51 protein-coding genes (2 of these 51 running past the window's edge) are annotated in these 56,960 nt (G+C 75.1%); 27 read left to right on the top strand and 24 right to left on the bottom strand.

Translation table 11 applies throughout. The features are described from left to right. The 6 genes from G339_RS0123285 to G339_RS0123260 form a co-directional block, all read left to right on the top strand. Positions 1–768 carry the 3' portion of an acyl-CoA carboxylase subunit beta gene (locus G339_RS0123285; protein WP_240489877.1) on the top strand. It extends 765 nt beyond the left edge of the window, so 768 of the gene's 1,533 nt are visible here — the last part of the coding sequence; its start codon lies beyond the left edge, outside the window; the stop codon is at positions 766–768. Positions 769–772: 4 nt separating this feature from the next. Then, the gene (locus G339_RS0123280; protein ID WP_019633476.1) at positions 773–2,731 is read left to right on the top strand and encodes an acetyl/propionyl/methylcrotonyl-CoA carboxylase subunit alpha; all 1,959 of its coding nucleotides are present in this window, start codon (positions 773–775) and stop codon (positions 2,729–2,731) included. A 29-nt stretch (positions 2,732–2,760) separates the two neighbouring features. After that, positions 2,761–3,915 (top strand): acyl-CoA dehydrogenase family protein, encoded by a 1,155-nt coding sequence (locus G339_RS0123275; RefSeq protein ID WP_019633475.1) that lies wholly within the window; start codon positions 2,761–2,763, stop codon positions 3,913–3,915. A gap of 298 nt (positions 3,916–4,213) precedes the next feature. Beyond that, the gene (locus G339_RS0123270; protein ID WP_019633474.1) at positions 4,214–5,083 is read left to right on the top strand and encodes a HalD/BesD family halogenase; all 870 of its coding nucleotides are present in this window, start codon (positions 4,214–4,216) and stop codon (positions 5,081–5,083) included. Positions 5,084–5,163: 80 nt separating this feature from the next. Next, complete coding sequence (locus G339_RS39075) at positions 5,164–6,066, top strand: class I SAM-dependent methyltransferase (protein WP_019633473.1); 903 nt, start codon at positions 5,164–5,166, stop codon at positions 6,064–6,066. Then, positions 6,063–7,889 (top strand): choline/carnitine O-acyltransferase, encoded by a 1,827-nt coding sequence (locus tag G339_RS0123260; protein ID WP_019633472.1) that lies wholly within the window; start codon positions 6,063–6,065, stop codon positions 7,887–7,889. The genes G339_RS39075 and G339_RS0123260 overlap by 4 nt, the downstream gene beginning before the upstream one ends. 37 nt (positions 7,890–7,926) lie before the next feature. Here G339_RS0123260 and G339_RS0123255 read toward each other — a convergent pair whose 3' ends face one another. The 4 genes from G339_RS0123255 to G339_RS0123240 form a co-directional block, all read right to left on the bottom strand. After that, positions 7,927–8,490: a P-loop nucleotide/nucleoside kinase family protein gene (locus G339_RS0123255; RefSeq protein ID WP_019633471.1), complete on the bottom strand. Its 564-nt coding sequence runs from the start codon at positions 8,488–8,490 to the stop codon at positions 7,927–7,929. Beyond that, positions 8,487–9,563 carry an enolase C-terminal domain-like protein gene (locus G339_RS0123250; protein ID WP_019633470.1) on the bottom strand — a complete coding sequence of 359 codons (1,077 nt, stop codon included), beginning with the start codon at positions 9,561–9,563 and terminating at the stop codon, positions 8,487–8,489. Before G339_RS0123250 ends, G339_RS0123255 begins: the two co-directional genes overlap by 4 nt. Positions 9,564–9,646: 83 nt before the next feature. Then, positions 9,647–11,149: an LCP family protein gene (locus G339_RS0123245; protein WP_019633469.1), complete on the bottom strand. Its 1,503-nt coding sequence runs from the start codon at positions 11,147–11,149 to the stop codon at positions 9,647–9,649. Positions 11,150–11,281: 132 nt separating this feature from the next. Next, positions 11,282–12,718, bottom strand: coding sequence for a GuaB1 family IMP dehydrogenase-related protein (locus tag G339_RS0123240; RefSeq protein WP_019633468.1), 1,437 nt, complete (start codon positions 12,716–12,718; stop codon positions 11,282–11,284). Between the two features lie 662 nt (positions 12,719–13,380). Here G339_RS0123240 and G339_RS0123235 point away from each other — a divergent pair. After that, positions 13,381–14,292, top strand: coding sequence for an Lrp/AsnC family transcriptional regulator (locus tag G339_RS0123235; RefSeq protein ID WP_019633467.1), 912 nt, complete (start codon positions 13,381–13,383; stop codon positions 14,290–14,292). A gap of 36 nt (positions 14,293–14,328) precedes the next feature. Here G339_RS0123235 and G339_RS0123230 read toward each other — a convergent pair whose 3' ends face one another. From G339_RS0123230 to gmd, 3 genes are read right to left on the bottom strand one after another with little or no spacing between them, the layout of a single operon-like run. Then, a complete protein-coding gene (locus tag G339_RS0123230) occupies positions 14,329–15,930 on the bottom strand; it encodes a Na+/H+ antiporter (RefSeq protein ID WP_051107932.1) in 1,602 nt (533 codons plus the stop codon). Between the two features lie 57 nt (positions 15,931–15,987). Continuing rightward, complete coding sequence (locus tag G339_RS0123225; protein WP_019633465.1) at positions 15,988–16,251, bottom strand: ubiquitin carboxyl-terminal hydrolase 14; 264 nt, start codon at positions 16,249–16,251, stop codon at positions 15,988–15,990. A 50-nt stretch (positions 16,252–16,301) separates the two neighbouring features. After that, entirely contained in the window at positions 16,302–17,336 is a 1,035-nt protein-coding gene (gene gmd, locus G339_RS0123220) for a GDP-mannose 4,6-dehydratase (protein WP_026341709.1), read from the bottom strand. A 193-nt stretch (positions 17,337–17,529) separates the two neighbouring features. On the opposite strand from gmd, the gene folP reads away from it, so the two are divergent. Beyond that, positions 17,530–18,375 (top strand): dihydropteroate synthase, encoded by an 846-nt coding sequence (gene folP, locus G339_RS0123215; RefSeq protein WP_051107931.1) that lies wholly within the window; start codon positions 17,530–17,532, stop codon positions 18,373–18,375. A 6-nt stretch (positions 18,376–18,381) separates the two neighbouring features. Here the strand turns inward: folP and G339_RS0123210 are convergent, their stop codons facing one another. The 3 genes from G339_RS0123210 to G339_RS0123200 all read right to left on the bottom strand — a co-directional run bounded on the left by G339_RS0123210 (position 18,382) and on the right by G339_RS0123200 (position 21,316). Beyond that, complete coding sequence (locus tag G339_RS0123210; RefSeq protein WP_019633462.1) at positions 18,382–18,939, bottom strand: CGNR zinc finger domain-containing protein; 558 nt, start codon at positions 18,937–18,939, stop codon at positions 18,382–18,384. A gap of 88 nt (positions 18,940–19,027) precedes the next feature. Then, a complete protein-coding gene (locus G339_RS0123205; RefSeq protein ID WP_026341707.1) occupies positions 19,028–19,600 on the bottom strand; it encodes a hypothetical protein in 573 nt (190 codons plus the stop codon). Positions 19,601–19,924: 324 nt separating this feature from the next. After that, positions 19,925–21,316, bottom strand: coding sequence for a pyridoxal phosphate-dependent aminotransferase (locus G339_RS0123200; RefSeq protein ID WP_019633460.1), 1,392 nt, complete (start codon positions 21,314–21,316; stop codon positions 19,925–19,927). Positions 21,317–21,458: 142 nt separating this feature from the next. On the opposite strand from G339_RS0123200, the gene G339_RS0123195 reads away from it, so the two are divergent. Beyond that, positions 21,459–22,385 (top strand): LysR family transcriptional regulator, encoded by a 927-nt coding sequence (locus tag G339_RS0123195; protein ID WP_019633459.1) that lies wholly within the window; start codon positions 21,459–21,461, stop codon positions 22,383–22,385. On the opposite strand, the gene G339_RS0123190 is transcribed toward G339_RS0123195, so the two are convergent. Then, the gene (locus G339_RS0123190; RefSeq protein ID WP_019633458.1) at positions 22,382–22,849 is read right to left on the bottom strand and encodes an SCP2 sterol-binding domain-containing protein; all 468 of its coding nucleotides are present in this window, start codon (positions 22,847–22,849) and stop codon (positions 22,382–22,384) included. The genes G339_RS0123195 and G339_RS0123190 overlap by 4 nt on opposite strands. 209 nt (positions 22,850–23,058) lie before the next feature. Here G339_RS0123190 and G339_RS0123185 point away from each other — a divergent pair, with 209 nt between their 5' ends. From G339_RS0123185 to G339_RS0123175, 3 genes are all read left to right on the top strand, one after another. Beyond that, the gene (locus tag G339_RS0123185) at positions 23,059–23,796 is read left to right on the top strand and encodes a VC0807 family protein (protein WP_019633457.1); all 738 of its coding nucleotides are present in this window, start codon (positions 23,059–23,061) and stop codon (positions 23,794–23,796) included. A 278-nt stretch (positions 23,797–24,074) separates the two neighbouring features. Beyond that, positions 24,075–25,298 (top strand): L,D-transpeptidase, encoded by a 1,224-nt coding sequence (locus G339_RS0123180; protein WP_240489874.1) that lies wholly within the window; start codon positions 24,075–24,077, stop codon positions 25,296–25,298. A 109-nt stretch (positions 25,299–25,407) separates the two neighbouring features. After that, complete coding sequence (locus tag G339_RS0123175; RefSeq protein ID WP_019633455.1) at positions 25,408–26,757, top strand: glycosyltransferase family 4 protein; 1,350 nt, start codon at positions 25,408–25,410, stop codon at positions 26,755–26,757. On the opposite strand, the gene G339_RS0123170 is transcribed toward G339_RS0123175, so the two are convergent. The 3 genes from G339_RS0123170 to G339_RS0123160 form a co-directional block, all read right to left on the bottom strand. Next, positions 26,720–27,082, bottom strand: coding sequence for a fluoride efflux transporter FluC (locus G339_RS0123170; protein ID WP_019633454.1), 363 nt, complete (start codon positions 27,080–27,082; stop codon positions 26,720–26,722). The two genes, G339_RS0123175 and G339_RS0123170, sit on opposite strands and share 38 nt — an antisense overlap. After that, a complete protein-coding gene (locus G339_RS0123165; RefSeq protein WP_019633453.1) occupies positions 27,079–27,555 on the bottom strand; it encodes a fluoride efflux transporter FluC in 477 nt (158 codons plus the stop codon). Before G339_RS0123165 ends, G339_RS0123170 begins: the two co-directional genes overlap by 4 nt. Before the next feature lie 168 nt (positions 27,556–27,723). Further along, positions 27,724–28,815 (bottom strand): carboxylate-amine ligase, encoded by a 1,092-nt coding sequence (locus G339_RS0123160; RefSeq protein ID WP_019633452.1) that lies wholly within the window; start codon positions 28,813–28,815, stop codon positions 27,724–27,726. A gap of 129 nt (positions 28,816–28,944) precedes the next feature. On the opposite strand from G339_RS0123160, the gene G339_RS34980 reads away from it, so the two are divergent. Further along, positions 28,945–29,571, top strand: a complete 627-nt coding sequence (locus tag G339_RS34980) for a DUF4232 domain-containing protein (RefSeq protein WP_019633451.1) — start codon at positions 28,945–28,947, stop codon at positions 29,569–29,571. 37 nt (positions 29,572–29,608) lie between these two features. Here the strand turns inward: G339_RS34980 and G339_RS0123150 are convergent, their stop codons facing one another. After that, a complete protein-coding gene (locus G339_RS0123150) occupies positions 29,609–30,787 on the bottom strand; it encodes an acyl-CoA dehydrogenase family protein (RefSeq protein WP_019633450.1) in 1,179 nt (392 codons plus the stop codon). A gap of 136 nt (positions 30,788–30,923) precedes the next feature. Here G339_RS0123150 and G339_RS0123145 point away from each other — a divergent pair, with 136 nt between their 5' ends. The 7 genes from G339_RS0123145 (at position 30,924) to G339_RS0123115 (ending at position 39,926) form a co-directional block, all read left to right on the top strand. Then, positions 30,924–32,747 carry a methylmalonyl-CoA mutase subunit beta gene (locus G339_RS0123145; protein ID WP_019633449.1) on the top strand — a complete coding sequence of 608 codons (1,824 nt, stop codon included), beginning with the start codon at positions 30,924–30,926 and terminating at the stop codon, positions 32,745–32,747. After that, entirely contained in the window at positions 32,744–34,957 is a 2,214-nt protein-coding gene (scpA, locus tag G339_RS0123140; protein WP_019633448.1) for a methylmalonyl-CoA mutase, read from the top strand. Before G339_RS0123145 ends, scpA begins: the two co-directional genes overlap by 4 nt. Further along, a complete protein-coding gene (meaB, locus tag G339_RS0123135) occupies positions 34,954–35,937 on the top strand; it encodes a methylmalonyl Co-A mutase-associated GTPase MeaB (RefSeq protein WP_019633447.1) in 984 nt (327 codons plus the stop codon). Before scpA ends, meaB begins: the two co-directional genes overlap by 4 nt. A gap of 75 nt (positions 35,938–36,012) precedes the next feature. Beyond that, positions 36,013–36,987 carry a GNAT family N-acetyltransferase gene (locus G339_RS0123130; protein WP_019633446.1) on the top strand — a complete coding sequence of 325 codons (975 nt, stop codon included), beginning with the start codon at positions 36,013–36,015 and terminating at the stop codon, positions 36,985–36,987. 132 nt (positions 36,988–37,119) lie between these two features. Then, positions 37,120–38,343, top strand: coding sequence for a hypothetical protein (locus G339_RS0123125; RefSeq protein WP_157407958.1), 1,224 nt, complete (start codon positions 37,120–37,122; stop codon positions 38,341–38,343). 365 nt (positions 38,344–38,708) lie between these two features. Continuing rightward, positions 38,709–39,149, top strand: coding sequence for an HNH endonuclease (locus tag G339_RS0123120; protein WP_019633445.1), 441 nt, complete (start codon positions 38,709–38,711; stop codon positions 39,147–39,149). Between the two features lie 573 nt (positions 39,150–39,722). Next, entirely contained in the window at positions 39,723–39,926 is a 204-nt protein-coding gene (locus G339_RS0123115; RefSeq protein WP_019633444.1) for a hypothetical protein, read from the top strand. 366 nt (positions 39,927–40,292) lie between these two features. On the opposite strand, the gene G339_RS0123110 is transcribed toward G339_RS0123115, so the two are convergent. Continuing rightward, entirely contained in the window at positions 40,293–41,348 is a 1,056-nt protein-coding gene (locus G339_RS0123110; protein ID WP_019633443.1) for a Gfo/Idh/MocA family oxidoreductase, read from the bottom strand. A gap of 106 nt (positions 41,349–41,454) precedes the next feature. On the opposite strand from G339_RS0123110, the gene G339_RS0123105 reads away from it, so the two are divergent. After that, positions 41,455–43,089: an NAD(P)/FAD-dependent oxidoreductase gene (locus G339_RS0123105; protein WP_033324015.1), complete on the top strand. Its 1,635-nt coding sequence runs from the start codon at positions 41,455–41,457 to the stop codon at positions 43,087–43,089. Beyond that, entirely contained in the window at positions 43,086–44,507 is a 1,422-nt protein-coding gene (locus G339_RS0123100; RefSeq protein WP_019633441.1) for a sensor histidine kinase, read from the top strand. The genes G339_RS0123105 and G339_RS0123100 overlap by 4 nt, the downstream gene beginning before the upstream one ends. Positions 44,508–44,511: 4 nt before the next feature. Here G339_RS0123100 and G339_RS0123095 read toward each other — a convergent pair whose 3' ends face one another. Next, on the bottom strand, positions 44,512–45,531 hold the full coding sequence (locus G339_RS0123095; RefSeq protein WP_026341703.1) for an RlpA-like double-psi beta-barrel domain-containing protein: 1,020 nt from the start codon (positions 45,529–45,531) through the stop codon (positions 44,512–44,514). A 152-nt stretch (positions 45,532–45,683) separates the two neighbouring features. Continuing rightward, positions 45,684–46,475: a class II aldolase/adducin family protein gene (locus tag G339_RS0123090; RefSeq protein ID WP_019633440.1), complete on the bottom strand. Its 792-nt coding sequence runs from the start codon at positions 46,473–46,475 to the stop codon at positions 45,684–45,686. 118 nt (positions 46,476–46,593) lie between these two features. Here G339_RS0123090 and G339_RS0123085 point away from each other — a divergent pair, with 118 nt between their 5' ends. After that, positions 46,594–47,751, top strand: a complete 1,158-nt coding sequence (locus G339_RS0123085; RefSeq protein WP_019633439.1) for a helix-turn-helix domain-containing protein — start codon at positions 46,594–46,596, stop codon at positions 47,749–47,751. Positions 47,752–47,762: 11 nt separating this feature from the next. Beyond that, positions 47,763–48,623, top strand: a complete 861-nt coding sequence (locus G339_RS0123080; protein WP_019633438.1) for an LLM class flavin-dependent oxidoreductase — start codon at positions 47,763–47,765, stop codon at positions 48,621–48,623. A 7-nt stretch (positions 48,624–48,630) separates the two neighbouring features. Here G339_RS0123080 and G339_RS0123075 read toward each other — a convergent pair whose 3' ends face one another. The 5 genes from G339_RS0123075 to G339_RS34970 all read right to left on the bottom strand — a co-directional run bounded on the left by G339_RS0123075 (position 48,631) and on the right by G339_RS34970 (position 52,691). Beyond that, positions 48,631–49,008: a YkvA family protein gene (locus G339_RS0123075; RefSeq protein ID WP_019633437.1), complete on the bottom strand. Its 378-nt coding sequence runs from the start codon at positions 49,006–49,008 to the stop codon at positions 48,631–48,633. A 59-nt stretch (positions 49,009–49,067) separates the two neighbouring features. Further along, positions 49,068–49,805 (bottom strand): hypothetical protein, encoded by a 738-nt coding sequence (locus tag G339_RS0123070; RefSeq protein WP_019633436.1) that lies wholly within the window; start codon positions 49,803–49,805, stop codon positions 49,068–49,070. A gap of 82 nt (positions 49,806–49,887) precedes the next feature. Next, positions 49,888–51,294: an aldehyde dehydrogenase family protein gene (locus G339_RS0123065; RefSeq protein ID WP_026341702.1), complete on the bottom strand. Its 1,407-nt coding sequence runs from the start codon at positions 51,292–51,294 to the stop codon at positions 49,888–49,890. 86 nt (positions 51,295–51,380) lie between these two features. Next, a complete protein-coding gene (locus G339_RS37055) occupies positions 51,381–52,016 on the bottom strand; it encodes a hypothetical protein (RefSeq protein ID WP_019633434.1) in 636 nt (211 codons plus the stop codon). A gap of 3 nt (positions 52,017–52,019) precedes the next feature. Beyond that, positions 52,020–52,691: a hypothetical protein gene (locus G339_RS34970; protein ID WP_019633433.1), complete on the bottom strand. Its 672-nt coding sequence runs from the start codon at positions 52,689–52,691 to the stop codon at positions 52,020–52,022. Between the two features lie 216 nt (positions 52,692–52,907). Between G339_RS34970 and G339_RS0123050 the strand changes: the two genes are divergently transcribed. Next, positions 52,908–53,333, top strand: coding sequence for a hypothetical protein (locus tag G339_RS0123050; RefSeq protein ID WP_019633432.1), 426 nt, complete (start codon positions 52,908–52,910; stop codon positions 53,331–53,333). A gap of 97 nt (positions 53,334–53,430) precedes the next feature. Here the strand turns inward: G339_RS0123050 and aceA are convergent, their stop codons facing one another. Next, the gene (gene aceA / locus G339_RS0123045) at positions 53,431–54,714 is read right to left on the bottom strand and encodes an isocitrate lyase (protein WP_019633431.1); all 1,284 of its coding nucleotides are present in this window, start codon (positions 54,712–54,714) and stop codon (positions 53,431–53,433) included. A 150-nt stretch (positions 54,715–54,864) separates the two neighbouring features. Between aceA and G339_RS0123040 the strand changes: the two genes are divergently transcribed. Both G339_RS0123040 and G339_RS0123035 read left to right on the top strand, forming a co-directional pair. Beyond that, entirely contained in the window at positions 54,865–56,301 is a 1,437-nt protein-coding gene (locus G339_RS0123040; RefSeq protein WP_026341701.1) for a helix-turn-helix domain-containing protein, read from the top strand. A 155-nt stretch (positions 56,302–56,456) separates the two neighbouring features. Beyond that, a protein-coding gene (locus G339_RS0123035; protein WP_019633429.1) for a glucosyl-3-phosphoglycerate synthase crosses the window boundary here: on the top strand, positions 56,457–56,960 show its 5' portion. 471 nt of this gene lie beyond the right edge of the window; the window shows 504 of its 975 coding nt (coding positions 1–504); it begins with the start codon at positions 56,457–56,459; its stop codon lies beyond the right edge, outside the window.

Genomic DNA, 56,960 nt, shown 5'->3' with positions numbered 1-56,960 from the left:
CGCTACGACCCCGACGAACTCGCCGGGATCGTCCCGGAGGACCTGAAGATCCCGTTCGACCCGCGCGAGGTCATCGCCCGCGTCGTGGACGGCTCGGAGTTCGACGAGTTCAAACCGCTCTACGGCACGAGCCTCGTCACCGGCTGGGCGCGCGTCCACGGCTACCCGGTCGGCGTCCTCGCCAACGCGCAGGGCGTCCTGTTCGGCGACGAGGCGCAGAAGGCCGCGCAGTTCATCCAGCTCGCCAACCAGGCGGACACGCCGCTGCTGTTCCTGCACAACACCACCGGCTACATGGTCGGCAAGGAGTACGAGCAGGCCGGGATCATCAAGCACGGAGCACTGATGATCAACGCGGTCAGCAACAGCAAGGTCCCGCACATCACCATCGTCATGGGCGCGTCCTACGGCGCGGGGAACTACGGCATGTGCGGGCGCGCCTACGACCCCCGGTTCCTGTTCACCTGGCCCAGCGCGAAATCCGCCGTCATGGGGCCGCAGCAGCTCGCCGGGGTGCTGTCGATCGTCGCCCGGCAGGCCGCGCAGGCGCGCGGCCAGGTCTACGACGACGCCCAGGACCAGGCCATGCGCGAACTGGTCGAGGCGCAGATCGAAGCGGAGTCGCTGCCGTTCTTCCTGTCCGGGCGGCTCTACGACGACGGCGTCATCGACCCCCGCGACACCCGCACCGTCCTCGGCCTCTGCCTGTCCGCCGTCCACAACGCGCCCGTACGCGGAGCCGACGGCTTCGGCGTCTTCCGGATGTGAGCCAATGATCACCAAAGTTCTGGTCGCCAACCGCGCCGAGATCGCCCGCCGCGTCTTCCGCACCTGCCGGGACCTCGGCGTCGGCACCGTCGCCGTCTTCTCCGACGCCGACGCGGGAGCGCCGCACGCCGCCGAGGCCGACGCCGCCGTCCGGCTGCCCGGCGACGCGCCCGCCGACACCTACCTGCGCGGCGACCTCGTCATCGGCGCGGCCCGCGCCGCCGGGGCCGACGCGGTCCACCCCGGCTACGGGTTCCTGTCGGAGAACGCCGCGTTCGCGCAGGCCGTCCTCGACGCCGGGCTCACCTGGATCGGGCCGCCGCCGGACGCCATCGCCGCGATGGGCTCCAAGATCGAGGCGAAGAAGCTGATGGCGGCGGCGGGCGTGCCCGTCCTGCCCGAACTCGACCCCGACTCGGTCGCCGCCGCCGACCTGCCGCTGCTGGTCAAGGCGTCCGCGGGCGGCGGCGGACGCGGGATGCGCGTCGTCCGCGACCTCGCGGACCTGCCCGGCGAGGTCGCCGCCGCCCGCCGCGAGGCGCAGTCCGCGTTCGGCGACCCCGCCGTGTTCTGCGAACCGCTCCTGGAGGACGCGCGGCACATCGAGGTGCAGCTCCTCGCGGACGCGCACGGCACCGTGTGGGCGCTCGGCGAGCGCGAGTGCTCCATCCAGCGCCGCCACCAGAAGATCGTCGAAGAGGCGCCGTCCCCGGCCGTGGACGACGCGCTGCGGGAACGGCTGTGCGCCGCCGCCGTGGACGCGGCCCGCGCCATCGGCTACGTCGGCGCGGGGACCGTCGAGTTCATGCTGACCGGCGACGGACGGTTCTACTTCCTGGAGGTCAACACGCGCCTCCAGGTCGAACACCCCGTCACCGAATGCATCTACGGGCTCGACCTGGTCCGCCTCCAGATCGAGGTCGCGGAGGGCGCGGCGCTGCCGCCCGAGCCGCCCGCGCCGAGCGGCCACGCCATCGAGGTCCGGCTGTACGCGGAGGACCCGGCCGCCGACTGGCGGCCCGGCACCGGCGTGCTGCGGACGTTCGAGGTGCCCGGCGTCGACGCCGCGTTCACCGTCCCGGCGGGCGGCGGGCTGCGCCTGGACAGCGGCGTCGAGAGCGGCGACCGCGTCGGCGTCCACTACGACCCGATGCTCGCCAAGGTCATCGCCTGGGCCCCGACCCGCGCCGCCGCCGCCCGGCGGCTCCGCGCCGCGCTCACCGGCGCGCGCGTCCACGGCGTCACCACCAACCGGGACCTGCTCGCGACGATCCTCGCCGACCCCGCGTTCCTCGCCGGGGACACCCACACCGGCTACCTCGACGCGGTCGGGCTCGACGTCCTCGCCGCGCCGCTCGCCGGGCCCGAGGCGGTCGCGCTGTCCGTGCTCGCCGCCGCGCTCGCCGACGCCGCCGCCAACCGGGCCGCGGCGCCCGTCCTGCGCGGGCTCCCGTCCGGGTGGCGCAACGTTCCGTCCCAGCCGCAGCGCAAGACCTACGAGGCCCCGGACGGGACGGCCGTCGAGGTCGCCTACCGCCTCACCCGCGACGGCCTCGCCGCCGAGGGCCACGACGGCGTCCGGCTCGTCTCCGCCGCGCCCGGCGCGGTCGTCCTGGACGTCGCCGGCGTCCGGCGGACGTTCGCCGTCGCCGCCGCCGGGGACCGCGTGGACGTCGACTCCCCGCTCGGCCCCGTCGCGCTGCGCGCCGTCCCGAGGTTCGCCGACCCCGCCGACCTCGTCGCGCCCGGCTCCCTGCTGGCCCCCATGCCCGGCACCGTCGTGCGCGTCGAGACCGAGGCCGGCGCCGCCGTCGCCGAGGGCCAGACCCTCGTCGTGCTGGAGGCCATGAAGATGGAGCACCGCATCGCCGCGCCCGCCGCCGGGACCGTCGCCGAACTCGGCGTCGCCGCCGGGCAGCAGGTCGAGGCGGGCGCCGTCCTCGCCGTCATCGCCGCGTCCTGACCCCCGCAAGCCCCCGAGAGGAACCCCCAGTGACCTACACCGAATCCGAGGAGCGGCGGGCGCTGCGCGCCGCCGTCGCCGAACTCGGCGCCAAGTACGGCCCGGACTACTACATCCGCAAGGCCCGCGCCGGGGAGAAGACCGACGAGCTGTGGCGGGAGGCCGGGCGGCTCGGCTACCTCGGCGTCAACGTCCCCGAGGAGTACGGCGGCGGCGGTGGCGGCATCGGCGACCTGGCCGCCGTCTGCGAGGAGCTGGCCGCCGCCGGGTGCCCGCTGCTGCTCATGGTCGTCTCGCCCGCCATCTGCGCGACGATCATCGCCCGGTCCGGCACCGAGGAGCAGAAGAAGCACTGGCTGCCGCGCTTCGCCGACGGGTCGGTCAAGATGGCGTTCGCCATCACCGAGCCCGACGCCGGGTCCAACTCCCACCGCATCACCACCACGGCCGCCCGCGACGGCGACGGCTGGATACTCAACGGGCAGAAGACGTTCATCTCCGGCGTCGACGAGGCCGACGCCGTCCTGTTCGTCAGCCGCAGCTCCGACCAGAAGGGCAACCTGCGGCCCTCCCTGTTCATCGTCCCGACCGACACCCCCGGCTTCACCTACACGCCCATCGAGATGGAGATCGTCTCCCCGGAGAAGCAGTTCATCTGCCACCTCGACGACGTCCGGCTGCCCTACGACGCGCTCGTCGGGGACGAGGACGGCGGCCTGCTCCAGCTCTTCGCCGGACTCAACCCCGAGCGCATCATGGCGTCCGCGATGGGCGCGGGCATCGGCCGCCTCGCCCTCGACAAGGCCGTCAACTACGCCAAGGACCGGCAGGTCTTCAAGACCCCCATCGGCGCGCACCAGGGCATCGCCCACCCGCTCGCCACCGCCAAGATCGAGCTGGAGCTGGCCCGGCTCATGGGCCAGAAGGCCGCCGCGCTCTACGACGCGGGCGACGACATGGGCGCGGGCGAGGCCGCCAACATGGCCAAGTACGCCACCGCCGAGGCCGCCGTCCACGCCGTGGACCACGCCATCCAGACCCACGGCGGCAACGGCCTCACCAGCGAGTACGGCGTCGGGATGCTCGCCGGGGTCGTCCGCCTCATGCGGATCGCGCCCGTCAGCCGCGAGATGATCCTCAACTTCGTCGCCCAGCACACGCTCGGCCTCCCGAAGTCCTACTAGAGCCCGCGGCGGAGGCCCCGACCGGTGCGTCCGGCGGGGCCTCCGGCGTTCCCGGGCGACGTGAGATGGACCACATCAAAGCGGATTGATGTGATGCGCGACACGAAAACGGGAACCCAAACACACAGGTCAACGCCGGACTCCGAAGACGCCTGCCAAAAAACCCCCGAAAACCCCGGGTGAATTGAGCCATTGCATGTGCTAAAACCCCTCAGAGGTTCGCGGCAAGGCACTCCGAGGCGGACGGGACAACGCTCCGTTCCGCCCGGAACCGCCGGCCCGCGCGGAGAGGATCTTCATGAGCACCGTGGAAGTCCCGGCCCTCGGGCGGATCGTCGACACCGACCGTTATCCACTGGCCGACCCCGGCGGGGCGGCATGGAATTCCATTGTCGAGCGCACCCGCACGGAACTGCGCGGCACCGGCTGCAGCGTGCTGGCCGACTTCGTCCGGCCGGACGCCGTCGCGGCGCTCCGCGCGGAGGGCGCCGCCATCGCCCCCCACGCCCACTACGACGTCGAGACCGTCAACGCCTACAACACCGACGTCACCCGCCCGCTCCCCGACGACCACCCCGGCCGCCTCACCGTCGAGCGCGGCAACGCCTTCGTCCCCCGCGACCGCATCCCCGCCGGGCACGCGATCCACCGGCTCTACACCGACCCGGCGTTCCAGCGGTTCGTCGCCGCGTGCTTCGGCCTCGACCGCGTCCACGAGCTCGCCGACCCGCTCGCCGGGCTGTGCCTCAACGTCGTCGCGCCCGGCATGGAGCACCCCTGGCACTTCGACACCAACGAGTTCACCGTCAGCATGCTCACCCAGCCCGCCGACGAGGGCGGGGTCTTCGAGTACTGCCCCGGCATCCGGTCCGCGCGCGACGAGAACTTCCCCGCCGTCCGCGGCGTCCTCACCGGCGCGGACCTGACGCCCGTCCGCCGCCTCGACCTGCGCCCCGGCGACCTGCAGCTCTTCAAGGGGCGGTACGCGCTGCACCGGGTCAGCCCCGTCGCCGGGCGCACCGCCCGGCACTCGGCGATCTTCGCCTACAGCGAGCGGCCCGGCGTCGTCGGCAGCGTCGCCCGCACCCGCCAGCTCTTCGGCCGCGTCCTGCCCGAGCACCTGGCCGCCGAGGGCCGCGCCGTCCGGGGCGACCGGCTCCTGGACTGACGGGCGCCGCACGCCCGGCCGCGCCCCCGCCCGGCCGGCGCGCCCGCGATCGAGGCCGCCCCGAAACCGGAAGGACTTCCTTGAACACCGGTACCACCGGCAAGATATCGCTCGACCATATTTACTCCCAGCCCGACCCGCGCGGATACTTCGGCACCCTGCGGGAACTCGAATACGGCATTCCCGGGCTCGCCCAGCCGCATTTCCGCGCACTCGCCGACGAATACCGCGCCGCCACCGGCGGCCCCGCCGCGGTGATTCTCGACATCGGCTGCTCCTACGGCGTCAACGCCGCGCTCATGAAATGCGGCGCGACGATGGACGACCTCTACGACCGGTACGCCGGGCCCGGCGCGGACGACCTCGACCGGGCCGCGCTCGTCGAGCGCGACCGCGCGTTCCTGCGCGCCCGCCGCGTCCCCGGCGCGCCGAGCTTCACCGGCCTCGACGCCTCCCGCGACGCCCTCGACTACGGACTGGCCGCCGGGTTCCTCGACGACGCCGTCCACGCCGACCTGGAGACCCGCGACCCCACGCCCGGCCAGCGCGCCCGGCTCGCCCGCGCCGACCTCGTCGTCTCCACCGGCTGCATCGGCTACGTCACCGAGCGGACCATCGCCCGCGTCGTCGAGGCCCAGGACGGCCGCCGGCCCTGGATGGCCCACTTCGTCCTGCGCATGTTCCCCTTCGAGCCCGTCGCCGACGTCCTCGACCGCGCCGGGTACACCACCGTCAGCGACGAGCGCCTGTTCGCGCAGCGGCGGTTCGCCACCGACGACGAGCGGTCCGACGTCCTGGACACCCTCGCCGCGCGCGGCATCGACCCCACCGGGCACGAGACCGACGGCCGGTTCTACGCGCGGCTCCACGTCTCCCGCCCGCGAACGGCCGCCGAGCGCGCCATCATCGACCTCGCGCCCCGCCCGCGCGCGGCGAGCACCACCACCGACACCCCCGTCCAGGAACCCCGAGGAACGACGTGAACACAAGTGACGCCCTGTCCGACCGCACGTTCGGCAACGAGGACGCCCTCCCGCGCGTCCCGCTGCCCGCGCTGGAGGACACCTGCGAACGGTTCGCGGACTGGTGCGCGCCGCTGCTCACCCCCGCCGAGCTCGACGAGACCCGCGCGGCCGTGACCGAGCTGCTCGCCCCCGGCGGCGCGGGCCGCGCGCTGCACGCCGCCCTGGAGCGCTACGACGCGACCGAGGGCGTCCACAGCTGGCTCGACACCTTCTGGCCGTACCGGTACCTCGGCCGCCGCGACCGCATCGCGCTGAACGCGAACTTCTTCTTCCTCTTCCAGAACGCCGGGCTCGGCCAGGACGACCGCGCCGCCGCGCTCATCACCGCCGCCGTCGACTACAAGCTGCGCCTGGACGACGAGCGCGTCCCGCCGGTCGTCCAGCGCGGCCGTCCGCTGTCGATGGAGCAGAACAAGTACCTGTTCTCCGCGACGCGCATCCCCGGCGCGAAGCAGGACACCGTCCGCGTCCCCTACACCGACGCGTGGCCCGGCCACTCCGACGCGCGGCACATCATCGTCCTGCACCGCGCGAACATGTTCCGGATGGACGTCATCGGCCCGGACGGCGCGCCCTACACGCCCGCCGACCTCGCCGCCGGAATCCGCGCCGTCCGCAAGGCCGGGGCCGCCCGCGCCGACGCCGGGACCGCCGTCGGCCACCTCACCACCAAGGCCCGCGCCGAGTGGGCCGCCAGCCGCGCCGCGCTCCTCGCCCTCGACCCCGGCAACGCCGACGCCCTCGACACCGTCGAGACCGCGCTGTTCTGCGTCTGCCTCGACGACCTCGCCCCGCGCGACGACCAGGAGGCGTGCGACCACCTCCTGCACGGCGACAGCGGCAACCGCTGGTTCGACAAGGCCGTCTCGCTGGTCGTCTTCGCGGACGGCACCGCCGGGATCAACATCGAGCACTGCGGCCTCGACGGCACCACGGTCCTCAGCTTCGTCGACGACATGATGAACGCCTCCACCGAGGACCACGCCCGCGGCGCCGGGGCCCGCCCGCAGGGCACCCCGCCCGTCGAGTCCGTCCGGTTCGCCCTGGACGACGGCCTGCGCGCCGACGTCCACGCCGCCGCCCTCGCCTTCGCCGACTACGCCGCCGCGACCGCCACCCGCACCGTCGCGTTCGACGACTTCGGCGCCGACGACGCCAAGCGCCTCGGCATGTCGCCCGACGCGTTCGTCCAGATGGCCTACCAGCTCGCCCACCACCGCGCCAAGGGCCGCGTCGGCGCGACCTACGAGTCCATCGCGACCCGCCAGTACAACCGGGGCCGCACCGAGGCGATGCGCGTCGTCACCCCCGAGTCGGTCGCGTTCGTCGAGGTCATGGCGGACCCCGCCGCCGACGCCGAGCGGCGCCGCGCCGCGTTCCGCGCCGCCGCCGAACGGCACGTCGCGCGCGCCAGGGACTGCCAGGCGGGCCGCGCCCCCGAGCAGCACCTGTGGGAGCTGCAGCTCGTCCAGGAGCGGCGCGGGGCGGAGCTCGGCATCACCGAGACGCCCGCGCTGTACTCGTCGCCGGGCTGGCGGATCATGCGGGACGACTTCCTGAGCACCAGCTCCGCGCCGTCCGTCAACGTGAAGTACTTCGGGTTCGGGTCCACCAGCGCGCAGTGCATCGGCGTCGCGTACGTGCTGCTGCCCGACCGGTTCAACGTGTACCTCAGCACGCCGCGCGCCGTCGCCGACGCGATGGAGTCGTTCGCCGGGCACCTGCGCGACGCCGTCGCCGAACTGCGCGCCCTGCTCGCGGACGACCCCGCGCGGGCCTGACCGGGCGCCCGCGGGACGGCGGCCGCCGCCCCGCGGGTCAGCCCGCGAGCTCCGCGATCCGCGCGGCCAGCTCCGCCGGGCCGCCCCGGTTGTCCACCTCGTCGTGGGGGACCGGCGGCGGCTCCGCCGGGCGCATCCGCGCCGTGAACGCCGCGAAGTCCGCCAGCTTGCCCGCGTCGCGCGGCAGGCCGCGGGCGAGCAGCCGCCGCCGCAGCGTCTCCGCGTCCGACCGCACCCACACCAGCCGCACCGGCGGACCGCCCAGCTCCGCCGTCCACGCCGCCCACCGGTCCGGGTCGCGGATCTGGCCGGTGAACGGGCCGCTCAGCAGCACCGGGCAGCCCGGCGCCCGGATCTCCCGGGCCGCCGCCGTCAGGCCCGCGTACTCGTGGACCTTGACGTGCTCGTCGTACCAGGGGCCCTCGCGCTCACCCGGATCGCGGCCGTGCGCCGCCAGCACCGCCGCCGCGAACGGCCCGTACAGCGTGTCCTTGTCCAGCAGCGCCGGGACGGGCCGCAACCGCGCCAGCAGCAGCGCGCACACCGTGGACTTGCCCGCCCCCGGCGGCCCCGCCACCACCCACACCGTGCCCGGCGTCACGCGGGCAGCCGCATCCGCCGCGTCGCCAGCCGCTCGATGCGCTCGCCGTCGATCTCGTGGCCGAGGCCCGGCTGCGTCAGCGGCACCCCGACGACGCCGCCCGCCGACCGCACCGGCGGCGTCACGAACACCGGGCCGCCCGCCGGGTCGGTCACGCCGCTGGGCAGCGTGCAGCCCGGCAGCGCGGCCAGCGCCACCGCCGCCGCCTGCCCGATCCCGAACGCGCCGACGCCCGTACACCAGACGTCCCAGCCCGCCGCGTACGCGCGGTCGTGCGCGGCGCGCGCCGCCGTCAGGCCGCCGAGCCGGTCGAACCGCAGGTCCAGCGCGCGGCCCGCGCCGAGCGCGATGGCCGCGTCCAGCGTCGCGACGTCGCCCACCGCCGGGGCGACCGCCGCCGTCAGCCGCTGCTGCAGCCGGGCGTGCGCCGCGAGGTCGTCGGACGCGAACGGCCGCGCCACCGCCAGCGGGCCGTAGGCGTCCAGCGCCGCGAGCGCCGCCAGGTGCGCCGGGTCCTCGGTGTAGGCGCAGCCCGCGTCCGCGACGACCGCCAGCGCGGGGAACGCCGCCCGCACCGCGCGCAGCGGCTCGACGTCGCGGCCCGGCCGGACCGCCAGCGTCACCCGCGTGTGGCCCGCGCCGACCGCCCGGTTCACCCGCTCCGGCAGCGCCTCGGCGCCGCCGTCGCGGCCGCCGTCCGGGGAGATCCGCGCGCCCGTCACGATCGACGTGCGGGTCCCGCCGAGCGCGTGCGCCAGCGGCAGGCCCCGGCCCCGGCACCACAGGTCCCAGCAGGCGGTGTCCACGGCCGCCGCCGCGCCGCTGCCGCCCAGCTCGGCGGCCGCCGACACGTCCTCGGGGCGGTCCCAGTCCAGGCCGAGCAGCGCCGGGCCGAGCCGTTCGGCGACGTCGTCCCACACGTCGTCCCGGACGCCGCCGGGCTCCGGGCCGACTGCGGCCTCGCCCCAGCCCACCGCGCCGTCCGCGCCCGCGAGCCGCACCAGGACGCTCTCCGGCCGCCCGCCGCGCCGCAGCCGCACGCGGAAGGCGTCACACGCCACGATCTCGGGCACTCAGCACACATCCCTCCGCCGACCCCGCCGTCACGTTCCATGATCCACCCTCCGGAGCGGGCGGAACGCCGCCGGGCCGGGCGTCAGGACGGGCAGGCCGCCTCCAGCGACACCGGGTGCGAGCCGCCGCCGACCGAACCGCCGTCGTCGTCGTTCTGGCCGCCCGCGGTGGGCGGCGACGCCGGCTCGCCGGACGGGGAGTCCGCCGGGCTCGACGGCGCGGTGGACGGCCCGTCCGCCTTCCCGCCCGACACGGCCTTGGCCGCCAGCCGCCGGATCAGCGCGAAGTCCGGCGCGGCCGTGCTGATCAGCGGCGGGACGAACTGGAGGCTGTCGATCTTCGCGCCGTCCTTCATCCGCCCGGAGAGCTTGATCAGGCTCGGCAGCAGCTTCTCGGGGATGTCGCTGGACAGCGTGTGCTTGGCGGCCGTCGCGAGCCGGTCGAACTTGGTCAGCACCGTCTCGGCGTCGGCCTGCCGGGCGATGGCCCGCAGCAGGCACTTCTGCCGCCCCATCCGGGCGTAGTCGTCGCTGTCGTTGCGGGACCGCCCGTACCAGAGGGCCTCCTTGCCCTTCAGCGTCCGGTAGCCGGGCTGCAGGACGCCGCCCTGGCGGCCGAACGGGATGGGCTGGGTGATCCGGACCTTGACGCCGCCCATCGCGTCCACGATGTCGGCGAACCCGAACATGTCCACCAGGATGTAGTAGTCGACCGGCTGGCCGAGGATGCCGGAGATCGTCTTCTTCAGCAGCGCCGGGCCCCGGTGGTTGCGGGCGACGCCCGGCACCATGTCCGGGTGGTCCTCGGCGTACTCGTAGACCTCGTTGAGCAGCCCCGGCGTGGCCGGGCCGTCGCCGGTGAAGCCCTGCGGGAAGCGGTCGCGGGCCGGGCCGGGCGGGAGCTCGAAGTGCTCCAGGTTGCGGGGGAGGCTCAGCAGGACGGTGTCGCCGGACCTGGTGTCGATGCTCGCGACGGTCATGCTGTCGGTGCGCACGCCCGTCCGGTCCGCCGCGGCGTCGCCGCCGAGCAGCAGGATGTTGACGCGCGACCGCCCGTTCCACGGGTCGGAGGTGTCGACCTCGTGGCCGTCGCTGTCCAGGCCGCCCGCCTGGAAGATGCTGCCGAGCGTGTCCCGCAGGACGAAGATGTGGTGCGCCGCCAGCGCGAACGGGGCCGCGACCACCAGGCACAGCACGAGCACCGCCGACGTCCCCGCCGCGCGCGACAGCACGGCCAGGCCGCCCGGCCGCACCACCAGGTAGCTGCGGACGACCACCGCGATCCACACCAGCGCGACCGCCGCCGCGCCGCCCGCGAACCAGCCCATCAGGTCCGAGCGGCCGACCAGCGGGTACAGGTCGTCGGCGTGGAACGTCCGCAGGTACAGGGCGGTGCCGACGAGCGCGGTGTAGAGCACGAGCAGCAGCGCGCCCGCGACGCGCCGCCCGGCCCACAGGTGGGCGAGTCCCCACACGAGCGCGGACGCCAGCGTCAGCGCCAGCGCCGTCGGCAGGCCCGCGGCCCGCCCGCCGGCGTCGTCCGGGGCGTCGCGACCCGTGCGCCGGCCGTTCGTACGACTCGCCATGTACGCTCCGATTCCCCGCACAAGGTGCTGCCAGCACCAGACCCACATTATGGACGCGCAAAACCGGCGGGAGGTTGGCGGGGAGCGGGCCCCTGACGACACCGACACCGTCTCGTGATCATGGGCGGCGGGTCACCAGCTCGTCGCGAGCGGCATCCCCTCGGCGTAGCCGGCCGCGCCCTGCACGCCGACGGTCGCGCGCTCGTGGAACTCCTCCAGCGTCCGCGCGCCCGCGTAGGTGAACGAGCTGCGCACGCCCGCGACGATGCCGTCCACCAGGTCCTCCACGCCCGGCCGCTGCGGGTCCAGGAACATGCGGGACGCGGAGATGCCCTCCTCGAACAGCGCCTTGCGGGCGCGGTCGAAGGGGGAGTCGTCGGCGGTCCGCAGCGCCACCGCGCGGGCGGAGGCCATGCCGAAGCTCTCCTTGTAGAGCCGCCCGTCGGCGGCGCGCTGCAGGTCGCCCGGCGACTCGTACGTCCCGGCGAACCAGGAGCCGATCATCACGTTGGACGCGCCCGCCGCCAGCGCCAGCGCCACGTCGCGCGGGTGCCGGACGCCGCCGTCCGCCCAGACGTGGCGGCCGAGCCGCCGCGCCTCGGCCGCGCACTCCAGCACCGCCGAGAACTGCGGGCGGCCGACACCGGTCATCATGCGGGTCGTACACATGGCGCCGGGGCCGACGCCGACCTTGACGATGTCGGCGCCCGCCTCGATCAGGTCGCGGGTGCCCTCGGCCGTGACCACGTTGCCCGCGACGACCGGGACGGCCGGGTCGAGCTCGCGGATGGCCCGCAGCGCGGCGAGCATCTTCTCCTGGTGGCCGTGCGCGGTGTCCACGACGAGGACGTCCGCGCCGGACTCCAGCAGCGCCGCCGCCTTGCCCGGCACGTCGCCGTTCACGCCGACCGCCGCGGCGATCCGCAGCCGCCCGGCCGCGTCCACGGCGGGCTGGTAGAGCGTGGCGCGCAGCGCGCCGGTGCGGGTGAGCAGCCCGACGAGCCGTCCCGCCGCGTCCACGACGGGCGCGAGGCGGTGGCCGCCGCCGTGCAGCCGGGTGAACGCCTCGCGCGGGTCGAGGCCCGCGGGCAGCGTCAGCACGTCCGGCGACATGACGTCGCGGAGCTGGGCGAACCGGTCGACGCCCTGGCAGTCGGCGTCGGTGACGACCCCGACCGGCCGGTCGTCGTCCACGACCACGACCGCGTTGTGCGCGCGCTTGCCGAGCAGCGCCAGCGCCTCCCCGACCGTGTCGGTCGGCGCGAGCCGGATCGGGGTGTCCACGACCAGGTCGCGGCTCTTCACCCACGCGACGACCTCGGCGACGACGTCGAGCGGGATGTCCTGCGGGAGCACCGCGATCCCGCCGCGCCGGGCGATGGTCTCGGCCATCCGCCGGCCCGACACCGCCGTCATGTTCGCGACGACGAGCGGGATCGTCGTGCCGCTGCCGTCGGCGGTGGACAGGTCCGCCTCCAGGCGCGACCCGACCGCCGAGCGGCGCGGGACCATGAAGACGTCGTTGTAGGTGAGATCGTGAGCGGGACGCTCACCGTTCAGCAGGCGCACGGCCGTACCACACACCAATCAGGGATCGAGGCTGCTGGACCACCACACATTGTCATCCATACCGGGACATGCCCATGCCAACCGGGGGTAGTCGTCCCGGACCCGGGGCCGAGATCGGCCGCGTGCGGAGTTTTTCCCGGGGCCCGCGCCGCTGACCTGCGGCATCACGAACCCCTTGCGCCACAGGGGCTCCGAGTGGTGACGTCGGCCCCGACGTGAGGTTGATGTCTCGGTAAAGTCACCTCTTGACGTTCTTGCGCGCTCGTTGCACTTTTCTTACATGTGCTTAGGGCGGTCGCGGGTCCGTCGTCGGGCGTCAGAGCGGAACACCGGGAGTCGCGCATGCAGGTCACGCCGCCAGGACGGCTCCCGCGCGCGCCCGCGCCCCGGCGCCCCCGGACGGCGCACAGTGACCAGCGCCACGCCGCCGCACGCGGCCCGCCCCCCGCGCGGTCCCCGGTGATCCGGATCGCGTTGCGCTCCCGCGCCGGTCGGAGCCGCGTCGGATTCGTCCGCCCCCGAGGCGAGCGCCGACGCTTCGACGGCCGCGGGACACGCCGAACACGAACAGGATCAATATTTGACGGGATACCGGCCGGAAATGGAATGATCTTGCAGTTGCCAAATAAACGATCTTTCTACGCATGTCGAGGAGGAGAGCCGTGCTGGATGCGGTCGACGCCGTGCTCGTCCGCGAGCTCCAGCGGGATGGCAGGGCGACGTTCCAGGCGCTCGCCGACCGGGTCGGGCTGTCCCGGACGGCCGTGCGGGCGCGGGTGCAGAACCTTCTCGAAACCGAGGTCGTCCGCGTGGTGGGCATCGTGCACGCCGCGGTCGTGGGCGCCGAGGCCATCGGGCATGTGTCGGTCACCGTGGACGGAGCCGCGCGCGAGGTCGCCGCGGCCGTCGCCGAACGTCCCGCCGTCAGTTTCGCGGCCCTGATCGCGGGGCCGTACGACCTCGTCGCCCAGGTCCGCACCCGCGACGACACCGCGCTCGCGACCGAGATCGACCAGATCCGCGCCGTCCCCGGCGTCCGCTCCGCGGAGGTGTTCCGGTCGGTGACCACCGTCCGCGACGCCCACGCCGTCGTCCGCGATCTCGGCGAGGTCACCCTCGACGACATCGACTGGCGGCTGCTGCAGGAGCTGCAGCGGGACGGCCGGGCGCCCTACACCCGCCTGGCGGGCATCATCGGGCTGTCCCAGGCCGCGACGCGGGCGCGGGTCGTCCGGCTGATGCGGTCCGGCGTCATCCAGGTGACCGGCCTGGCCGACCCGCTGGCCCTCGGCGCCGCCGAGCTCGGCGGGTTCGGGCTGTCGGTCACCGGGTCGCTGCGCCGGGCCGCCGAGGCGGTCGCCGAGCAGGAGGGAGTCCGCTACCTGGCCACCGGCTTCGGCCGGTACGACGTCGTCGGCCTCGCCGAGGCGGCGTCGCGCGCCGAGCTGGTCTCGGTGCTGGACGCCGTCCGGGCGGTGCCGGGCGTCACGGTCCGCGAGTCCTGGCACCATCTGGACATCGTCAAGGAGTCGTACGCGGTCGAGCTGCCGGAGAAGCCCCCGAACGGAATGTGAGGCCCCCCGGGGCCTGGAGGGGGCGGCCGCGGCCGGTCACCGGCGGCCGAGCGCCGCCTCCTCCAGGTCCAGCTCGTGCAGGACCCGGTTCAGCACCTCGTCGTCGATGCGGCGCTCGTCGCGGAGCCGGACGAACGTGGCGCGCTCGGCGGCCAGCATCTCCAGCCGCAGCCGCCGGTACGTCGCGCTCGGCACCTCCGCGCCGCCCTGGCCGGTGCCGCCGCCGAGCCGCTCCCACGCGCGGAACTGCTGGTTCTCCGCCAGTTGCCGCAGCCGCGCCAGCACCTCCTCGTCCAGCGGCTCGTCGCCGCCGGTCAGCTCGTCGAGCCGGTCCAGCGCGGCCCGCGCCGCCGCGTGGTGCGCGCCCGCCTCGGCGAGGGTGTCCTCGTAGCCCTCCCGGCCGCCGCCGACGCCCAGCAGCCGGATCAGCGCCGGGAACGTCAGGCCCTGCACCAGCAGCGTGCCGAGGACGGTCGTGAACGTCAGGAACAGGATCAGGTCGCGGCCGGGGAACGTCCGCCCGGCGTCGGTGGCGAACGGGATCGCGAACGCCGCCGCCAGCGACACCACGCCCCGCATCCCCGCCCACGCGACGACGACGTGGCCGCGCCAGCCGATCGCGGCCCGGCTCGCCCGCTGGCGGCGCGAGAACAGCGCCGGGACGTAGCCCGTCGCGAACACCCACGCGAACCGCGCCGCCACGGTGGCGACGAAGACGGCCGCCGCCCACCAGACGAGCTGCGTCCAGCCGCCGCCCGACAGCCCGTGGACGACCGGCGGGAGCTGCAGCCCGATCAGCAGGAACACCACCGACTCCAGGAAGAAGTCGACGACCTTCCAGAACGAGTGCCCGATCAGCCGCGTCACCGCGGGCGACTCGGTGAACCGGTGCCCGAGGTACAGGCCGCTCACGACCACCGCGATGACGCCGGACGCCCCCAGCGCCTCCGCGATCAGGTACGCCGCGAACGGCACGGTGATCGCCAGCGCGTTCTCCACCAGCGGGTCGCGCAGCCGCGTCCGCAGCCAGTGCAGCGGCGGCCCGAGCGCCAGGCCGATCGCCGCGCCCGCCACCGCCGCGAACGCGAACCGGCCGACGCCCTCCCCGAGCGAGAAGCCCGCGCCGACCGCCGCCGCGAGCGCGACCCGGAACAGCGTCAGCGCCGTCGCGTCGTTGAACAGGCTCTCGCCGACCAGGATCGTCACCAGCCGGCGCGGCAGCCCGAGCCGCTGCGCGACGCCCACCGCCGCGACCGCGTCCGGCGGCGCGACGATCGCGCCGAGCACGAACGCCGACGCCAGCGGCAGGCCCGGCACCAGCCACCACGCGGCGTAGCCCACCGCGATCGTGCTGAACACCACCAGCCCGACCGACAGCAGCCCGATCGGCCGCAGGTTCTCCCGCATGTTGTAGTACGAGCTGTTCCACGCCGCCGAGAACAGCAGCGGCGGCAGGAACACGTACAGGACGAACTCGGGTTCGAGCTCGAACTCCGGGACGCCCGGCGCGTACGAGAGGGCGAGCCCGGCGATCACCAGGGCGAGCGGCGCGGCGAAGCCGGTCCGCCGCGCGAACGCCGCGACGATGAGCGCGCTCACCGGTACCGCCAGCAGCCAAAGTGCGTGTGTCGCTCCCACGGGGCGATCATGGCACGGTCCGGGCGGTCGCCCGTCCGGCGGTCTGCCCGGGGTCGCTCAGACCAACTGCTCGTCCACGAAGCACCAGCGCCAGTCCTCGCCCTGCTCGAACGAGCGGACGATCGGATGGCCCGTCGCCTCGAAGTGCGCCGTCGCGTGCCGGCGCGGCGAGGAGTCGCAGCAGCCGACGTGCCCGCAGGTCAGGCAGAGCCGCAGGTGGACCCAGCGCGACCCCTCGGCCAGGCAGTCCTCGCAGCCCTCCGGGGTCCGCGGTGACGGGGTGTCGGCGGGCAGTTCCGCCACGTGTTCGCAGGTGCTCATGGGATCTCCCTACCCGGCGCCGCACGGTGCCGCGCCGCGCCGTCCGAACGTCACCAGTGGTCGGGGCTGACGGGCTCGTCCTCGGGGCGGGCGGAGCCGCCCAGCAGCCGCAGGTCCGACTCGACCATCATCGTGACCAGCTCCTCGAAGCCGACCTCGGGCTCCCAGCCGAGCTGCTCGCGGGCCTTCTTGGGGTCCGCGCAGAGCAGGTCGACCTCGGCGGGCCGCGTGTAGCGCTCGTCCAGGACGACGTGCTCGCGCCAGTCCAGGCCGGCGCTGCGGAACGCGAACTCCACCAGGTCCCGCACCGACTGGGTGCGGCCCGTCCCGATGACGTAGTCCTCGGGGGACTCCTGCGCGAGCATCATCCGCATCGCGCGGGCGTAGTCCCCGGCGTAGCCCCAGTCCCGGCGGGCCTCCAGGTTGCCCAGGCGCAGCTCGGTCGCCAGGCCCAGCTTGATCCGCGCGACGCCGAGGGTCACCTTGCGGGTGACGAACTCCGCGCCGCGCCGGGGCGACTCGTGGTTGAACAGGATGCCGCTCACCGCGAACATCCCGTAGGACTCGCGGTAGTTCTGCGTGATGTAGTGCCCGTAGGTCTTGGCGACGCCGTACGGGCTGCGCGGGTGGAACGGCGTCTTCTCGTTCTGCGGCGTCTCCCGGACCATCCCGAACATCTCCGAGGACGACGCCTGGTAGAAGCGGATCTGCCCCCGGTCCGGGGTGCGGGACGCGCTGACGCCCGACACGACCCGGATGGCCTCCAGCACCCGCAGCACGCCCATACCGGTGACCTCGGCGGTCAGCTCCGCCTGCTGCCACGACATCGGGACGTAGGAGATCGCGCCGAGGTTGTAGACCTCGTCGGGCTGGACCCGCTCCACGGCGGAGATCAGGCTGCCCTGGTCGAGCAGGTCGCCCGTCGTGATCTGGACGTCGCCGATGTGCTTGCGCAGCCGCGACACGTGCGGATTGGCCTGCCCGCGCACCAGGCCCCACACCTCATACCCCTGCTCCAGCAGATGCTCGGCGAGGTACGAGCCGTCCTGCCCGGTGATGCCGGTGATGAGTGCTCGCCTGGACAGCGGATCCTCCTGGCTGAATTAGGTCCCGTACCGGACGAACTCCGCAACGGGCGTGAAACACGAGGTTAGCGACCGCCGGGGGATGCTGACGAGCGAGGGCGGCCGATTGAACCGAATTTGCTTCGACGGCACGCGGCGGGGCGGGCCGCGCGGTCGCCTGGCAGTGCGCGCCCCGATGTGCGACCGTGTGGTCATGCCGTCCGCCGAGACCTCCGCGCCGCTGCGCCCGAACGGCCGCCCCGTCCGCCGCCGGGCGGTCATGGCCGTCGTCAACCGCACCCCCGACTCGTTCTTCGACAAGGGCGCGACGTACGGGTTCGGGGCGGCGCTGGAGGCCGTCGACCGGGTCGTCGCGGCGGGCGCGGACATCGTGGACATCGGCGGCGTCAAGGCCGGCCCCGGCGAGGACGTCGACGCCGCCGAGGAGCGCCGCCGCGTCGTGGACCTCGTCGCGGCCGTCCGCGAGCGGCACCCGGACACGGTGATCAGCGTCGACACCTGGCGGGCCGAGGTCGGCGCGGCCGTCGCCGAGGCCGGCGCGGACCTGCTCAACGACACCTGGGGCGGCGCGGACCCCGAACTGGCCGCCGTCGCCGCCCAGTACGGCACCGGGCTCGTCTGCGCCCACCCCGGCGCGCTGGAGCCCCGGATGCGCCCGCACCGGGCCGCGTTCGACGACGTCGTCGCGGACGTCCTGGACCGGGTCCTCGGCGAGGCCGAGCGCGCCCTGGCGCTCGGCGTCCCGCGCGACGGCATCGTCATCGACCCCGCGCACGACTTCGGCAAGAACACCCGGCACTCGCTGGAGATCACCCGGCGGCTCGGCGAACTGGCCGCGACCGGCTGGCCCGTGCTCGTCGCGGTGTCCAACAAGGACTTCATCGGGGAGACGCTGGACCGGCCGGTGGGGGAGCGGGCGGCGGGCACCACGGCCGTGCTCGCGCTGTCGGCGTGGCTGGGCGCGAGCGTCTTCCGCGTCCACGACGCGGCGGCCGCCCGCCGGGCGCTGGACGCCGTCGAGGCGCTCGCCGGGCGCTGAGACGGGTCAGGACGCCGCTTCGCGCCGCCGCGCCCGGTACGCCGCCACGTGGAGCCGGTTCCCGCACGTCCGGCTGTCGCAGTACCGGCGGCACCGGTTGCGCGACAGGTCCACCAGGACGCGCTCGCAGCCCGGCGCCGCGCAGCCCCGCAGCCGCTCCAGCTCCCCGGCCGCCACCACGTGCGCCAGCGCCATCCCGCAGTCCGCCGCCAGCCACTCGCCGAGCGGCGCGCCCGGCGCGGAGAAGTGGACGTGCCAGGGATGGCCGTCGTGGTCGGTGAGGCGCGGCGCGGGCCGGACCCGCCCGACGATCTCGTTGACGACCGGCACGGCGGCCGCCGCGTCCGCCGCGCGGAACACGGCGTGGAACCGGTCCCGCAGCGCGCGGGCCGCCGCGACGTCGGCGTCGGTGAGCGGCGCGGCGCCGCCGATCCGGTTCCGGACGGTGAAGGCGCGCAGCGCGGGCAGGCCGTCGAGCCGGTCGGCGCCGGCCGCGGCCGGGCCCGTGTTGACCAGATCGGCGACCGCCGTCAGCGCGTGGACGGCGTCATGGGCGAAGACCAAGGGTGGGACTCCCGTCTCCGGGGGGTGACCGGGGGCAAGGGCCGGAGCCAACCCTATGCCGCGGTCCCGGCGGCGTCCCGTGCCGGGGTCAGCGCGCGTAGTGCGGGTCGGCGACGACCGGGTAGAACGCGCCCTCGTGCCGGACGCGCATCGTCAGCGCGCCGCCCTCCAGCGCGTAGTCGGCCTTCACCGGCCGGAACATCGAGTCGCACGCCCACGGGCTGTAGAGCCGCCCGACCGTCGCGCCGTACCGCTGGTGGACGACGTCGAACCCGCCGGACGGCATCGCCTCCAGCGTCAGGCCGTCCGGCAGCGCCAGCGGGAACCGGAACGCCGCCGGGGCGTCCGGGCCGTGGATCACGGTGAGCAGCCGGATGCCGCCGACCGTCGTCTGGGCGAGCAGGTCGGTGTCGACGTCCACGCCGACGTAGGCGCGCAGCGTCGGCCGCAGCACCTGCGCGACGGTGTCCGCCGCGGTGACGTCCAGGCCGATGTGCAGCCGCTGGCCGTCGCGCGTGGGCACCCACACGCCGTCGCGGGCGCGCTGGCCCCATGCGACGTCCGGGTCGTCGTGCTCGCGGGGCTCGTTGCGCCCCCGCGCGACCAGCACCCGGGAAGCCGCGCTCATCGCGGCGGCCGCGCCGTCCCGTGCGTGCCTCATCGCGGCCCCCTTGCCCTCCGGGCGGCGTCCCGCGCCGCCGCGCCGCTCCATGCCGCCGGCGCGCGTGCGCGCGCCGTGAACCGTGTCCTGTCCGAGTGGGCGCGGGGCGGCGGGTCCGTCGCGGGAGCGGCCGCGGCGCGGCGCCGACCCCGTGCGACGTTGGACCTTACACCACCTTTATCTCGATCTTTGTCGGTATCCGGTGCAGGTCGTCCGGCGGTCCGGGGCGCGGTGCGCCGCCCGTCCCCGGGTGCCCGATTCGCGCGCGCGAGACGGCGGCGGGGACGCGGGGCGCGGCCGGGCGGGAGGGCCGCGCCCCGCCGGTCAGACGGCCGAGGGCGCGCGGTCCCGGGCGCGGACGTCGGCGAGGACGGCCGAGAGCCGGTCCAGCGCCCCGGCGATCCACGGGAGCGCCGCCGGGTCGGCGGAGTCCAGGGCGGCGAGCCGCCGCGCGTCGGTGTCGCCGTAGAGCAGGCTCGGCGCGACGCGCATCCGCAGCGCGGCGGGGTCGTCGCCGAACACCGAGCCAGGCAGGACCCCGACGCCGTACCGGTCGAGCAGCAGCGCGGTGAGGTCCGCGCCGGTCCGGACGCCGTGCGCCGCGCGCAGGCGCTCCCGCAGCGGCTCCAGGTCCGGGTAGACGTAGAACGCGGCCTCCGGCGGGCGGACGAGCGCGCCCGCGTCCCGGAACCGGTCCGCGACGGCCGTCGCCACGGCCGCGTGCAGGCGGCGGCTGCGCGCCACGTGCTCGACCAGCTCGGGCGGCTCGCGGAACGCGTACGCGGCGGCGTGCTGCATCGGCGCGGGCGGGCTCGACCAGATCTCGCTGCCGATGCCGACCAGCGACGCGCGCAGCGCCCGCCCGAACGGGCCGTGCGGCAGCCGCGCGACGCCGATCCGCCAGCCGCCCGCGGCGAGCTGCTTGCTGAGGGCGGTCGTCACGACCGTCCGCTCGGGCGCGTACCGGGCGGCGCTCGCGACCTCGCGGGCCGGGTCGTGGACGAGGTCGCGGTAGATCTCGTCGCAGATGATCACCAGGTCGAGGTCGCGCGCGGCCGCGCAGACCCGCGCGACCGTCTCCGGCCGCGCCAGCGTGCCGGTCGGGTTGTCGGGCAGCGTCAGCACGACCGCGCGGACGGTGCGGCCGACGGCGCGGGCGCGGACGACCGCGTCGGCGAGCAGCGCCGGGTTCGGCACGCCGCCCTCGCCGGGCGGCGTCGCGACCCGGATCGGCAGCGCGCCCGCCAGCTCGGTCTGCGCGGCGTAGGTGACCCAGCTCGGCGCGGGCACGACGACGTCGCCGCCGAGCGCGGCCAGCAGCCCGAACAGCAGCGCCTTGCTGCCCGGCCCGGCCACGACGAGGTCGGGGTCGGTGGGCAGGCCGCGCCGCTCCCAGTACCCGGCGGCGGCCGTGCGCAGCGCCGCCGACCCGGCGACCGGGCCGTAGGCGCCGCGGTCGGCGGCGGCCGACAGCTCGCGGACGAGCGCGGGGTGGATCGGGATGCCCGCCTCCCCGAAGCCGAGCGGCAGGACGCTCGCGCCCGCGCCGCGCTTTCGGGCGAGCGCCTCGTTGACGGCGAGCGTCGGCGAGAGCGGGACGGGGCGCAGCGGAACGGACGGCTCGGGCGGATCGTGGGGATCGTGGGGTTCGGACAGGTCTGACGTGTCGGACGGATCGGCGGCGGTCCGCGTGCCGGACGCGGCAGAGGCGAGCATGAAGAGGCTCCAGGTCAGACGATTCAGGGCGATGGCGCGGAGGACTCCGCGAGAACGAACCGGCCGGTTCCGTCTTCAACCCTGCCCCGGCACTAGCATCAACACAAGCGAGTCTCACCGATGCCGACCGTAAGGAACGCTGATGCTCGATCTCCGGCGGCTCCGCCTGCTCGCGGAGTTCGCCCGGCGCGGCAGCATCGCCGCGACCGCCGCCGCGCTCGGCTACACGCCCTCGGCCGTCTCCCAGCAGCTCGCCGCGCTGGAGCGCGAGGCGCGCGTCCCGCTGCTGGACCGCACCGCCCGCAGCGCCGAGCTGACCGACGCGGGCCGCCGCCTGGCGCGCCGCGCCGAGGAGATCCTGGACCTGGTGGAGCGCGCCGAGGCCGAGCTGTCCGCGCACGCCGACCTGCCGGTCGGGCGGGTCGTGGTCACCGCGTTCCCCACGGCGGCCGTCGCGTTCGCGCCCGCGCTCGCGCGCAGCCTGGCCGAGCACAGCGGGCTCACGTTCGTCCTGCGCCAGACCCGCCAGGACGACGGGATTCGCCAGGTGCGCGGCGGCGAGGCCGACATCGCGCTCGTCGACGACTGGACCGGCACGCTCCCCGAGGAGGCCCCCGCCGCGCTGGAGTTCTTCCGCATCCGCCGCGACCCGCTCGTGCTCGCCGTCCCACCCGACCACCCGCTGTCGGACCCCGGGCGGCCGGTGGACCTGCGCGGGCTGCGCGACGAGCCGTGGATGGCCGCGCCGCGCGGCGAGCCGTCCCGCGAGGCGGTCGAGCGGCTGCTGGACACCGTCGGCGGCGCGCGGCCGGTGCCGTGGGAGTTCGAGGGGCTGCACACGATCCTCAGCCTCGTCGCGCGGGGCGTCGGGATCACGGCCGTGCCCGCGCTCGCCCTGGCGGCGGCGGACCGGGCCGTCGCCGTCCGCCGCCTGCCGGGCTGCGACCTGTCCCGCGAGGTGTACGCGGTGACGCGCGGCGCGAGCGTGCGCCGCCCGCCCGTCGCGGCGACGCTGCGGGCGCTCTACGCGGCGGCGCGCACCGCCTGGCCGGGCGAGCCCCCAGGCTAGTGGTAGTCGAACCAGCCCTGGAGGCGCGCGGCGAACAGCAGGTCGCCGGTCACCCTGATCCGGCCGGTCATCACGGCCGTGACGCCGTTGAGCGTCCCCGCGCACAGGCGCAGCAGGTCGGGCAGCCGCACGCTGAACGCCGCCTTGGGCGAGTCGGGCGCGCCGCGCGACGCCTCCGCGCGGCCCTCCGCGATCTGCAGGGCGTAGACGTGGTCGCCGTCCGGCCCCCGCACGTCCCAGCGGACGGTGCCGCGCCGCCGACCCGCCTTGGCGGGCAGCAGCCGCGCCGCCATCAGCGCGAACAGCCGGTCCAGGATCTCGGCGGTCCCGGCCGCCGCCGCGAACTCCTCGACCACGGCTTCGTCCACGCCGGGCAGCTCCAGCAGCGCCCGCAGCTCGGCGGGCGTGCCCACCGCACCGACCAGTTCGGCCAGGCCGCCGTCCCGCGGCTCCGTCTCGGTCATCGCCGTTCTCCTCCCGCGGTCCACGCGCACCACTATTCAACGGGCCATTCAATAGGGTCAAGGGGGCGACGGCGAACTTCCGCCGAGGTCACGCATCACATCGCGTACCTTGGGCAGGACTCACGGACCACCGACCTCGAAACACCGACCACGGACCACCGACCCCCGGCCGCCCGGCCGGGCCGACCCGATGCGGGGGGACACGCCGCATGGACGATGCCACGGTCGACGCCGTCGACGCCCCGGCCACCGGTACGAATACCAGCACGGGTAGCAGCACGGGCGCCAGCCTGGAACCCGTCCGCGACCACGGCCGCGCGCACGCGTTCGAGATGCCGCGCATCCGCGCGCTGCTCCTGCACGCCGCCCCGCGCGTGCTGGAGGGCGTCATCGCGCCCGTCGCGGTGTTCTACGCGGCGTTCGCGCTGCTCGGTCTGAGCGGCGGCATGGTCGCCGCCGTGGTGTGGGTGTACGGCGGGATCGTCTACCGGCGGCTGCGCGGCCACCCGGTCACCGCGACGCTCCTGCTCGCGGCCGTCGGCGTGACGGTCCGCGCGGTGCTCGGCGTCGCCACGCACAGCGCCGTCGTCTACTTCCTGCAGCCGACGCTCGGCACGATGCTGATGGCGATGGTGTTCCTGGCCTCGGTGCCGCTCGGCCGCCCGCTGGCGCAGAAGCTCGCCACCGAGATGGTGCCGATGCCCGAGGCGTTCCTGAAGCACCGCCGCGTCCGCCGCTTCTTCCTGCGGATCTCGCTGCTGTGGGCGTTCGTGCTGTTCGCCAACGCGCTGATCAGCCTGTGGATGCTGTTCCACCAGTCGGTGGGGACGTACGTGTGGGCGCGCAGCGGGCTCGTCATCGGGATCGGGGCCGTGGGCGCGGCCGTCTCGGTGTGGTGGTTCCGCCGCCTGCTCCGGCATGTGAACCCCCGGCCCACCGCCGCCTGACCCCCTTTCCAGGGCCGCCGCGCCTTCCGGCCGCGAACTTTTCCCGGTTCGCGGCCGTCTTCTTTTCCCGGAGAACGGGATGCTCCGGACTATCCGGGTCATCCTCCCGCCCGGGTCCGGCGTCCGCGTCGCCGCCCGGACGGCCGTCGTCCGGGGGTCCTGGCCTGTGTTGCAACGCTTTGATCTCAGAGATCCCGGTTTCCCCGTGACGTGGCAGAATCATCGGCTTTTGTCGCTAATGTCAATGCGGGACGGACGGCGGGGTCTGGAGGGTGACGGTGCAACGACGGCTTTCCGCGGGTGTGCGGGCGGGCGCGGGTCTGGCAGGGGCCGTGCTGGTCTTCGCGACCGCGTGCTCGGGCGGCGAGGAGGGCGACGGCGTCACGGTCGGCGACACCGCCGAGGCCGGTGCGCCCCAGGTCGTGGTGACCCCCGGCGACGGCGAGGGGAAGGCCAAGCCCGAGGACGGCGTCCAGGTCAAGGTCACCGGCGGGACGATCCAGCAGGTCACCGTGACCCGCAAGGGCAAGCCCGTCGAGGGCGCGCTGACCGGCGACAAGACCGGCTGGAAGTCGCGCACGCTCCTCCCCGGCTCCGCGTACCAGGTCTCGGCCGTCGCGGTGAGCCCGAAGGGCAAGACCACGACCGTCCAGGCGAGCTTCCGCACGCTCAAGGCGGCGAACCAGCTCCGCGTCGTGGACGTCGTCCCGAACGCGGGGGAGAAGGTCGGCGTCGGGATGCCGATCCAGGTGACCTTCAACCAGCCCGTCAAGGACCGCGAGGCGGTCGAGGCGGCGCTGGAGGTCAAGTCCACCAAGCCGGCCACCGGCGCGTGGCGGTGGCTGAGCGACACCCAGGTCGTGTTCCGCACCGAGAAGTACTGGCAGGCGAACCAGAAGGTCAGCCTCAAGGCCAAGATCGGCGGCGTGAAGTCCGGCGCCAGGACGTACGGCGTCGCGGACTTCAACCGGTCCTTCAGGATCGGTGACGAGCACATCATCACCGCCAGCACCAAGACCCACAAGCTCGTCGTGAAGAAGAACGGCGTCAAGGTCAAGAGCTGGGGAATCAGCGCCGGGCGCGGCGGCCGCGTCGTCAACGGGGTCGACACCTACCTGACGACCAGCGGCGTCCATCTGACGATGGGCAAGGAGAACCCGGCGATCATGACGTCGGAGTGGATGGGCGTGAAGCCCGACGAGCCGGGCGGCTACAAGGAGGTCATCCCGTTCGCGGTGCGGATCTCCGACAGCGGCGAGTACATCCACTCGATGGCCTCGACCGTCTGGGCGCAGGGCCACCAGAACGTCAGCCACGGCTGCCTGAACTCCTCGCCCGCCGCCGCGCAGTGGTTCTACAAGTTCTCCTACCGCGGCGACCCGGTGATCATCAAGGGCACGTCCCGCAAGCTCCAGTGGAACAACGGCTGGAGCTACTACCAGATGTCGTTCGCCTCGTGGGTGAAGGGCGGCGCGCTGGACCGGCCGGTCACCACGGGCTGATCACCACCGGCTGATCACCAGCCGGCACGGCGGACGGTCCGGGAGGATTGGACGACCGGCGCGCGGGGGACGCATCCGGACAGGAATCCCAGCTCGGATCGGGGGACTTGTGCCGGGCCGTACCGTCCTGTCCGCCGTCCTGTCGTCCAGGACGCCGCGCGGCGCGCTCCGCCGCGCGCTGCCGACCCCGCTGCCGCCGCTGCGCCGCGCGGCCCTGCTCGCGCTGCGGGCGCTGGCCCGCGCCCGGCCGGCGCGGCGGCCCGCCCGCCGCCCGCGCGTCGCGATCCTGCTCCGGCACGCGTACGGCACCGGCGGCACGGTCCGGACCGTCCTGGCGACCAGCGGGCATCTCGCGCGCGAGCACGACGTGGAGGTCATCAGCCTCGTCCGGGAGCGGGCCGAGCCGTTCTTCCCCGTCCCGGACGGCGTCGCGATCACCGTCGCCGACGACCGCACCCGCCCGCACGGCCGCGTCGCGCGGCTGCTGTCGCGGCTGCCCAGCGTCCTGCTGAGCGTCGAGCCGGGCACCGCCCGCGAGACGCTGTGGACGGACGTGCGGCTCGCCCGGCTGCTGCTCGCGTCCCGCGCGGACGTCCTCATCGGCACCCGGCCCAGCCTGAACCTGCTCATCGCCGAGACCGCCCCGCCCGGCGTCGTCACGATCGGGCAGGACCACATGAACCTGCGGTCGTACCGGCCGGGGCAGCGGTCCCGCATCCGGCGCGGCTACCCGCGGCTGACGGCGCTGACCGTCCTCACCGAGGCCGCCCGCGAGCAGTACGCGGCGGCGCTCGCCGGGACGGGCGTGCGGATCGTCCGCATCCCGAACGCGCTCGCCACGCCGCCCGGCGCGCCGTCGCCGCGCACCGACCGGGTCGTGCTCGCGGCGGGCCGCCTCGTCCGGCAGAAGGGCTTCGACCTGCTGCTGGACGCCTACGAGCCGCTGGCCGCCGAGCGCCCCGACTGGACGCTGCGGATCTTCGGCTCCGGCGCGCACCGCGCCCGGCTCGCCGCGCGGATCGCCGAGCGCGGACTGACCGGGCGCGTGGAGCTGCGGCCCCGCACCGCCGACCTGGCGGGCGAGATGGAGCGCGCGTCGGTCTACGCGCTGTCGTCGCGGTACGAGGGCATGCCGATGGTCGTGCTGGAGGCGATGAGCAAGGGCCTCGCGGTCGTCGCGTTCGACTGCCCGACCGGCCCCGCCGAGATGATCGCGCACGGCGCGGACGGGCTGCTGGTCCCGCCCGGCGACGTCGCGGGCCTGACGGCGGCGCTCCGGCTGCTCATGGACGACGCCGACCTGCGCGACGAGCTGGGCGAGCGCGCCCGCGCGTCCGTCCGCGCCTACGACCCCGACTGGATCGCGCCGCGCTGGCTCGCGCTCGTCGACGACCTGACCGCCCGGCCCGCCCGCCGCGCCGTCACCCCGCGACGGCCTGCGCCACGGCCATCCCGGTGAACACCGCGCCGAGCCCGGCGGCGATGCTCGCCGCGACGTTGAGGAACGCCATGAGCCGCGCGCCGTCCTCGTACAGCCGCAGCGTCTCGTAGCTGAACGTCGAGTACGTCGTCAGCGCCCCGCAGAACCCGGTGCCGAGGAACGCCGCGAGCGCCGTGCCCGCCGGGAGCCCGGCGAGGAACCCCAGCAGCGCCGACCCGGCGACGTTCACGCCGAACGTCCCCCAGGGGAACAGCGTGTCGTGCCGGGACTGGACGGCCCGGTCGGTGAGGTACCGCAGCGGCGCGCCGAGGGCCGCGCCGAGCGCGACGAGCAGGACGGTCACGCCCGCCCCCCGCGCAGCCGGGCGGCGGCGCGCGCGGCCGTCACGCCCGTCCAGACCGCGACCAGCGCCGCGACGGCCGTCCCGGCGAGGTAGGCCAGGGCGGTGCCCGCGCTCCCGGCGCGGACGGCCTGCTCGAAGTCCACCGCGTACGTCGAGAACGTCGTGTACCCGCCGAGCACCCCGACGCCGAGGAACGGCCGGGTGAGCGGGTGGACCTCGAACGTCTCCAGGATCAGGACCATCAGCACGCCGATGAGGAAGCAGCCCGAGACGTTGATCCAGAACGTCGCCCACGCGAACTCGCCCGCGCCGTGCGGGAACGCGCCGCCGATCCCGTAGCGGGCCAGGGCGCCGAGCGCGCCGCCCGCGGCGATGGCCGCGAGCGTCCCCCACGGCGCGCGGCGCAGTTCGAGGCGCTGCGCGGGGACGTCGAGGTCGATGTCGGGATCGACGGGCGGTTCGGGCGGCGCCATGATCTCCCCACCAGAGGTCGGCGCCCGCGGGACGCGGGCGCTCCGGGCACTGGCAGGGACCGTTGGCGGCGTGCGCCGCGGTTCTCCCCGGCCGACGGAAGCGAAGGGGGGACGGCGGGCCCCACCGCCGTACGGCCCGTCACGGGCCGCGCCCGAGTATACCGGCGGTCAGGGCGCGGGCCGCAGGACGGCGGCGTCCACGACGTCGGTGAGGCGGCCGCGCCGCCGGAACGCCGCGCGCTGGGCGTCCGCGCCGGTGCCGCGCTCCAGCAGCGCGCGCACGCCGTCCGCCACGCGGTCCAGGTCGCCGCTGGCCGCCAGCGCGGGCCGCGCGTGCCCGACGAGCGCCGCCGCCAGGTCGCGGAACCGGGCGGGCCGCCCGGTGCGGGCGTCCACGCCCGCGCCCGCCAGGCCGTCGCGGGCCGCGAGCCAGTAGGCGGCGCGCAGTAACTCCTGCGGCGGCCGGGGCGCGTCCTCGCCCGCCGCGGCCGCGTCCAGCGACACCTCCACCAGGGCGCGGACGAGCGCCGCGAACACCGCCGCCGCGTCGGCGGTCAGCGCGACGTCGGCGAGCCGGACCTCGACGGTCGGGAGCCGCGACGACGGCCGCACGTCCCAGAACACCGTCGCCGGGTCCATGAGCGCGCCGCAGCCCAGCAGCGTCCCGACCAGGTCCTCGTAGTGGGCGGCGGACTCCAGGTACGGCGGCGGCCCCGCCACCGGCCACCGCGACCACGTCACCGACCGCCAGCACGCGTGCCCGGTGTCGCGGCCCGCCCAGTACGGCGAGTTGGCGGTGAGCGCGAGCAGCGTCGGCAGCCACGGCCGCAGCCGGTTGCTCACCGCCACCGCCGCCTCCAGCCCGGGGACCTCGACGTGGACGTGGCACGCGCAGATGCACTGCTCGTCGTCCAGCGCCCGGTAGGTGGCGAGGCTGTCGGCGTAGCGCGCGCCCGCCGTGATCGGGGGCGGCAGCAGGTCGCCCAGGACGGGCGTGCCCGTCGCGGCCAGGGCGAGGCCCTCGCGCGCCGCCGCGTCCGCCATCGCGGCCCGCATCGCGCGGACCTCGGCGGCGAGCTCGGCCAGATCCCGGCAGGGCGGCGTCTTGGCCTCGGCGAGGAACCCGATCAGCTCCAGCGACGCCCGCTCGCCGAGCGCCCCCGCCGCCCGCGCGACGACCGGCGCGGCGCGGGGGACCACGCCCCGCGTCGCCGGATCGACGACGAAGTACTCCTCCTCGATTCCGAACCGCGGAGCCATATCCACCATCTCACCTTGGGGACGATGCAGGTCGCGCCTCCGCAAACGGTACGTCGCGCGCGGCTCGGCCGCACCCGTGTCGTTATCGGACGGTGCAGGGGGCATGGTCCGGTACGGAGGTGATGTGTGATGAAGCGTGCCGCGGGGATCGTGCTGCCGCTGGTGCTCGTCGGAGGACTGACCGCCGCGTGCGGGGGAGGGGACGACGGGCCGACCGCCACCGGCACGCCCGGGTCGCCGGTCGCGCCGGAGCCGTCGGGCTCCGCGCCCGCGTCGTCCGGCGGGACGGCCGGCGGGACGGCCGCGCCGTCGCGCCCGGCGACGCCGCAGGCGGCGGGGGAGGACCGCTGCCACACGTCGATGCTGAGCGCGTCGCTGGTGCCGACCGAGCCGTCCGCCGGCCACCGGTACGCGTATCTGACGCTGACGAACCGCTCCGGGCAGAAATGCCACCTGTACGGCTATGTCGGGATGCGGCTCATCGGCAAGGACGGGACGCCGCTCACCGCGACCGTCACGCGCCTCGCCCCCGCCCCGCACCGGGTGGAGCTGCCGCCGGGCGCGGGCGCGCGCACGCGCGTGCAGTGGGGCGTCGTGCCGAGCGGGGGCGAGCCCGAGACCGGTCCGTGCGAGCCGACGCCGGGCCGCGTCGAGGTGACGCCGCCCGACGAGCGGGACCATCTGACGGTCGCCTGGTCGCTGGGCGTGGTGTGCAACGGCGGGAAGCTGTCGGTCACGCCGGTCGGCGGGGCCTGAGGCGGCGCGGCCCCGGTCCGCCGGGGCCGCGCGCCCGTCAGACGAACGCGCCGCAGCCCGTCTCGGCGCGGCCGACGATCAGCGTGTTGATCTCGCGGGTGCCCTCGTAGGAGTACAGGGCCTCGGCGTCGGCGACGAACCGGCCGATGCCGTAATCCAGGACGATCCCGTTGCCCGCCATCAGCTCCCGGCCCCACCCGACGGCCTCGCGCATCCGGGTCGTGCAGTACGCCTTGGCCAGCGCCGAGTGCTCGTCGCGGTAGCGGCCGGCGTCCTGGAGCTGCGCGAGCCGCACCACCATCCCCAGGGACGCCGTCGCGTTGCCGAGCATCTTCACCAGCAGGTCCTGGACGAGCTGGAACTTGGCGATCGGCCGCCCGAACTGCTCCCGCTCCTTCGCGTAGTCCCGCGCGATCCCGTACGCGGCGAGCATCACCCCGACCGCCTGCCAGGCGACGCCGCTGCGGGTGCGGCGCAGGATCGCGGCGGTGTCGCCGAAGCCCTCCGCGCCCGGCAGCCGGTTCGCCTCGGGGACGCGGCAGTCCTCGAAGACGAGGTCGGCGTTCTGCACCGTCCGCAGCGCGATCTTGTTCTCGATGCGGGAGGCGGCGAACCCCGGCGTCCCCTTCTCGACCAGGAAGCCGCGGACGGTGTCGTCGGCCTCGTCGCGCGCCCACACCACGACAACGTCCGCGAACGTGCCGTTGCCGATCCAGCGCTTCTCGCCGTTCAGCACCCAGGCGTCGCCGTCCCGGCGCGCGGTGGTGCGCAGGCCGAGCGCGACGTCGGAACCGCCGGTCGGCTCGGTGAGCGCGAACGCGCCGACCTCCTCCAGCCGCCCCATCGGCGGCAGCCAGCGGCGGCGCTGCTCGGGCGACCCGCACGCGGCGATGCTGCCCATCGCCAGGCCCGCGTGGACGCCGAAGAACGTCGAGATCGACGGGTCCACCCGCGACATCTCCAGCGCCAGGAACCCGGTGAGCATGCTGCTCGGCGGCTCGCCCGGGCACTCGTCGTAGGCGAGGCCCGCGACGCCGAGCGCGCCCAGCTTCGGGACCAGCTCGAACGGGAACTCCGCCCGCGCCCAGCAGTCGTCGGCGATCGGCGCGACCTCGTCGGCCATGAAGGCGCGGACGCGGCCGAGGACGTCCTGCTCGGCGGGGTCGAGAAGGTCCTGCATGTGATAGAGGTCACCGGGCATCGGGTCGAGAGTCATGGGCCTCCTCTTCCCGCAGGTCCCCGCCCTAACCAGCGGGTAACCGCCGCGGGCCGTTCGTCCCAAGGTGCGCGTCCGGCGCGTCGAGGGCCCCGCTTCGGGCCGCCGAATACGCGCTCGCTTACGATTCCTTGCCATGACGGTGCCGCCTGAAGAACTCGACCTGGCCGCCGCCTTCCCCCCGGCCGACCGTGACCGGTGGCGGGAGCTGGTGAAGGGCGTCCTGCGCAAGTCCGGCGCGGCGACCGAGGACACCCCGCTCGCGGACGTCGAGGGCCTGCTGACCCGCGACTCCTACGAGGGCGTCCCGATCGCCGCGCTCTACACCGCGGACGACGCCGTCCCCGGCCGCCCCGGCCTCGCGCCCGCGCCGCGCCCGGTCCGGCCCGGCGGCGAGGGCCTGGCGGGCTGGGACGTCCGGCAGCGGCACGCCGACCCCGACCCGGCCGCGACCCGCGAGGCGGTCCTGGCCGACCTGGAGAACGGCGCGACGTCGGTGTGGCTCGTGCTCGGCGCGGCCGGGACGCCCGTCGCGGCGCTCGGCGACGCGCTGCGCGGCGTCTACCTCGACCTCGCGCCCGTCGTCCTGGACGCCGGGGCCGAGACCGAGGACGCCGCCGCCGCGTTCCTCGCCCTGCTCGGCGAGCACGGGGTCGCGGAGAAGGCCGCCGGGAACCTCGGCGCGGACCCGCTCGGGCTGACCGCCCGCACCGGGACCGCCGTCCCGCTCGACGGCGCCGCCGCGCTCGCCGTCCGCTGCGCCCGCGAGTTCCCGCTGCTGCGCGCGGTCACCGTGGACGCGACGCCGTACCACGACGCGGGCGGCTCCGACGCCGACGAGCTGGGCGCGGCGCTCGCCGCCGCCGTCGCCTACCTGCGCGCGCTCACCGACGCGGGCCTGGGCGTGGACGAGGCGTTCGCGCAGATCGACCTGCGGCTCGCCGTCAACGCCGACCAGTTCCTGTCGATCGCCAAGATCCGCGCCGCGCGCCGCCTGTGGGCGCGGGTCGCGGAGGTCTGCGGCGCGGCCGAGGGCACCGCCGCGCGCGTCCACGCCGTGACGTCCGCCGCGATGATGTCGCGCCGCGACCCGTGGGTGAACATGCTCCGCACGACCGTCGCCGCGTTCGCGGCCGGGGCGGGCGGGGCCGACGCGGTCACCGTCCGGCCCTTCGACGAGCGGCTGGGGCTGCCGGACGGGTTCTCCCGCCGCATCGCCCGCAACACCCAGACGCTGCTGCTGGAGGAGTCGCACCTCGCCCGCGTCATGGACCCGGCGGGCGGCTCCTGGTACGTCGAGGCCGTCACCGAGGGGCTCGCGCGCGCCGCGTGGGAACGTTTCACCGAGATCGAGCGGGCCGGGGGGCTGGCCGCCGCGCTCGCGTCCGGGCTCGTCGCGGACCGGATCGCCGCGACGTGGGAGCGGCGGCGCGCCGACATCGCGCACCGCCGCGCGCCGCTGACGGGCGTCAGCGAGTTCCCCAACCTCGCCGAGACGCCGCCGGAGCGGCGGCCCGCGCCCGAGCCGCCGGGCGGCGGGCTGCCCGTCGTCCGCTACGGGCAGGACTTCGAGGCGCTGCGCGACCGCTCCGACGCGCACGCCGCCGCGACCGGTGCCCGGCCCCGCGTGTACCTCGCGGTCCTCGGACCCGTCGCCGCGCACACCGCCCGCGCGACGTTCGCCGCGAACCTGTTCCAGGCGGGCGGGATCGAGACCTTCGCCGGGCCGCCGGAGGACTTCGCGGCGTCCGGGGCGGCCGTCGCGTGCCTGTGCTCGTCCGACCGGGTCTACGCCGAGGAGGCCGCGGCCGCCGCCCGCACGCTGCGCGACGCGGGCGCCGTCCGGGTCTGGCTCGCCGGGACGGGCTCCTACGACGGCGTGGACGACCGGGTCTCCACCGGCTGCGACGCCGTCGCCGTCCTCACCACGACCCTGCGCGACCTGGGAGTGAGCGAATGATCCCCGACTTCTCCGACCTCGCCCTCGGCGACGCCGAGCCCGCCGGGGCGGCGGCGGAGCGCTGGCGCGCCGGGGTCGCCGCCGCGACCGGGGCCGACCCCGCCGCGCAGGCGTGGGACACCCCCGAGGGCATCGCCGTCCAGCCGCTCTACACCGGCGACGACCTCGACGGCCTGGACTTCCTCGGCACCTACCCGGGCATCGCCCCGTACCTGCGCGGCCCGTACCCGGCGATGTACGCGACGCAGCCGTGGACGATCCGGCAGTACGCCGGGTTCTCCACCGCCGAGGAGTCGAACGCGTTCTACCGCCGCAACCTCGCGGCCGGGCAGAAGGGCCTGTCGGTCGCGTTCGACCTCGCCACCCACCGGGGCTACGACTCCGACCACCCGCGCGTCGCCGGGGACGTCGGCATGGCGGGCGTCGCGATCGACTCCATCTACGACATGCGGCAGCTCTTCGACGGCATCCCGCTGGACCGCATGAGCGTGTCGATGACGATGAACGGCGCGGTGCTGCCCGTCCTCGCCCTCTACATCGCGGCGGCGGAGGAGCAGGGCGTCAAGCCCGAACAGCTCGCCGGGACCATCCAGAACGACATCCTCAAGGAGTTCATGGTCCGCAACACCTACATCTATCCGCCCGCGCCGTCGATGCGGATCATCTCCGACATCTTCGCGTTCACCTCGCAGCGGATGCCGAAGTACAACTCCATCTCCATCTCCGGCTACCACATCCAGGAGGCCGGGGCCACCGCCGACCTGGAGCTGGCGTACACGCTCGCGGACGGCGTCGAGTACATCCGCGCGGGCCGCGAGGCGGGGCTGGACATCGACGCGTTCGCGCCCCGGCTGTCGTTCTTCTGGGCGATCGGGATGAACTTCTTCATGGAGGTCGCCAAGATGCGGGCGGCGCGGCTCCTGTGGGCCAAGCTCGTCCGCGAGTTCGACCCGAAGAGCCCGAAGTCGCTGTCGCTGCGGACGCACTCGCAGACGTCCGGGTGGTCGCTGACCGCGCAGGACGTCTTCAACAACGTCGCCCGGACCTGCGTCGAGGCGATGGCGGCGACCCAGGGCCACACCCAGTCGCTGCACACCAACGCGCTCGACGAGGCCCTGGCGCTGCCCACCGACTTCTCCGCGCGCATCGCCCGCAACACCCAGCTCCTGCTCCAGCAGGAGTCCGGCACGACCCGCACCATCGACCCGTGGGGCGGCAGCGCGTACGTCGAACGCCTCACCTACGACCTCGCGCGCCGCGCCTGGGGGCACATCCGCGAGGTCGAGGACGCGGGCGGCATGGCCCGCGCCATCGACGAGGGACTGCCCAAGCTGCGCATCGAGGAGGCCGCCGCGCGCACGCAGGCGCGCATCGACTCCGGGCGGCAGCCCGTCATCGGCGTCAACAAGTACCGGCCCGACGCGGAGGAGTCCATCGACGTCCTCAAGGTCGACAACGCCTCCGTCCGCGCCCAGCAGATCGAGAAGCTGCGGCGGCTCCGCGAGGAGCGCGACGAGACCGCGACGCGCGGCGCGCTCGCCGCGCTGACCGCCGCCGCGCGCGCCGCCGAGGACGGCACCCGCCCGAACGACCTCGCGCACAACCTGCTCGCCCTCGCCATCGACGCCGCCCGCGCCAAGGCCACCGTCGGCGAGATCTCCGACGCGCTGGAGGCCGCCTACGGGCGGCACGCCGCGCAGATCCGTACCATCTCCGGCGTCTACCGGGAGGAGGCGGGCGAGGTGACCGCCATCGAGAAGGCCCGCGCCGCGACCGACGCGTTCGCCGCCGCCGAGGGCCGCCGCCCGCGCATCCTCGTCGCCAAGATGGGGCAGGACGGGCACGACCGCGGCCAGAAGGTCATCGCGACCGGGTTCGCCGACCTCGGGTTCGACGTCGATGTGGGCCCGCTGTTCCAGACCCCGGCCGAGGTCGCGCGGCAGGCCGTCGAGGCCGACGTCCACGTCGTCGGCGTCAACTCGCTCGCCGCCGGGCACCTCACGCTGGTGCCCGCGCTGCGCGCGGAGCTGGCCGCGCTCGGCCGCGAGGACATCGTCATCGTCGTCGGCGGCGTCATCCCGCCGCAGGACTTCGACGAGCTGCGCGCCGCCGGGGCCGCCGCGATCTTCCCGCCCGGGACCGTCCTGGCCGACGCCGCGCTGGACCTGCTGGCCGACCTCGGGCGGCGGCTGGGGCACGAGGCGGCGTGAGCCCCCGCCCGCAGGCCGCCGCCGCCGACTACGCCGCCGGGGTGCGGGACGGCTCGCGCGCGTGGATCGCCCGCGCGATCACGCTCGTCGAGTCGTCCCGGCCCGACCACCGCGCCCTCGCCCAGGAGATGCTGGTCGAGCTGACCCCGCACGCGGGCGGGGCGCGGCGGGTCGGCGTCACCGGGGTGCCGGGCGTCGGCAAGTCCACGTTCATCGACGCGCTCGGCACGCGACTCACCGGTGCCGGACACCGCGTGGCCGTGCTCGCGGTGGACCCGTCGTCCACCCGTACCGGTGGCAGCATCCTCGGGGACAAGACGCGGATGCAGCGGCTCGCCGCCGACCCGGACGCGTTCATCCGCCCGTCGCCGACCGCCGGGACGCTCGGCGGCGTCGCCAAGGCCACCCGCGAGGCGATGGTCGTCATGGAGGCCGCCGGGTACGACGTCGTCCTGGTGGAGACGGTCGGGGTCGGGCAGTCGGAGACCACCGTCGCGGACATGGTCGACTCGTTCCTGTTCCTCACACTGGCCCGTACCGGTGACCAGCTCCAGGGGATCAAGAAGGGCGTGCTGGAGCTCGCGGACGTCATCGCCGTCAACAAGGCCGACGGCGACCACGCGATGGACGCGCGGCGCGCCGCCCGCGAGCTGGCCGGGGCGCTGCGGCTGCTGCGGGGCAGCGGCCGGGACGTGCCCGTGCTGACGTGCAGCGCGCGCGACGAGACGGGGCTCGCCGAGGTCTGGGCCAAGCTCGTCGAGCACCAGGACCGGATGCGCGACTCCGGCGAACTGGACCGCCGTCGCCGCGCCCAGCAGGTCCGCTGGACGTGGGCGATGGTCCACGACCGGCTGCTCGGGGACCTGCACGCCGACCCGGCCGTCCGCGCGCTCGCGCCCGGACTGGAGGCGGACGTCGCGGCCGGGACGCTGACGCCCGCGCTCGCCGCCGAACGCCTCCTGGCCGCGTTCGGGCGCTGAGTACAGGGGGGATTCCGGACCGCCCGTTGGGCCGGGTCGCGGTCCTCGCGCGCGCCGATCCTGTAGAAAAGTCGGATGGACGTCATCGAGCTGGCCGACCCGACGGACGCGCAGATCCGGCAGTGGCACGACGTGCTGACGGCCGTCAGCGCGGCCGACCCGGCCGCCGGTCCGCCGCCGGGCGCGGAATGCACGGCCGCCCGGCTGCTCGGTGCGGACCGGGGCTCGCGGGAGCGGTTCTGGGCCGTCGCGGACGACGACGGGTACGCCGCCGTGGCCGCGCTGCGGCTGCCGGGCGGGCCCGGCGCGGACCGGCCCGGCGAGATCGACGTCCAGGTCCGGCCCGAGCTGCGCCGCGCCGGGCTCGGCCGCCGGCTGCTGCGCGCGGCCGCCGCCGGGCTGCGCGCCGACCGCCGCTCCGGGGTCATCGCGCAGGTCTCCGCCGGGACGCCCGCCGTCCCGTTCCTGGAGGCGCACGGCTTCACCTGCGTGCTGACGCTGCGCGGGCTCGTGCTCGACCTCGCGGCGCTGCCGCCCGGCCGCGTCGCGGGGCTGCTCGCCGCCGCGCCCGCCGGGTACACGCTGATGCGCTGGCGCGGCACCGTCCCCGACGAGCACGCCGAGGCGCTGGCCCGCGCGAAGGACGCGATGGCCGACCTGGTCGAGTACGAGGGCGCGCCGTGGGACGCCGACCGCGTCCGCGAGACGGCCGAACTGGTCGCCAAGCGCGGCGACGAGCTCTACACGATCGCCGCGCTGCACGACGGCGGCATCGCCGGGTTCACCGAGCTCGTCGTGCCCGCCGGGGGCGGCGACCGGGCCGCGCAGTACGACACGGCGGTCGTGCCGGAGCACCGGGGGCGGCGGCTCGGGATCTGGATGAAGGCGGCGATGCTCGACTGGGTGGCGCGCGAGCTGCCGCGCATCCGCGAGATCGAGACCGACAACGCGGGCGACAACCCGCACATGCTCGCGGTGAACGAGGAACTGGGCTACCGGCGCGAGCGCGAGACCCGCGAATACCACGCGCTGGTGGCCGACCTGCCCTGACGTGGGGCGCGGGCGTTGTCCGGGCCGTCGGCACGGTTATCCACAGCGCGCGACTGAGTTTTCCACCTCGGTGCCGGGCGGCCCAGCCTGGCGTCAGCGGTCCCGCCGGGGCCGCCGACCCGGGAGGCCCTCATGTGTTCAGCGCTCGTGTTCCACACGCTTCCGCCGTCCGGCGACGCCGCCGGGCGGTTCCTCGTCGCCGCACCGGACCCGCCGCCCGGCGGTGATCCGCGCGCGGCCGTGCGCCGGGCGCTCGGCGGCGGCCCGGTCGCGGCGACGGCACGCGACCTGCTCGGCTCGCCGTCCCTGCGGACGGACCCGTGTGCGGACCCGCTGCCGCCCGAACTCGCCGCCCAGCGCGCCGCCGCCGTCCTCGACGCGCCGCACCGCACGCTCGTCGCCCTGCGCCCGCCCGGACGTGCCCCGGCCCGTCCGCCCTCCGGTGTTCCGGCACGCGCCGCACGGTTCACCCAGCCCCGTCTCGTCCAGGCCCTCCGCCTCATAGCGCGCGTCCTGGCGCTGCTCACCGGCGGCCGCGTCGCCGACCTCGACGCCTGCCGCGTCCTCCCCACCGACACCGTCCCCCCGACCGAACCGACGACCTTCGTCCTGAACCCGCTCTGGCTGAGCATCTACGTCGAGGCAGACCGCACACCCGCCGCCCACCCCACCGGCGACACCGCCCGTGACACGGCGGACGGCACCGCGCCCCACAACACGAACGGCGACAACGGCGCCGCCCCGAACGACAGCACGGGCGGCGGCACGAGAGGTACCGCGCGCAGCGGTGCCGGCAGCGGTGCCGGGAATGGCGTGGGCGGCGGCACGCGGGGTGCTGCGGGTGCCGGGATGGGCGGCGGTTCGGGTGGCAGCGCGGACTACGGTGCGGGCGGCGGCTCGGCTCGCGGTGCGGGTGGTGGCGCGGACTGCGGTGCGGGTGGGGGTGTGGCTCGGGTTTCGACGCGGGGGTTGTGTCGCTTCGGGTTGCCGGAACTCGACGTGCGGGGCGTGCGGTACGGGGACCTGGCGGTCGGTGCGAACGTTCTGCGGGGCGTCGCGGTGGGGTTGCTCGCCGAGCATCTGGCGCGTCCGTCGCCGGATGGGCCGGTGCTGGTGCGCGTCCGGCGGTTTCTCGACGCCGATGACGTGCTGCGGTTCTTCGGTCGTCCGCCGAGGCGCGGCGGCGTCGGCCTGGACGTGGAGTTGGGACCGCCGCGCACGCTTCCCGGCACGGTGCGCACGACCGTCGAGATCATCCCGGCGTCCGGCCGGGGAGACCCGCAGTGGTGGAATCGCGCGGCAGCCGTTCTCCCGCAGCTGACCCCGCGCCGCGACTGCCGAGATCCGCGCCGGTGACGAGGTCGAGGCGGTGGCGGTCGAGTAGCGGGGGTGGTGTATTCGGGCGGTAATCGGTGAGCGGCGGATTTCCCGCTCGGGCGCGGGGGCGTTTCCGGTGGGTGTCGCCTCGGGAAACGGGTGCGTGCGGTCGGTGGAACGGTGCGTGGAAAGGAGGCGGCGGGGCGGGAAAACGTGCGTGCGCCCGGAAAATCTCTTGCCGCGGCCGGGCGGGGTCGGCACTCTGAGTGAGGCTCGCACGGGCGGGCCGATCGAAAGGGAATGCCATTCCCCCGGTCGCCGAGGTCGGCGGTCGCCCCCTCGGGGCGCGGACCGGGTTCGAGTCCCGGCGGGGGAGCGGGCGCACGAGCGGCAGGAGGCGACCGATGGACGTACTGGTCCTCAACGCGTCGTACGAGCCCTTCCAGAAGGTGGACCTGCGGCACGCCATCCGCATGCTGGTCCGCGAGGTGGCGGTCGTGGAGGAGGCGGAGGAAGGCCGCACCATCGGGCGCTTCCCCGTGCCCCGGGTGCTCCGGCTCGTCCGGTACGTCGCGATGCGCTGGCGGCACGGCCGCCGCCCGCCGTGGAGCAAGCGCGGCGTCTACCTGCGCGAACGCGGCGTCTGCGGCTACTGCGGGCGGCGCGGGCACACGATCGACCACGTCCTCCCGCAGTCGCGCGGCGGTGCCGACAGCTGGGCCAACACCGTTCTCGCGTGCGGGAAGTGCAACAACCGGAAGGGCGACCGGACGCCGGAGGAGGCGGGCCTGCGCCTGCGCGTCGAACTGCGCGTCCCGAGCTGGGAGGAACTGATCGACTTCTGATCGGTCCCCCGCGGATTCCCCGCCGCCCCCGGGCCAGACCGCCACCCCGCCCCGAGCCGCCACCCGGCCCCGAGCCCCCGGCCCGCCGCCCCGAGCCCGCTCCGGCCCGGGGCGGCGGGGCGGCCCGGGGTGGCGGGGCGGCCCGGGGTGGCGGGGCGGCTCGGGCCGGGGCGGGGTGATGGCCCGGACGTCCATTTCCGGCCGGGCCGCGGATTCGCGTTGCCCGGAATCGCACCGACCACGCGTGGTAACGTCCGGCGACCCGTTCCCGAACGCGACAAGGAGGGGACCGTGACGGCCCCCGACCGCTCCGGCGACGCGCCGCCCCGTACACCCCCCGCCCCGCGCCCCGACCCCACCGCGCATTCCGCCCACCGCGCGGAAGAGGCTTCCTGCCCCACCCCGGCCGCCGAGAATCCAGGGCCTCAAACAGTCCCCGCGCGGGACCGCCCAACGGACGACTCACGTCCCACCAATTACCCGCGTTCCCGGAGCGGCGTGCGGGGGCAGGGCGGTCCGCGTTCCACGGATCCGGTCGTGCGTGTCGGGCGCGGGTCGGGTGTCCGGCGAGGGATGCGGCGTGTCGCGGCGGTCGCGCTGGTTCTCGCGTGCTCCGCGCTGCTGCCGCCGAAGCCGGGATCGGCGGGCGCGGAACCCGCGTCCGCGCACGGATTCGCCAAGGAGTACGCCGCGCTCAAGCGTCGCGCGGAGTACCTCACCGGCGACCGCCACCATCTCGGCCCCGCCACCGCGCCCGCCCGCCCCGCCCTCCGCTGATCGAAGCCCGTCACCCACCGCGCATCGACGACGAACGGCCGTATGGGTGCCCCCACCGGGTGAAGCATCAGCCCGAGTGTCGGCCGCCCGGCGTGCCGCGAGGGAGACCCGGCGTGCCGCGAGGGAGACCCGGCATGCCCTGGGGAGACTCGGCGTGCCCCGGGGGAGACGCTGAGGCCGTGTGCCTAGGGGCTTGTCTCAAAGTGCCTCAGCCCCAGCGCAAGTGCGTTGACTGGCCGGTGAAGCGAGCCGGAGGCGAGCTTCGCCGGACAGATCGCGGAGCGATGCCGCGCTCGCACAGGCCCGGTCAGGCCCGAGCCGCCAGGCGAGGGCCGTGGGCCAGGACTTTGAAACGCTACCGGGTGGTCAGGGCGTCGGCGGGGTGACGGCGTCGCCCGTCCGGGCTGAGGTCTGGGCGGCTTCGATGATCTCCAGGCCGGTGATGGCGTCGGCCAGGGCGACGGGCGGGGGTTCCTCGCCGCGGAGAGAGCGGGCGACCGCCGCATAGAACTCCTGGTAGGCGCCCGGGATGGTTGGTTCCGGGCGGGTCGAGTCGGGGGTGCCGAGCCGGCCGTAGCGGGACGGGGGAACCTGGCCCCAGCCCGGGTCGGCCGGGGTTCCGCCCGCGCGTAGGGCCTCTTCCTGCGGGTCCATGCCATGCACCGTGTAGGCGGCCGCCCCGCCGAGGACGCGGAAGCGCGGCCCCAGGTCCGCCGCGACCGCGCTCATCCACAGGTGGGAACGTTCCCCGCCGGGGTGGTCGAGGGCGACGAAGACGTCGTCGGGGGCCTGCGCGCCGGGACGGCGGGCGTCGATCTCCGCGTACACCGACTCCGGGCGGCCGAACAGCGCCACCGCCTGGTCGATGAGGTGCGAGCCGAGGTCGTACAGGATGCCGCCCGCGTCGCGCGGGTCGGCGCTCTCCTTCCAGCCCGCGCGCACCTCCGGCCGCCACCGCTCGAACCGCGACTCGAACCGGCGGACGTCCCCGAGCGCGCCGTCCGCGACCAGCCGCCGCACGGTGCGGAAGTCCCCGTCGTAGCGCCGGTTGTGGAACGGGACGACGGGCAGCCCCCGCACCGCGCTGAGCGCCGCGAGCGACCGGGCGTCGGCCGCGGACGCCGCCACCGGCTTGTCGAGCACGACGGCCATCCCGGCGGTGAGCGCCGTCCGGGCGAGCGGCACGTGGTGCCGGTTCGGCGCCGTCACGACGACGAGGTCGAACCGTCCGGTGGACTCCCACAGCCGGTCGGCGCTGTCCAGGACGGCGGCGTCCGGGTAGCGCTCCCGCACGGCCCGCGCCCGCCCGGGGTCCGCGGTGACGACCGCGTCGAGCCGGAGGTCCGGCGTCGCCGCGATCAGCGGCGCGTGGAACACCGAGCCTCCGGTTCCGTATCCGATGAGTGCGACCCGCAGTGTCATCCTCCGATCATCGCGGATGCCCCGGACGCGGCCGAACGCCGGGGAAGCCCGACGCGCGGTGATCTTCGCCCGAATAGGCTGTCAGCACGTGTCGCGCTCAAAGGGGATGAACGTGTCCAAACCTGTGATCCTGACGGTCGACGACGATCCGGGGGTCTCCCGCGCGGTGGCGCGCGACCTGCGCCGCCGCTACGCGGGGGACTACCGGGTCGTCCGCGCCGAGTCCGGGCCGACCGCGCTGGACGCGCTCGCGGAGCTGAAACTGCGCGGCGACGACACGGCCGTGCTGCTGGCCGACCACCGCATGCCCGAGATGAACGGCGTGGACTTCTTGGAACGCGCCATGGACCTGTACCCGTACGCGCGCCGCGTCCTGCTCACCGCCTACGCCGACACGGACGCCGCGATCCAGGCCATCAACGTCGTGGACCTCGACCACTACCTGCTGAAGCCGTGGAACCCGCCGGAGGAGAAGTTCTACCCGGTCATCGACGCGCAACTGGAGGCGTGGCGGCGTACCGAGCGCCGCACGCCCGCCGACCTGCGCGTCGTCGGGCACCGCTGGTCGGAGCGGTCGTACGAGGTCCGCGACTTCCTCGCCCGCAACCAGGTCCCGTACACGTTCCTGCTCGACACGGTCCCCGAGGCGGTGGAGCTGCTGAAGGCGGCCGGCTCGCCCGACCTGCCGCTCGTCGTGACCCAGGACGGGACGTACCTCGCCGCGCCCACCGACGCCGAGCTGGCCGCCGCGGTCGGGCTCAGCACCGAGGCGGGCGCGGACTTCTACGACCTGATCGTCGTCGGCGCGGGCCCGGCCGGGCTCGGCGCGGCCGTGTACGGGGCGTCGGAGGGCCTGCGGACGGTCCTCATCGAGCAGCACGCGTCCGGCGGCCAGGCCGGGCAGAGTTCCCGCATCGAGAACTACCTCGGGTTCCCCGACGGCGTGTCGGGCGCGCAGCTCGCCGACCGGGCCCGCCGCCAGGCCGAGCGGTTCGGCGTCGAGCTGGTCACGACGGGCCGCGTCACCGGCCTGGAGGAACGCGGCCGGGCGCGCGTCGTCCGCCAGGCGGACGGGACGGAGGTCGCCGCCCACGCCGTCATCCTCGCGACCGGCGTGTCGTACCGCCGCCTGAACGCCCCCGGCCTGGAGGAGTTCACCGGCCGCGGCGTCTTCTACGGCGCGGCGACGACGGAGACGCCCGCGTGCGCCGAGCAGGAGGTCTACGTGGTCGGCGGCGCGAACTCCGCCGGGCAGTGCGCCGTCCACCTGGCCAAGACCGCCGAGAAGGTCCACCTGCTGGTCCGCGCGGACGGCCTGGAGGCGTCGATGTCGCGGTACCTGATCGAGCGGATCGAGGGACTGCCGAACGTCGAGGTCCACACCCGGACCGTCGTCACCGGCGGCGCGGGCGACGACCACCTCCAGCGGCTCACGCTGTCCGGCCCGGACGGCGAGCGGACGGTCGACGCGCAGTGGCTGTTCGTCTTCATCGGCGCGGAGCCCGGCACCGACTGGCTCGGCGACGCCGTGGCCCGCGACGAGGCCGGCTACGTCCTGACCGGCCCGGACCTGGACGGCGGCGGCACCGAGCTGCGTCCGCCGTACTTCCTGGAGACGAGCGTGCCGGGCGTGTTCGCGGCGGGCGACGTCCGCGCGGGCTCGATCAAGCGCGTCGCGGCCGCGGTCGGCGACGGCGCGATGGCGGTCACGCTCGTCCACCGGTACCTGGAGGGGTCATGACGGACGTCGCGCCCGAGCGGCTGCGGGAACTGTTCCTCTTCGAGGACCTGGACGAGCGCAAGCTGGCCTGGCTCGCCGCGGCCGGGACCGTCCGCTCCTACGGCGAGGGCGAGCCGATCTGCGTGCAGGGCGACCCGGCCGAGTCGTTCTTCGTCCTCCTCGAGGGCGGCCTGTCGATGGTGCAGCTCGTCCGCGGCCACGAGGCGGAGCTGACGCGCACCGAGCAGCCCGGCGTGTACGGCGGCGCGGTGCAGGCGTACATCGGCGACCGCATCGACCAGCGGTACCAGCACACGCTGCGCGCGACGCGCCCGACGAGGATCTTCGTGCTGCCCGCGCGCAAGTTCGCCAAGGCCGTCCGCGAGTGGCACCCGATGGCGACGCACCTGCTCGAAGGCGTCTTCTTCGGGATGAGCAACGCCCGGCGGATCGTCGACCAGCGCGAACGGCTGACGGCGCTCGGCACGCTCACCGCGGGCCTCACCCACGAGCTGAACAACCCGGCGGCGGCCGCGTCGCGGGCGAGCGCGGAGCTGGGCGACCGGCTGCACTCGGCGCAGCGGCGGCTGACGGAGCTGGCGGCGGGCGGCGTGGACTGCGAGCGGGTCGCCGCGGTCGTGTCGCTGGAGCAGCGGCTCGCCGGGGCGGCGCCCGGCCCGCGCGCGGTCGCGGGCGACCCGCTCGCCGTGAGCGACGCCGAGGACGAGCTGGGCGACTGGCTGGACGAGCACGGCGTCCCGGGCGCCCACGACCTCGCGCCCGGCCTCGTCGCGGCGGGCGTCGGCCCCGAGCAGGCCGCCGAGGTCGCCGCGGCGGCGGGGGAGGACCGGCTGGCCGCCGCGCTCGCCTGGCTCGCGGAGGTCCTGGAGGTCGCGCAGCTCCAGGCGGAGATCGCGGAGGCGACGGGCCGGATCACCGCGCTCCTGGACTCCGCGCGGCAGTACTCCCAGCTCGACCGCGCGCCCTACCAGCCCGCCGACCTCGCGGAACTGCTGGACAGCACGCTGACGATGCTGCGCCGCAAGATCGGGCCGAAGGTGACGCTGCGGACGTCCTACGACCCGGACCTGCCGCCCGTCCCCGCGTACGCGGCCGAGCTGAACCAGGTGTGGACGAACCTGATCGTCAACGCGCTGTACGCGATGGGCGGCGCGGGGACGCTCGCGATCTCCACGGCGCGCGACGGCGCGTACGCGGTCGTCACCGTCGCCGACACCGGCGGCGGCATCCCCGAGGACGACCTCGACCGCGTGTTCACGCCGTTCTTCACCACCAAGCCCGTCGGGCAGGGGACGGGCCTCGGCCTGGACATCTCCTGGCGGATCGTGGTGGACCGGCACGGCGGCGACATCCGGGTGGCGTCGCGGCCGGGCGACACCCGGTTCGAGGTGCGGCTGCCGCTGGAGGGCGCGGCGTGAGCCGTCACGACCGCCGGAACGCCAGCGCGCGCCCCGGCCCGGACGCGCGGTAGACCGGCCCGCGCCCCCACGCCAGCACCTCGAACCGCACCGGGACGGCGTGGACGCGGCGGCCGGTGAGCCGCGCCATCATCGGCTCGGACAGGTCGAGGATCGCGGGCGGGTCGTGCTGCGCGACGGCCCACGCGGCGGGGCCGAAGTCCTGCACGACGCCGTACGCGGTCCGGCCCCGGTAGCTGATCCGGACGCGGGTGCCGAGCGGCCAGTACGGGCTGGCGACGGTGCGCGTCGACATCCGCGCGCCGCGCGCGGTCGCCGCGTCCCAGAACGACGTGGCGGTCGCGACCCCGCGCGGCAACCGCCGCCCCCGCCGCGCGGGGAAGGCGGGCGAGCCGGTCGGGGGTCTGCCCGGTGCCGGCCTGGCGGCGGTACCCGGCGGCGCGCTGGGCAGCGGCCCGCCGCCGGTCGCCGGATCGGTCGTGCCGCCGGTCGCGGGTCCGCCGTCCGACCCTTGCCGCGCGCTGGTCGCGGTGCCCGCAGCAGCCGCGCGCGGGCCGTGCGCGGCGTGGTGCCGCCCGGTGTGCGGGCGGGGGACCGCGTGGGGGGTGGGGGCGGGCCGTTCGGGCGGGCGCTGCAGCGCGACGGCCGCCGCCGCGCCGCCGACCAGCAGCGTCGCCGTGCAGGGCACGACGAGCAGCGTCAGCGCCCCGCGCCGCCGGACGCGCGCCGGGCCGGGCGGCGGCGGTTCCTCCGGCAGCGCGAAGTCCGCGAGGACCGCCCGCAGGTGGTCCGCCACGACCGCCTCGTCCACCTCCAGCACCGAGGCGAGCCGCGTCGTGCAGCGTCCCGCGACGATGAGGCCGAGGACGTGCCGCTCCGGCGCGGTCAGCTCGGCCCCGTTGTGCCGGAGCACGCGGACGGCGCGCGGCGCGTCGTCCAGCGTCGGCGGGACGCCGCCCGCCCGCAGCACGAGCCGGGTGAGCCGGACGAGCTGGTCGGCGGCGTCCCGAGCGCGCGCGTCCACCGCGTCCCCCGTCCCGATCCGTCGTGAAACGGGTACTCAGGGTAATGATCGCGGAGCGGACGGGGGTCGGGACGGCGAAACGCGGAGCTAGATCCCCTTCGCCCGGAAACGACACGAGGGGCGGGCCGCCGCCCGCCCCTCCCGTACCGGGATCAGTCGAACAGGTCCGGCTGCTCCCGCGTGATCTGGTCGTAAAGCGGCTGGTAGTTGACCCAGCCGACGATGTCGTTGCCGATCTGGCGGTGCGTCAGCTCGGCGTTCTCCGGCTCGATCGGCACGACCGTCCCGGCGGCCTTGGCCAGGAGCTGCACTTGGCACGACCGCTCCATCGTGATGAACCACCAGGCGGCCGCGTCCACCGTCGAGCCGACCGTCAGCAGGCCGTGGTTGCGCAGGATGACGGCCTTGGTGTCGCCGAGGGCGGCGGCGATCCGCTTGCCCTCCTCCAGGTCGGTCACGACACCGGTGTAGTCGTCGAACAGCCCGTGATCCTGGTAGAACGCGCACACGTCCTGCGTGATCGGCTCCAGCTTCTGGCCGAGCGCCGACAGCGCGCGGCCGTGGGTGGAGTGGCTGTGCGCGGCGGCCACGACGTCCGGACGCGCCTGGTGGACCTGCGAGTGGATCGCGAACGCGGCCTCGTTCACCGGGTACCGGCCGTGGACGACCTTGCCCTCGTGGTTCACCAGGATCAGGTCGCTGACCTTGATGTGCTTGAACGACATCCCGAACGGGTTGACCCAGAAGTGGTCGGTCAGCTCCGGGTCGCGCGCGGTGATGTGGCCCGCGACGCCCTCCTCGAAGCCGAACTTCCCGAACAGCCGCAGCGCGGCCGTCAGCCGCTCCTTGCGGTGCCGCCGCTCCTCCTCGACCGTGTCGAACGACGGCGGCAGCCGGAAGATCAGGTCGGTCGGGACGTCTTTCATCAGCTCGTCACCGGGCATGGGGCTCTCCTCAGGCTGTTGTCTGCCTCCACCAAACGCGATCGGCCCGGCCGCCGCCTAGAGTGGGGTCGTCCAATATCGGACGGATCGGTTGTCTACGGCGGACAACGGGGAGGCCATGACCGGGGACGCGACCGACCGGTTCCTGCGGCTGCTCGTCGAGCACAGCCGCGAACCGGCCGTGCTGGAGGAGACCGTGCGCGCGGCGCGCCGCCGCTCCGACCTCGTCGCCGCGCTGCCCGAGCAGGAGACGCGCCGCCACGTCCGCGCGCTGATCAACGGCGTCCTCGCGGCGCTGGAGAACGGCGGCGAGCCCGGCCCGGACGTCCTGGACGCCGCCGGGCGGCTCGGCTCCGACCGCGCCCGGCAGGGCGTCCCGGTCGCCGCGTTCCTCGACGGGTTCCAGGCGGGCCGCGCCCACCTCGTCGCGACGGTCGTGGCCGAGGGCCGCCGCCTCGGCGTCCCCGCCGACCTGCTGCTGGAGGGCGTCACCCGGATCGACGCGATCACCACCGCGCTCGTCCACCGGATGGTCCACGCGCACCGCGTCGCCGAGCTGGAGGCCGCCCGCACCGCGCGGGAGAGCCGCCAGCAGGCGCTGCGGCAGCTCCTGCACGGCGAGCCCGCCGCCGTGCCCGCGCCGCTCGACCCCGCCGCCGCGTACCACTGCGTCGCGTCGGAGATCAGCGACCCGGCGCTCGCGGCGCGGCTGGAGGACGCGTTCGCGGCGTCCGGCCCGGCCGTCTGCGGCCTGGTCGACGGCCGGTTCGCCGCGCTCACCGCGCGCCCGCCCGCGGCCGCCGCGCTGCCGCCCGGCGTGCCGCTGCTCGTCGCCGCGCCGCCGGTCCCGCTCGACGGCGTCGCGTCCCGGTACGCGCTGTGCCGCCGCGCCCTGCGCGCGGGCGGCGCGGCGGGCCTCGACGGCCTGCGCGCCCTCACCGACCTCGCGCTGCTCACCGTCACCGAGGCCGACCCCGAACTCGGCGGGCTGCTGGCGGGCGGCCTGCTCGCCGGGCTGCGGCCCGGCGACCCGTTCCACCGGGAGATCGCCGCGACGGCCCTGGCCTACCTCGACCACGGCGCGCGGGTCGAGGCCGCCGCCGAGGCGCTGCACGTCCACCCGAACACGGTGAAGTACCGGCTGCGGCGGCTGCGCGAGCTGACCGGCCGGTCCCCGGCCGACCCCGGCTGCGCGCCCGCCGTCCCGCACGCCGCACACTGGTGGTGGGCGCTGCGCCGCTGGCTCGCCGGGCCCCCGCGCGACACGACGACCTGAAGGAGACCGCGATGGGCACGCCGCGGATCGGCGCGATCGTCTGGCCGACGGAGTCCTGGCCGGCGGCCGGGGACACCTGGCGGCGGGCCGAGGCCCTGGGCTTCCACACCGCCTGGGTGTACGACCACACGGCGTGGCGCGGCTCGACGCCCTGGTACGACGCCTACGCCACGCTCGCCGCGGCGGCGGCCGTGACGCGCACCGTCCGCCTCGGGACGCTGGTGACGTCGCCGAACTTCCGGCACCCCGTCCCGACCGCGCACGCCGTCCGCACCATCGACCACGTCAGCGGCGGGCGGCTGGACCTCGGCATCGGCTCGGGCGGTAGGTCCCGCACCTCGGACGGAGGCATCCTCGGCGGCCCCGAATGGTCGCCGCGCGAGCGCGCCGACCGGTTCGCCGAGTGGACGGACCTGCTCGACCGGCTCCTGCGCGGCCCCGCGACGACGTTCGAGGGCGAGTACTACGAGGCCCGCGACGTGCTGACCGGGCCCGGCTGCGTCCAGCGGCCCCGCGTCCCGTTCTGGATCGCCGCGCGCGGCCCGCGCGGGATGCGGCTCGCCGCCCGCCGGGGCGCGGGCTGGATCGCCAACCCGGGCGGCCCGCTCGACCCCGTCGAGGACACCCGAGTCCAGACCGAGCGCCTGGAAGAGGCGTGCGACCGCGAGGGCCGCGACCCGGCCGACGTCCGCCGCCTTCTCCTCACCGGCTTCACCGACGAACCGTGGCTGGCGTCCCCCCGAGCCTTCGCCGACCTGGCCGGAACCTACGCGGCCCTCGGCATCACCGACATCGCCGTCCACTGGCCCCGCCCCGGCACCCGATGGGCCGCCGACGAGTCCGTCTTCGAGGCGATCCCCTCCGCCCTCTGACGCCCGGTCAGGGGTGGCGGGGCGTCCGGGCGCGGCGGGTGTACTCCTGGCCCAGCGCGAAGAGCAGCCAGGTCAGGGCCGTGGCGTCGTCCACGATGCCGACCGGGAGCAGGAAGTCGGGGATGACGTCGATCGGGGAGACGATGTAGAGGACCGCGATCACCATCGCGGCGATCTTGCCCTTGCTCGTGCGGTAGGGGACCGCCTCGCGGCCGCCCGTGTGACTGCCCGCGCGCCGGGCGCGGCGCAGGCGCAGGATGCCCGCGATGAGCAGCAGCGCGCCGAGGGCGAGCGCCGCCGCGCCCGCCCACGTCGCCGCCGCGCCGTGCAGCGCGAGGATCGCGACGGCGCCCGCCGCCAGGAACAGCAGACCGACCCAGACCATGACACACCTCCGCGGAGTCGTAGGCGGTATCGCCCGTCCGCGCCCGTTTACTCGCCCGGCTACTCGTAGGTCTGGCCGCAGACCATGAGCCGCGCCAGGTCCGCCCAGGTCACCGTGGTGAGCGGGCGGACGGACGAGCGCGTCGGACCGCCCCCGGCCGGGACGCGCGCGCCGTCGGAGACGTCCCAGCCGCCGACGCCGCCCGCCACCGCGCACTCCAGGTACGTCGCCGGATCGAAGTTGCACCACCGGCGCGGCGTGGGCCGCGCGCCCGAGCCGGGCGGGCGCGGGGCGTCCGCGCCGAACCGGGCGCGCGGCCCCGGCGGCGCGGCGACGAAGTCCTCCAGGTCCGCGATCTGCGCGAGCAGCACCCGCTCCCAGTCGCGGTGCCCGACCGGCGCGGGGCCGGAGAGCCGCAGGTCGGCCGTCCCCCACCCGGCGTCGTAGGGGGCGGGCGAGACCGCCGCGGCGGCGGAGAACAGCGCGCCGACGTCGTCGGCCTCCAGCTCCGCGCGGTCCCGCAGCGGCAGGCTCACCTTCCACAGCGCCCGCAGGAACGCCGACAGCGACCACGCGCCCGCCCGCGTGTCCCGGCCCACCCGCAGCACGTGCAGGTACAGGTCGCGGTTGGTGCGCACGGACGGGAGGAACGGGCCCTGCACCCAGTACGACTGCCGGTGCGGGACGCCGCTCTCCATCACCATCACCTGGGCGAGGGCGGCGACCCGGGAGTCGTGTGAGGAGACGTGGAACTCGTTGCCCAGGTCGTCCTGACGCATGACGTCCCACGTGCCCATCCGGCCTCCCCGATCGCGTTGCGTGCCTGTCCGCGCGATTCTCGCACCGCCGCGCCCCGGGGCGCGCCACCGGCCGGGACGGTCAGCCCCGCGCCCGGTGGACGACCTGGATCTCGGTGAACCCGTACAGCCCCCACGGCCCGTTCTCCACGCCGAGCCCGCTCCACTTGAACCCGCCGAACGGCTGGTGCGGCGCGAGCGCCAGGTGGGTGTTCACCCAGGCCGTCCCGCACTCCAGCCGGTCGGCGACGGCGGCGGCGCGGTCGGCGTCCGCGCCCCACACCGAGCCGGACAGGCCGAAGTGGGTGCCGTTCGCGCGGGCCAGCGCCTCGTCCACGTCGCGGTAGGGGATGACGGGCAGGGCCGGGCCGAACTGCTCCTCCTCGACGATCCGCGACCCGTCGGGGACGTCCGCGAGGATCGTCGGCGCGAAGAAGTACCCGGCGCGGTCCAGCGGCCCGCCGCCCGCCGCGGCCCGCGCGCCGCCCGCCAGCGCCTCGGCCACCAGCTCGCCGACCCGCTCGAACTGCGGACGGTTGTTGATCGGGCCGTACTGGACGCCCTCGGCCGTCCCGTCGCCCACCTTCGCGGCGCGGGCGCGGGCCGCCAGCGCCTCCACGACGTCGTCGTACAGCGCCGCGGGCGCGTACACGCGCTTCACCGCCGCGCAGACCTGGCCGTTGTTGGCGAACGCCGCGCCGAACAGGCGGTCGGCGACGGCCTCCGGGTCGACGTCGTCCAGCAGGATCGCCGGATCGTTGCCGCCCAGTTCCAGCGTCACGCGCTTGAGGTCGGGTGCGGCGGCGGCCGCGACGCGGCGGCCCGTCGCGACGCTGCCGGTGAAGCTGATCTTGCGGGGGACCGGGTGGCCGGTCATCCACGCGCCGAGCTCGTCCCCGCCCGTCACGACGTTGAGGACGCCGGGCGGCAGCACGTCGCGCAGCGCCTCGCCCAGCAGCAGGCTGGACAGCGGCGTGTACGGGGACGGCTTGAGGACGATCGTGTTGCCCGCCAGCAGCGCCGGGGCGACCTTCCACGCGGCCAGCATCAGCGGGAAGTTCCACGGGGTGATCGCCGCGACGACGCCGATCGGGCGGCGGACGACCTCCACGAACGCGCGCTCGTCGTCCTGGATGACCTCGCGGGGCAGCTCCAGCTCGGCGAAGTACTTCAGCCAGATGCCGGCGCCGACGACCTCGCCCGTCGCCTCCGCGAGCGGTTTGCCCTGCTCCAGCGTCAGGACCCGGCCGATCTCCTCGGCGCGGGCGAACAGGACGTCGGCCGCCGCGAGCAGGGTCTTGCGGCGGGCGCCCTCGTCGGCGCGCCAGCCCGGCAGGGCGGCGGCGGCCGCCGCCATCGCGGCGTCGAGCTGGGCGCGGGTGGCGTCCGGCGCCCGCTCGGCGACCTCCCCGGTCGCCGGGTTGACGACCCCGAAGGTCGCCTCCGCCGCGACGGCGCGGCCGTCGATCGTCATCGTGAGATCAGGCACTGCTGTTCCTCCCGGCTGAGCCGAATGGCGTTCTGCCCAGTATCGCCCGCCGCGCGGGGCACCGCCAGAACCGCCGGGGCTCCTCGTCAGGAGGACAGAATCCGGTCCAGCAGCGCGCGGTAGCCGCGCAGGGCCTGGCGCAGCCGCTCGGTGTCGGTCCCGGCGTCGCCGTCGACCAGGCGGCCGCGGCGTTCGGCGAGGGCGCGGCCGAGCGCGTCCACGGCCTCGCCGGTCAGGTCGTCGGCGCGGCGGACGGCCGTGCGCGGGTCGTCCACGAACGACGCCTGGAGGTCGTGCCAGCGGCGGCGGAAGTCCTCCGCGCCGACGACCAGGGGATCGTTACCGCCGGGACGGGCGTCGGCGTCCGGACGCGTCCGCGCCGCGGTCTCGTCGGACGGTCCGCCGGGGACGGTCTCGCGCGGCGACGCCGGTCCACCGTCCGCCCGTACCGGACCCGGCTGACCGGCGGACGCCGGTCCCGCGCCGTTCTGGCCGATGCCGCTCTGGTCGGCGCCGTTCTGGCCGGCGCCGACCTGGTCGGCGCGGGCCTGCTCGCCGCGGGTCTGCTCGGGCCGCGCCTGGTCCGGCCGGGTCGGGCCGCCGTCCGGGCGGGGGATCGGCCCGGTGTCGCCCGATCCCGGCGCGGTCCGGACGGGTCCGCCCGCGACGCGGGCGTCGGGCGCGTGGTCGGCCTGCTGGGTGTTCTGTCGCGCGTGGTGCATGGGTCAGCTCCTCCGGGCGGTGTCGCGGGTGTCGGCGGCCGTGCGCGGGTCCGGCGCGGTGGCGCGCGGCCCGGCGGCGGTCGCGGGCTCGACGGGACGGTCGGCGCCGTGCGGCGCGTCCGGGACGGCGGCGCGCTCCCCGGCGGGGACGGCCAGCAGGTCCTCGACCAGCGCCCGGTAGTGGACCATCGCCTGCCGCAGGTCCTCGGTCGACGCGGCGCCCCCGGCGGCGCGCTCGCTCAGGTCGTGGCCGCGCCGGTAGTGGTCCAGCGTCCGGCCGTGCTCGACGGACAGGTGCTCGACGTTCTCGTCGAAGCCGCCGGTCGGGTAGCCGCGCTCGGCCATGACGGTCGTCACGAGCTTGTCGGCGTCGGCGACGGCCGCGCGCGGCTCGTCCACGAACCGCTCCTGCAGCGCGCCCCACCAGGCGCGGTACTCCTCGCGCCGCGCGGGCTCCAGCTCACGGAGCCGCAGTTCCTTGTGCTGGCGCTCGCGCTCGTGCAGCTCGCGCTCCGCTCCGGCCCGGTCTCCGTGGCGCTCCAGCGCCCGGTCGTACTCGGGGCCGAACCGCGCGCGCAGCTTGCGGGTGCGGGCGCTCCGCCACAGCAGGAATCCGAGTCCCGCCAGGATCACGATGGCCGCGATGACGATGACGGCCGTGAGGGCGGTCGACATGTGTCCCTCCCTTTCTGGATGACGTCACGCCGATGCCCAGGTCAAAGGAGGGCAAACGAGACGTCCGGCCGGAGGGGCGCTGAGCTGCGGGAACGCCGGTCCGGGCGGGGCCGGGCGCGCGGACCGGCACGGGAAAACAGGGATCTACTGCGCGAAAGCCACGGATCGTGCTCTCATGGACGGCGTCGACCGCCCCCCGCGAAGAGGTGATGCGCCGTGCGCCACGCCCTCGGCCTCCTGCTCGGCCTGGTCCTGACCCCCGCCCTGCTGTACGGCGCGGCCTGGGGCTTCGCGCAGGCGGGCAAGTCCTTCGACACGACGGAGGAGGCGGTCACCGACAGCACGCGGCTCTACGGCTCGTTCGCGCTGCTGGCCGCCGCGGGCCTGGTCGCCGGGGTGATCGTCGTGGCGCGCTGGGCGTCGCCGCTGGTGTCGCTCGTCCCCGCGCTCGCGCTCATCGGGGTGTCGGTGTACTTCCTGGTGGACCCGTCCGGCGCGCTGGACCTGCCGGGCCGCGTCCCGCCCGGCGGCGACCTGGACGCGGGGCTGCAGGCGCTGCTCGGCTCCGGCGTGGACGCGCTGCTCGGCTTCGCGCTGCTCGTCCCCGCGTGGGCCCCGCACCGCTGGCGCGCCGCCGACTGAGCCTGGAGACGGCGGAAGGCCCCTCCGGGGTGTAGGTGCCGGAGGGGCCTTCCGTTTCCTCAGCCGTCTCAGAACCGAGGACGTGCGGTGAAGCGGATCAGTGGAACTGGCCCTCTTCGGTGGAGCCCTTCAGCGCCGTGGTCGACGAGTCGGGGGCGATGGCCGTGCTGACCTGGTCGAAGTAGCCGGTGCCGGCCTCGCGCTGGTGCTTGACGGCGGTGAAGCCGCGGTCGGCCGACGCGAACTCGCGCTCCTGCAGCTCGACGTAGGCGGTCATGCCGTTGCGGGCGTAGCCGTAGGCCAGGTCGAACATCCCGTGGTTGAGGGCGTGGAAGCCCGCCAGGGTGATGAACTGGAACTTGAAGCCCATGTGGCCCAGCTCGCGCTGGAACTTCGCGATGGTCGCGTCGTCCAGGTGCGCCTTCCAGTTGAAGGACGGCGAGCAGTTGTAGGCCAGCATCTGGTCCGGGTACTCGGCCTTGACGGCCTCGGCGAACTTGCGCGCCAGCTCCAGGTCCGGGGTGCCGGTCTCCATCCAGATCAGGTCGGAGTACGGCGCGTACGCCTTGGCGCGGGCGATGCAGGGCTCGAGGCCGTTGCGCACCCGGTAGAAGCCCTCGGCGGTCCGCTCGCCGGTGATGAACTCGCGGTCGCGCTCGTCCACGTCCGTCGTGATCAGGGTCGCGGCCTCGGCGTCGGTCCGCGCGATGATCAGGGACGGCACGTTGGAGATGTCCGCGGCGAGGCGGGCGGTGTTGAGGGTCTTGATGTGCTGCGAGGTCGGGATGAGGACCTTGCCGCCCAGGTGGCCGCACTTCTTCTCGGAGGCGAGCTGGTCCTCCCAGTGGACGCCCGCCGCACCGGCGGCGATCATGCCCTTCATCAGCTCGAAGGCGTTCAGCACGCCGCCGAAGCCGGCCTCGGCGTCCGCGACGATCGGCGCGAGGAAGTGCGTGTCGCCCTCGCCCTCGGCCCACTGGACCTGGTCGGCCCGCAGCAGCGCGTTGTTGATGCGGCGGACGACCTGCGGCACCGAGTTGGCCGGGTAGATGCTCTGGTCGGGGTAGGTCTGGCCCGCCAGGTTGGCGTCGGCGGCGACCTGCCAGCCCGACAGGTAGATGGCCTTGAGGCCCGCCTTCACCTGCTGGACGGCCTGCATGCCGGTCAGCGCGCCGAGCGAGTGGACGTAGTCCTCCTCGTGCAGCAGCTTCCACAGGCGCTCGGCGCCGAGGCGGGCCAGCGTGGCCTCCTCCTGCACCGAGCCGCGCAGCCGGACGACGTCCTCGGCGGAGTAGGTCCGCTCGATGCCCGCCCAGCGCTCGTCGTTCTCCCACTGCCGCCGCAGCTCGTCGGCTGCGCCCTTGAGGCGACTGTCGCTCATCGCATTTGCCCTTCTGTGTCGTCCCCTGGGTGCTTGCCTCGACTATGCCCTGGAATCTCGACATCAAGGAACCCGTGAGTAGCGAAAGAAGTGCGATATTTCCGCTACCATCAAGCCATGACGACCTTGCGGCCAGAAGAAGCCCTCAACTTGCCGGGCGGAGTGGATCTCGTCACCTTCGGCCAGCGGCTGCGGCACCTCCGCCGCGCGCGCGGGATGACGCTGTCCGACCTGGGAGAACGCGTCGGGCGCGCCCCGTCGCAGCTCTCGCTGCTGGAGAACGGGCGCCGCGAGCCCAAGCTGTCGCTGCTCCAGTCGCTCGCCGAGGCGCTGGAGGTGCCGGTCGAGGAACTGCTGCGCCGCCAGCCGCCGAGCCGCCGGGCGCAACTGGAGATCGCGCTGGAGGAGGCGCAGCGCGACCCGCTGTACCGGACCCTCGGCCTGTCCCACCTCAAGGTCGGCAAGCGGCTGCCCAACGAGGTGCTGGAGCACATCCTCGCCCTGTACGGCGAACTGCGCCGCAGCCGCACCAAGCCGACCGCGAGCCCGGAGGAGGCCCGCAAGGCCAACGCCGAGCTGCGCCGCCAGATGCACGAGCGCGGCAACCACTTCGCCGAGATCGAGAAGGTCGCCGGGCAGACCCTGGACGCCGTCGGCTACCGGGGCGGCGCGGTGTCGCAGGGCACGCTGATGACGCTCGTCGGGCACTTCGGGTTCGGGCTGCAGTACGTCAAGGACCTGCCGCGCTCCGTCCGGTCGATCACCGACCTGCGCAACCGGCGGATCTACCTGGAGCGCGAGCAGCTCGGGATGCACACGCCGCGCACGATCCTGCTGCAGACGCTCGGGCACATCGCGCTCGACCACGACCAGCCCCGCGACTTCGCCGACTTCCTGCGGCAGCGCGTCGAGGCGAACTACTTCGGCGCGGCGATCCTCATGCCCGAGCGGGCCGTCGTCCCGTTCCTCCAGGAGGCCAAGGCCGCGCGCGAGCTGTCGGTGGAGGACCTGGCCGACGTGTTCTCGGTGTCGTACGAGATGGCCGCGCACCGGTTCACCAACATGGCCACCCACCACCTCGGCCTCCAGCTCCACTTCACCAAGAACGACGAGAACGGCACCATCTACAAGGCGTACGCCAACGACGGCCTGGTGTTCCCGCAGGACGCGGACGGCGCGATCGAGGGCCAGCGGATGTGCCGCGAGTGGGCCGGCCGGCACGTGTTCGGCGCGGAGGACCGCTTCTCGGTCTACTACCAGTACACCGACACCCCGACCGGGACGTACTGGTGCCTGTCGCACATCGACCCCAGCCACGAGCGGGACTTCGCGATCACGCTCGGCGTGCGGTTCGAGGACTCGCGCTGGTTCCGGGGCCGCGAGACGACCAACCGCGTCCGGTCCGCGTGCCCGGACGGCGACTGCTGCCAGCGGCCGCCCACCGAGCTCGCCGAGCGGTGGGAGGGCATGGTGTGGCCGTCCGCCCGCGCGCACTCGCACGTCCTGTCGGTGCTGCCGCCCGGCGCGTTCCCCGGCGTGGACGAGGCGGACGTCTACGCCTTCCTGGACAAGCACGCCGCCGAGTGACGGGCCGCCGGTGACCGGTGTGTTGTGCGGGTGTTAACTCTTCGGGTCAGTCGGTCCGGACGCGTTCCAACGGCGCGTCGGCGGCCCTGACATGCGGTTGCCTTGACCCCAAGGAGCCCGTCAGGGGCGTTCGCCCCCAAGGGGAGGGAGTACCCGTGCTGCCCGAGGCCGCCTCATGGATGCACCGTCGAACCAGCCGCGCGGCCGACTGGCCGCCGGCGGACCTGCTCGCCGCGAAGGGGTCCGCCCGGATCAGCGTCGTGCTGCCCGCCCGGAACGAGGAGGAGACCGTCGGCGCGATCGTCGCCGCGATCCGCCGCGACCTGGTCGAGCGCGTGCCGCTGGTGGACGAGGTCGTCGTCGTGGACTCCCGGTCCACCGACCGCACCGCCGCCGTCGCGGCCGCCGCCGGGGCGCGGGTCGTCGCGCAGGACGAGGTCCTGCCCGGCGAGGGCCGCATGTCCGGCAAGGGCGAGGCGCTCTGGAAGTCGCTCGCCGTCACGACCGGCGACGTCGTCGTCTTCGTGGACGCCGACCTGCGCGGCTTCTCCCCGTCCTACGTCACCGGCCTGCTCGGGCCGCTGCTGGCCGACCCGGGCGTCTCGTTCGTCAAGGGCTGCTACGACCGGCCGCTCATCACCGGCGCGGGCGCGGCCGAG

This window comes from Actinomadura atramentaria DSM 43919 (genome assembly GCF_000381885.1).
GTDB lineage: Bacteria > Actinomycetota > Actinomycetes > Streptosporangiales > Streptosporangiaceae > Spirillospora > Spirillospora atramentaria.
The sequence above is the reverse complement of the archived record's forward strand: the minus strand, read 5'-3'. Positions and strand labels throughout refer to the sequence as shown.

Coding starts and splice junctions, on each gene's coding strand:
- G339_RS0123280 (WP_019633476.1), top strand. CDS start 773: ATGATCACCAAAGTTCTGGTCGCCAACCGCGCCGAGATCGCCCGCCGC.
- G339_RS0123270 (WP_019633474.1), top strand. CDS start 4,214: ATGAGCACCGTGGAAGTCCCGGCCCTCGGGCGGATCGTCGACACCGAC.
- G339_RS0123245 (WP_019633469.1), bottom strand. CDS start 11,149: ATGGCGAGTCGTACGAACGGCCGGCGCACGGGTCGCGACGCCCCGGAC.
- G339_RS0123225 (WP_019633465.1), bottom strand. CDS start 16,251: ATGAGCACCTGCGAACACGTGGCGGAACTGCCCGCCGACACCCCGTCA.
- folP (WP_051107931.1), top strand. CDS start 17,530: ATGCCGTCCGCCGAGACCTCCGCGCCGCTGCGCCCGAACGGCCGCCCC.
- G339_RS0123205 (WP_026341707.1), bottom strand. CDS start 19,600: ATGAGGCACGCACGGGACGGCGCGGCCGCCGCGATGAGCGCGGCTTCC.
- G339_RS0123200 (WP_019633460.1), bottom strand. CDS start 21,316: ATGCTCGCCTCTGCCGCGTCCGGCACGCGGACCGCCGCCGATCCGTCC.
- G339_RS0123195 (WP_019633459.1), top strand. CDS start 21,459: ATGCTCGATCTCCGGCGGCTCCGCCTGCTCGCGGAGTTCGCCCGGCGC.
- G339_RS0123190 (WP_019633458.1), bottom strand. CDS start 22,849: ATGACCGAGACGGAGCCGCGGGACGGCGGCCTGGCCGAACTGGTCGGT.
- G339_RS0123185 (WP_019633457.1), top strand. CDS start 23,059: ATGGACGATGCCACGGTCGACGCCGTCGACGCCCCGGCCACCGGTACG.
- G339_RS0123165 (WP_019633453.1), bottom strand. CDS start 27,555: ATGGCGCCGCCCGAACCGCCCGTCGATCCCGACATCGACCTCGACGTC.
- G339_RS0123160 (WP_019633452.1), bottom strand. CDS start 28,815: ATGGCTCCGCGGTTCGGAATCGAGGAGGAGTACTTCGTCGTCGATCCG.
- G339_RS34980 (WP_019633451.1), top strand. CDS start 28,945: ATGAAGCGTGCCGCGGGGATCGTGCTGCCGCTGGTGCTCGTCGGAGGA.
- G339_RS0123150 (WP_019633450.1), bottom strand. CDS start 30,787: ATGACTCTCGACCCGATGCCCGGTGACCTCTATCACATGCAGGACCTT.
- G339_RS0123145 (WP_019633449.1), top strand. CDS start 30,924: ATGACGGTGCCGCCTGAAGAACTCGACCTGGCCGCCGCCTTCCCCCCG.
- scpA (WP_019633448.1), top strand. CDS start 32,744: ATGATCCCCGACTTCTCCGACCTCGCCCTCGGCGACGCCGAGCCCGCC.
- G339_RS0123130 (WP_019633446.1), top strand. CDS start 36,013: ATGGACGTCATCGAGCTGGCCGACCCGACGGACGCGCAGATCCGGCAG.
- G339_RS0123125 (WP_157407958.1), top strand. CDS start 37,120: ATGTGTTCAGCGCTCGTGTTCCACACGCTTCCGCCGTCCGGCGACGCC.
- G339_RS0123120 (WP_019633445.1), top strand. CDS start 38,709: ATGGACGTACTGGTCCTCAACGCGTCGTACGAGCCCTTCCAGAAGGTG.
- G339_RS0123115 (WP_019633444.1), top strand. CDS start 39,723: ATGCGGCGTGTCGCGGCGGTCGCGCTGGTTCTCGCGTGCTCCGCGCTG.
- G339_RS0123110 (WP_019633443.1), bottom strand. CDS start 41,348: ATGACACTGCGGGTCGCACTCATCGGATACGGAACCGGAGGCTCGGTG.
- G339_RS0123105 (WP_033324015.1), top strand. CDS start 41,455: ATGAACGTGTCCAAACCTGTGATCCTGACGGTCGACGACGATCCGGGG.
- G339_RS0123100 (WP_019633441.1), top strand. CDS start 43,086: ATGACGGACGTCGCGCCCGAGCGGCTGCGGGAACTGTTCCTCTTCGAG.
- G339_RS0123090 (WP_019633440.1), bottom strand. CDS start 46,475: ATGCCCGGTGACGAGCTGATGAAAGACGTCCCGACCGACCTGATCTTC.
- G339_RS0123085 (WP_019633439.1), top strand. CDS start 46,594: ATGACCGGGGACGCGACCGACCGGTTCCTGCGGCTGCTCGTCGAGCAC.
- G339_RS0123080 (WP_019633438.1), top strand. CDS start 47,763: ATGGGCACGCCGCGGATCGGCGCGATCGTCTGGCCGACGGAGTCCTGG.
- G339_RS0123075 (WP_019633437.1), bottom strand. CDS start 49,008: ATGGTCTGGGTCGGTCTGCTGTTCCTGGCGGCGGGCGCCGTCGCGATC.
- G339_RS0123070 (WP_019633436.1), bottom strand. CDS start 49,805: ATGGGCACGTGGGACGTCATGCGTCAGGACGACCTGGGCAACGAGTTC.
- G339_RS37055 (WP_019633434.1), bottom strand. CDS start 52,016: ATGCACCACGCGCGACAGAACACCCAGCAGGCCGACCACGCGCCCGAC.
- G339_RS34970 (WP_019633433.1), bottom strand. CDS start 52,691: ATGTCGACCGCCCTCACGGCCGTCATCGTCATCGCGGCCATCGTGATC.
- aceA (WP_019633431.1), bottom strand. CDS start 54,714: ATGAGCGACAGTCGCCTCAAGGGCGCAGCCGACGAGCTGCGGCGGCAG.